This window comes from Pseudomonas sp. IC_126 (assembly GCF_004331835.1).
In the GTDB taxonomy this organism is placed as follows: domain Bacteria; phylum Pseudomonadota; class Gammaproteobacteria; order Pseudomonadales; family Pseudomonadaceae; genus Stutzerimonas.
The window spans coordinates 1-56,113 of record NZ_SJSS01000005.1 but is presented as its reverse complement, the minus strand read 5'-3'; the positions used below and the strand labels follow the sequence as shown (position 1 = coordinate 56,113).

At 59.4% G+C, this 56,113-nt stretch carries 52 protein-coding genes, 3 tRNA genes, 1 rRNA gene and 3 pseudogenes (1 of these 59 cut by a window edge); 28 read left to right on the top strand and 31 right to left on the bottom strand.

Annotation, left to right across the window (positions count from 1 at the left end):
* The 7 genes from E0D86_RS15870 to secA all read right to left on the bottom strand — a co-directional run.
* On the bottom strand, positions 1–434 hold the 5' portion of the coding sequence (locus E0D86_RS15870) for a S9 family peptidase (protein WP_131651011.1). The gene continues 340 nt to the left of window position 1, outside the view; only the first 434 of its 774 coding nucleotides appear in the window; its start codon is at positions 432–434; its stop codon lies beyond the left edge, outside the window.
* Positions 421–1,545 (bottom strand): DUF3182 family protein, encoded by a 1,125-nt coding sequence (locus E0D86_RS15865; protein ID WP_131651010.1) that lies wholly within the window; start codon positions 1,543–1,545, stop codon positions 421–423. Before E0D86_RS15865 ends, E0D86_RS15870 begins: the two co-directional genes overlap by 14 nt.
* A gap of 244 nt (positions 1,546–1,789) precedes the next feature.
* Positions 1,790–3,355 carry an alkyl hydroperoxide reductase subunit F gene (gene ahpF / locus E0D86_RS15860; protein ID WP_131651009.1) on the bottom strand — a complete coding sequence of 522 codons (1,566 nt, stop codon included), beginning with the start codon at positions 3,353–3,355 and terminating at the stop codon, positions 1,790–1,792.
* Positions 3,356–3,488: 133 nt separating this feature from the next.
* Positions 3,489–4,052 carry an alkyl hydroperoxide reductase subunit C gene (ahpC, locus tag E0D86_RS15855; protein ID WP_131651008.1) on the bottom strand — a complete coding sequence of 188 codons (564 nt, stop codon included), beginning with the start codon at positions 4,050–4,052 and terminating at the stop codon, positions 3,489–3,491.
* Positions 4,053–4,255: 203 nt separating this feature from the next.
* Positions 4,256–5,197 (bottom strand): Nudix family hydrolase, encoded by a 942-nt coding sequence (locus E0D86_RS15850; protein ID WP_131651007.1) that lies wholly within the window; start codon positions 5,195–5,197, stop codon positions 4,256–4,258.
* Positions 5,198–5,296: 99 nt separating this feature from the next.
* A complete protein-coding gene (argJ, locus tag E0D86_RS15845; RefSeq protein WP_131651006.1) occupies positions 5,297–6,514 on the bottom strand; it encodes a bifunctional glutamate N-acetyltransferase/amino-acid acetyltransferase ArgJ in 1,218 nt (405 codons plus the stop codon).
* A gap of 110 nt (positions 6,515–6,624) precedes the next feature.
* A complete protein-coding gene (secA, locus tag E0D86_RS15840; protein ID WP_131651005.1) occupies positions 6,625–9,363 on the bottom strand; it encodes a preprotein translocase subunit SecA in 2,739 nt (912 codons plus the stop codon).
* 315 nt (positions 9,364–9,678) lie between these two features.
* Here secA and E0D86_RS15835 point away from each other — a divergent pair, with 315 nt between their 5' ends.
* The 4 genes from E0D86_RS15835 (at position 9,679) to E0D86_RS15820 (ending at position 11,469) form a co-directional block, all read left to right on the top strand.
* Positions 9,679–10,140: a DciA family protein gene (locus tag E0D86_RS15835; protein WP_131651259.1), complete on the top strand. Its 462-nt coding sequence runs from the start codon at positions 9,679–9,681 to the stop codon at positions 10,138–10,140.
* Between the two features lie 115 nt (positions 10,141–10,255).
* Positions 10,256–10,720 (top strand): multidrug transporter, encoded by a 465-nt coding sequence (locus tag E0D86_RS15830; RefSeq protein ID WP_131651004.1) that lies wholly within the window; start codon positions 10,256–10,258, stop codon positions 10,718–10,720.
* 92 nt (positions 10,721–10,812) lie between these two features.
* A complete protein-coding gene (locus tag E0D86_RS15825; protein ID WP_131651003.1) occupies positions 10,813–11,073 on the top strand; it encodes a YebG family protein in 261 nt (86 codons plus the stop codon).
* Positions 11,074–11,199: 126 nt separating this feature from the next.
* Entirely contained in the window at positions 11,200–11,469 is a 270-nt protein-coding gene (locus E0D86_RS15820) for a DUF3509 domain-containing protein (protein ID WP_131651002.1), read from the top strand.
* Positions 11,470–11,618: 149 nt separating this feature from the next.
* On the opposite strand, the gene E0D86_RS15815 is transcribed toward E0D86_RS15820, so the two are convergent.
* The 4 genes from E0D86_RS15815 to E0D86_RS15800 all read right to left on the bottom strand — a co-directional run bounded on the left by E0D86_RS15815 (position 11,619) and on the right by E0D86_RS15800 (position 18,928).
* On the bottom strand, positions 11,619–14,240 hold the full coding sequence (locus tag E0D86_RS15815) for a LuxR C-terminal-related transcriptional regulator (protein ID WP_131651001.1): 2,622 nt from the start codon (positions 14,238–14,240) through the stop codon (positions 11,619–11,621).
* Positions 14,241–14,513: 273 nt separating this feature from the next.
* Entirely contained in the window at positions 14,514–15,875 is a 1,362-nt protein-coding gene (locus E0D86_RS15810) for a DUF1329 domain-containing protein (RefSeq protein WP_131651000.1), read from the bottom strand.
* Positions 15,876–15,983: 108 nt separating this feature from the next.
* On the bottom strand, positions 15,984–17,798 hold the full coding sequence (locus E0D86_RS15805; RefSeq protein WP_131650999.1) for a DUF1302 domain-containing protein: 1,815 nt from the start codon (positions 17,796–17,798) through the stop codon (positions 15,984–15,986).
* Positions 17,799–18,370: 572 nt separating this feature from the next.
* Positions 18,371–18,928 (bottom strand): hypoxanthine-guanine phosphoribosyltransferase, encoded by a 558-nt coding sequence (locus E0D86_RS15800; protein WP_131650998.1) that lies wholly within the window; start codon positions 18,926–18,928, stop codon positions 18,371–18,373.
* A 176-nt stretch (positions 18,929–19,104) separates the two neighbouring features.
* Between E0D86_RS15800 and upp the strand changes: the two genes are divergently transcribed.
* From upp to E0D86_RS15785, 3 genes are all read left to right on the top strand, one after another.
* A complete protein-coding gene (gene upp, locus E0D86_RS15795) occupies positions 19,105–19,743 on the top strand; it encodes a uracil phosphoribosyltransferase (protein WP_131650997.1) in 639 nt (212 codons plus the stop codon).
* 1 nt (position 19,744) lies between these two features.
* Positions 19,745–21,007 (top strand): uracil-xanthine permease family protein, encoded by a 1,263-nt coding sequence (locus tag E0D86_RS15790; RefSeq protein WP_131650996.1) that lies wholly within the window; start codon positions 19,745–19,747, stop codon positions 21,005–21,007.
* 108 nt (positions 21,008–21,115) lie between these two features.
* On the top strand, positions 21,116–21,430 hold the full coding sequence (locus E0D86_RS15785) for a YkgJ family cysteine cluster protein (protein WP_131650995.1): 315 nt from the start codon (positions 21,116–21,118) through the stop codon (positions 21,428–21,430).
* A 115-nt stretch (positions 21,431–21,545) separates the two neighbouring features.
* Here E0D86_RS15785 and E0D86_RS15780 read toward each other — a convergent pair whose 3' ends face one another.
* The 6 genes from E0D86_RS15780 to hemA form a co-directional block, all read right to left on the bottom strand.
* Positions 21,546–22,064, bottom strand: coding sequence for an acyloxyacyl hydrolase (locus E0D86_RS15780; RefSeq protein ID WP_131650994.1), 519 nt, complete (start codon positions 22,062–22,064; stop codon positions 21,546–21,548).
* An 86-nt stretch (positions 22,065–22,150) separates the two neighbouring features.
* The gene (murI, locus tag E0D86_RS15775) at positions 22,151–22,942 is read right to left on the bottom strand and encodes a glutamate racemase (RefSeq protein ID WP_131650993.1); all 792 of its coding nucleotides are present in this window, start codon (positions 22,940–22,942) and stop codon (positions 22,151–22,153) included.
* Entirely contained in the window at positions 22,935–23,690 is a 756-nt protein-coding gene (locus E0D86_RS15770) for a molybdopterin-synthase adenylyltransferase MoeB (protein WP_131650992.1), read from the bottom strand. The genes murI and E0D86_RS15770 overlap by 8 nt, the downstream gene beginning before the upstream one ends.
* 22 nt (positions 23,691–23,712) lie before the next feature.
* Positions 23,713–24,540, bottom strand: a complete 828-nt coding sequence (prmC, locus tag E0D86_RS15765) for a peptide chain release factor N(5)-glutamine methyltransferase (protein WP_131650991.1) — start codon at positions 24,538–24,540, stop codon at positions 23,713–23,715.
* Between the two features lie 78 nt (positions 24,541–24,618).
* The gene (prfA, locus tag E0D86_RS15760) at positions 24,619–25,701 is read right to left on the bottom strand and encodes a peptide chain release factor 1 (RefSeq protein ID WP_131650990.1); all 1,083 of its coding nucleotides are present in this window, start codon (positions 25,699–25,701) and stop codon (positions 24,619–24,621) included.
* Positions 25,698–26,966, bottom strand: coding sequence for a glutamyl-tRNA reductase (hemA, locus tag E0D86_RS15755; protein WP_131650989.1), 1,269 nt, complete (start codon positions 26,964–26,966; stop codon positions 25,698–25,700). Before hemA ends, prfA begins: the two co-directional genes overlap by 4 nt.
* A 180-nt stretch (positions 26,967–27,146) precedes the next feature.
* Between hemA and E0D86_RS15750 the strand changes: the two genes are divergently transcribed.
* From E0D86_RS15750 to E0D86_RS15700, 11 genes are all read left to right on the top strand, one after another.
* The gene (locus E0D86_RS15750; protein WP_131650988.1) at positions 27,147–28,874 is read left to right on the top strand and encodes a tetratricopeptide repeat protein; all 1,728 of its coding nucleotides are present in this window, start codon (positions 27,147–27,149) and stop codon (positions 28,872–28,874) included.
* Positions 28,875–28,877: 3 nt separating this feature from the next.
* Positions 28,878–29,495 (top strand): lipoprotein insertase outer membrane protein LolB, encoded by a 618-nt coding sequence (lolB, locus tag E0D86_RS15745; protein WP_131650987.1) that lies wholly within the window; start codon positions 28,878–28,880, stop codon positions 29,493–29,495.
* Positions 29,495–30,355, top strand: coding sequence for a 4-(cytidine 5'-diphospho)-2-C-methyl-D-erythritol kinase (gene ispE, locus E0D86_RS15740; RefSeq protein WP_131651258.1), 861 nt, complete (start codon positions 29,495–29,497; stop codon positions 30,353–30,355). The genes lolB and ispE overlap by 1 nt, the downstream gene beginning before the upstream one ends.
* A 14-nt stretch (positions 30,356–30,369) precedes the next feature.
* Positions 30,370–30,444, top strand: a tRNA-Gln gene (locus E0D86_RS15735).
* A 46-nt stretch (positions 30,445–30,490) separates the two neighbouring features.
* Positions 30,491–30,565, top strand: a tRNA-Gln gene (locus E0D86_RS15730).
* Positions 30,566–30,648: 83 nt separating this feature from the next.
* Positions 30,649–31,590: a ribose-phosphate pyrophosphokinase gene (locus tag E0D86_RS15725; protein WP_131650986.1), complete on the top strand. Its 942-nt coding sequence runs from the start codon at positions 30,649–30,651 to the stop codon at positions 31,588–31,590.
* A gap of 124 nt (positions 31,591–31,714) precedes the next feature.
* Positions 31,715–32,332, top strand: coding sequence for a 50S ribosomal protein L25/general stress protein Ctc (locus E0D86_RS15720; protein WP_131650985.1), 618 nt, complete (start codon positions 31,715–31,717; stop codon positions 32,330–32,332).
* 34 nt (positions 32,333–32,366) lie between these two features.
* The gene (gene pth, locus E0D86_RS15715; RefSeq protein ID WP_131650984.1) at positions 32,367–32,951 is read left to right on the top strand and encodes an aminoacyl-tRNA hydrolase; all 585 of its coding nucleotides are present in this window, start codon (positions 32,367–32,369) and stop codon (positions 32,949–32,951) included.
* Between the two features lie 129 nt (positions 32,952–33,080).
* On the top strand, positions 33,081–34,181 hold the full coding sequence (gene ychF / locus E0D86_RS15710; protein WP_131650983.1) for a redox-regulated ATPase YchF: 1,101 nt from the start codon (positions 33,081–33,083) through the stop codon (positions 34,179–34,181).
* 703 nt (positions 34,182–34,884) lie between these two features.
* Positions 34,885–36,120 carry a hypothetical protein gene (locus E0D86_RS15705; RefSeq protein ID WP_131651257.1) on the top strand — a complete coding sequence of 412 codons (1,236 nt, stop codon included), beginning with the start codon at positions 34,885–34,887 and terminating at the stop codon, positions 36,118–36,120.
* Positions 36,121–36,404: 284 nt separating this feature from the next.
* A complete protein-coding gene (locus E0D86_RS15700) occupies positions 36,405–37,103 on the top strand; it encodes a DNA-3-methyladenine glycosylase (RefSeq protein WP_131650982.1) in 699 nt (232 codons plus the stop codon).
* Positions 37,104–37,113: 10 nt separating this feature from the next.
* Here E0D86_RS15700 and E0D86_RS15695 read toward each other — a convergent pair whose 3' ends face one another.
* The 3 genes from E0D86_RS15695 to E0D86_RS15685 all read right to left on the bottom strand — a co-directional run bounded on the left by E0D86_RS15695 (position 37,114) and on the right by E0D86_RS15685 (position 39,791).
* A complete protein-coding gene (locus tag E0D86_RS15695) occupies positions 37,114–38,232 on the bottom strand; it encodes a metallophosphoesterase (protein ID WP_131650981.1) in 1,119 nt (372 codons plus the stop codon).
* 392 nt (positions 38,233–38,624) lie between these two features.
* The gene (locus tag E0D86_RS15690; protein ID WP_131650980.1) at positions 38,625–38,819 is read right to left on the bottom strand and encodes a hypothetical protein; all 195 of its coding nucleotides are present in this window, start codon (positions 38,817–38,819) and stop codon (positions 38,625–38,627) included.
* A gap of 63 nt (positions 38,820–38,882) precedes the next feature.
* Positions 38,883–39,791, bottom strand: coding sequence for a LysR substrate-binding domain-containing protein (locus E0D86_RS15685; RefSeq protein WP_131650979.1), 909 nt, complete (start codon positions 39,789–39,791; stop codon positions 38,883–38,885).
* A 101-nt stretch (positions 39,792–39,892) separates the two neighbouring features.
* On the opposite strand from E0D86_RS15685, the gene E0D86_RS15680 reads away from it, so the two are divergent.
* The 7 genes from E0D86_RS15680 (at position 39,893) to E0D86_RS15650 (ending at position 45,804) form a co-directional block, all read left to right on the top strand.
* Positions 39,893–41,116 (top strand): MFS transporter, encoded by a 1,224-nt coding sequence (locus E0D86_RS15680; RefSeq protein WP_165914252.1) that lies wholly within the window; start codon positions 39,893–39,895, stop codon positions 41,114–41,116.
* 35 nt (positions 41,117–41,151) lie between these two features.
* Positions 41,152–41,952, top strand: coding sequence for a 2,5-didehydrogluconate reductase DkgB (gene dkgB, locus E0D86_RS15675; RefSeq protein ID WP_131650978.1), 801 nt, complete (start codon positions 41,152–41,154; stop codon positions 41,950–41,952).
* 117 nt (positions 41,953–42,069) lie between these two features.
* A tRNA-Met gene (locus E0D86_RS15670) sits at positions 42,070–42,146 on the top strand.
* 77 nt (positions 42,147–42,223) lie between these two features.
* Positions 42,224–42,451: a hypothetical protein gene (locus E0D86_RS15665; RefSeq protein WP_131650977.1), complete on the top strand. Its 228-nt coding sequence runs from the start codon at positions 42,224–42,226 to the stop codon at positions 42,449–42,451.
* A gap of 89 nt (positions 42,452–42,540) precedes the next feature.
* Positions 42,541–42,807, top strand: coding sequence for an HNH endonuclease signature motif containing protein (locus tag E0D86_RS15660; RefSeq protein WP_305955871.1), 267 nt, complete (start codon positions 42,541–42,543; stop codon positions 42,805–42,807).
* Between the two features lie 57 nt (positions 42,808–42,864).
* Entirely contained in the window at positions 42,865–45,369 is a 2,505-nt protein-coding gene (locus tag E0D86_RS15655) for an ATP-binding protein (RefSeq protein WP_131650976.1), read from the top strand.
* Between the two features lie 228 nt (positions 45,370–45,597).
* Positions 45,598–45,804 (top strand): hypothetical protein, encoded by a 207-nt coding sequence (locus tag E0D86_RS15650; protein ID WP_014853832.1) that lies wholly within the window; start codon positions 45,598–45,600, stop codon positions 45,802–45,804.
* A gap of 17 nt (positions 45,805–45,821) precedes the next feature.
* Here the strand turns inward: E0D86_RS15650 and E0D86_RS15645 are convergent, their stop codons facing one another.
* Complete coding sequence (locus E0D86_RS15645) at positions 45,822–46,235, bottom strand: VOC family protein (RefSeq protein ID WP_131650975.1); 414 nt, start codon at positions 46,233–46,235, stop codon at positions 45,822–45,824.
* A 57-nt stretch (positions 46,236–46,292) separates the two neighbouring features.
* Here E0D86_RS15645 and E0D86_RS15640 point away from each other — a divergent pair, with 57 nt between their 5' ends.
* The gene (locus E0D86_RS15640; protein ID WP_131650974.1) at positions 46,293–46,595 is read left to right on the top strand and encodes a putative quinol monooxygenase; all 303 of its coding nucleotides are present in this window, start codon (positions 46,293–46,295) and stop codon (positions 46,593–46,595) included.
* A 254-nt stretch (positions 46,596–46,849) separates the two neighbouring features.
* Here E0D86_RS15640 and E0D86_RS15635 read toward each other — a convergent pair whose 3' ends face one another.
* The 4 genes from E0D86_RS15635 to otsB form a co-directional block, all read right to left on the bottom strand.
* Positions 46,850–47,761 carry a DMT family transporter gene (locus tag E0D86_RS15635; protein WP_131650973.1) on the bottom strand — a complete coding sequence of 304 codons (912 nt, stop codon included), beginning with the start codon at positions 47,759–47,761 and terminating at the stop codon, positions 46,850–46,852.
* Positions 47,761–48,408 carry a carbonate dehydratase gene (gene can / locus E0D86_RS15630; RefSeq protein ID WP_131650972.1) on the bottom strand — a complete coding sequence of 216 codons (648 nt, stop codon included), beginning with the start codon at positions 48,406–48,408 and terminating at the stop codon, positions 47,761–47,763. Before can ends, E0D86_RS15635 begins: the two co-directional genes overlap by 1 nt.
* An 80-nt stretch (positions 48,409–48,488) precedes the next feature.
* Positions 48,489–49,898 (bottom strand): alpha,alpha-trehalose-phosphate synthase (UDP-forming), encoded by a 1,410-nt coding sequence (gene otsA, locus E0D86_RS15625; RefSeq protein ID WP_131650971.1) that lies wholly within the window; start codon positions 49,896–49,898, stop codon positions 48,489–48,491.
* A 14-nt stretch (positions 49,899–49,912) separates the two neighbouring features.
* Positions 49,913–50,689 (bottom strand): trehalose-phosphatase, encoded by a 777-nt coding sequence (gene otsB / locus E0D86_RS15620; protein ID WP_131650970.1) that lies wholly within the window; start codon positions 50,687–50,689, stop codon positions 49,913–49,915.
* A 184-nt stretch (positions 50,690–50,873) separates the two neighbouring features.
* Here otsB and E0D86_RS15615 point away from each other — a divergent pair, with 184 nt between their 5' ends.
* Positions 50,874–51,416, top strand: coding sequence for a hypothetical protein (locus tag E0D86_RS15615; protein WP_131650969.1), 543 nt, complete (start codon positions 50,874–50,876; stop codon positions 51,414–51,416).
* Between the two features lie 104 nt (positions 51,417–51,520).
* On the opposite strand, the gene rimI is transcribed toward E0D86_RS15615, so the two are convergent.
* The 3 genes from rimI to E0D86_RS15600 are packed head-to-tail and all read right to left on the bottom strand — an operon-like array spanning position 51,521 to position 54,362.
* Positions 51,521–51,973, bottom strand: a complete 453-nt coding sequence (gene rimI / locus E0D86_RS15610) for a ribosomal protein S18-alanine N-acetyltransferase (RefSeq protein WP_131650968.1) — start codon at positions 51,971–51,973, stop codon at positions 51,521–51,523.
* 23 nt (positions 51,974–51,996) lie between these two features.
* Positions 51,997–52,818, bottom strand: a complete 822-nt coding sequence (locus E0D86_RS15605; protein WP_131650967.1) for an energy transducer TonB — start codon at positions 52,816–52,818, stop codon at positions 51,997–51,999.
* The gene (locus tag E0D86_RS15600; protein ID WP_131650966.1) at positions 52,815–54,362 is read right to left on the bottom strand and encodes a 2-isopropylmalate synthase; all 1,548 of its coding nucleotides are present in this window, start codon (positions 54,360–54,362) and stop codon (positions 52,815–52,817) included. The genes E0D86_RS15605 and E0D86_RS15600 overlap by 4 nt, the downstream gene beginning before the upstream one ends.
* Positions 54,363–54,514: 152 nt before the next feature.
* On the opposite strand from E0D86_RS15600, the pseudogene E0D86_RS21660 reads away from it, so the two are divergent.
* Positions 54,515–55,122: pseudogene (locus E0D86_RS21660) on the top strand (hypothetical protein); the annotation flags it as partial.
* A 21-nt stretch (positions 55,123–55,143) separates the two neighbouring features.
* On the opposite strand, the pseudogene E0D86_RS22005 reads toward E0D86_RS21660, so the two are convergent.
* The 3 genes and pseudogenes from E0D86_RS22005 to rrf form a co-directional block, all read right to left on the bottom strand.
* Positions 55,144–55,601 (bottom strand): annotated as a pseudogene (locus tag E0D86_RS22005) (transposase); the annotation flags it as partial.
* Between the two features lie 207 nt (positions 55,602–55,808).
* Positions 55,809–55,904: pseudogene (locus E0D86_RS15595) on the bottom strand (HTH domain-containing protein); the annotation flags it as partial.
* Between the two features lie 112 nt (positions 55,905–56,016).
* Positions 56,017–56,113: ribosomal RNA gene (rrf, locus tag E0D86_RS15590) — 5S ribosomal RNA — on the bottom strand; the annotation flags it as partial.

Here is a 56,113-nt window from a genome sequence, read left to right as displayed (position 1 = left end):
CGCTTGGGTATCGCCCAGTCATCATCCCTGTACAACGCCGGCACGCGCATCGCCAGCCATTTGACCGGACGCAAGGAAGTAAGCAGCGCCGCCAGATAGCCGCCGTAACTGGTGCCGACCACGGCGATCGCGGAAGGATCGATGTTCGGATGCTGTACCAAGAGATCGTAGGCCGCCATCAGATCACGCAGATTCTGCTCACGCGTGACAGTCTGCTGTTGCGCCAGCGTTTGGGCATGGCCGCGCAGATCGAACGACAGACAGATGCAGCCCAGACCAGCAATACCGCGAGCGCGGGTAAGGTCGCGCTCTTGGCTACCGCCCCAGCCATGCACGAAGAGCACACCCGGCAATTTCGTCGGAGGCGACAGAAAGGTGCCGGCAATGTGCTCGTCATCTACGAGGATATCCACGCTTTCACTATGGGTTGCCATGAGCCTCCACCACTGCGTATTTGGTTATGAAGCCGACCTCGGCGTCCTCGCCGCGAAACAGCACCGTTGCGCCTTCGGGCACGGTTGATTCACCGTAGACTTCAACCGATGACGCACGCACGACCGGCCCGCTCTCGCCTCGGATAAACGCCTCCAGCGCCGCAACCTCGGCACTGCTGGCACCGCCAATGCGCCAGGATTGCTCCAGCACACCGGAGCAGGCGCGCCCTCTGCCATCGACGCCCTGAGCGATATCGTAGTTGCGCCGAGAAGCATAGAAATTGCGAAAGCAGGCCGAGGCGGCTGCGTCGTAGATTTGAGCCTGGGAGATGGCCAGACGGATCTTTTCGGGCAGATTCAGGTTTAGCAGGGCATCGAAATCGCCTTCAACGACCAACAGATCCGAGCCACCATAGACCGCTACACCCGTGTTGTCCTGAGTCAGCCGCTGGGTACCGTAGTAACTCAGTACCCTCCCCGCTGCGCGAGTTTGCCCGACGCTGAAAGTCGTCACGTCATCCAGGTGCGTTTCGAGTACCAGCCCGTACTGGCTGAGTTCGGTTTCGTCGATATTTTCCAGGGCATGGTCGAGCTCCTGCTCGGTCGTCACCCGCTCCTGCCCTCGCCCACCGGTGGCACGCACCGGTTTGATGCGCAGCGCGCCTTCGTTAAGCAATCGCCGTCCGGCCTCTCGCGCATCGTGTAGGGAAAAAACGCTGTAACCGGGCAGAACGCCGCCCGTGACGCGCCGGGTGAAACCTCGCGACCAGCCCAACGGCGAGTCGGCATCCGGCCGTACCAGCGGATGCGTGATGGCCTTGGTTTCGATGAATGCATGCGGTACGACCCCGCCGAACAGATCCTGCTCGCTCTCAAGCCCCAGCTCACGTGCCTGCTCGGTGCCGATCACGGTGCCGGAGGGAACGAAGTAAAGCTGATGTGGATAACTGGTGCTGCGGTCGTAGTCGCCGAGAAAGACGAAGCCCTGCAACTCAGCCAGGCGTTTGGCGAGCTGCTCGTGCACGACTCTTTCGTGTTGAGGTTCATTGGATCGATTGGCAAGCGTTACAACAGCGCCTCGGACGTCTTGCGGCGTATCCGCTTTTTTCATAGATGGATTCGCTCCATGGACGACTGGTACATGTGCGACGAAGCGGTCCATTGCCGCATCTTTCGCTCGTTTCCACCCGACCGACGCGGATCCGGTGTAATGAAATAGACCCCGGAACGCCGCTATCTATCCTTCGCGGCCAGCCCTCAGCCCTCAGCCCTCAGCCCTCAGCGTAGCGATCCCCAAAAAAACGAAAAGGGGGAGCAGACCGAAATCTGCTCCCCCTTTTTCGTGCCCGTCAGGCTCAGTCTTCCACGGAGCTGCGGATCAGGTGGTCGAACGCACTCAGCGAAGCCTTGGCGCCTTCGCCGACGGCGATAACGATCTGCTTGTACGGCACCGTGGTGACGTCGCCCGCCGCGAAAATGCCCGGCAGCGAGGTCTCACCCCGCGCATCGACGATGATCTCGCCGCGCGAAGTCAGTTCGACGGTGCCCTTCAGCCAATCGGAGTTAGGCAGCAGGCCGATCTGCACGAAGATGCCTTCCAGTTCCAGGTTGTGGAACTCGCTGGAGTTGCGGTCCTTGTAGATCAGTCCGGTGACCTTCTGGCCGTCGCCGATGACTTCGCTGGTCAGCGCGCTGGTGATCACGGTGACGTTGGGCAGGCTGTGCAGCTTCTTCTGCAGCACGGCGTCGGCACGCAACTGGCTGTCGAACTCGATCAGCGTGACGTGAGCGACGATGCCGGCCAGGTCGATGGCCGCTTCGACACCCGAGTTGCCGCCGCCGATCACCGCTACGCGCTTGCCCTTGAACAGCGGGCCGTCGCAGTGCGGGCAGTAGGCGACGCCACGGCCGCGGTATTGCTGCTCGCCCGGCACGTTCATTTCACGCCAGCGGGCACCAGTCGCGAGGATCAGTGTCTTGGCCTTGAGCGAGCCGCCGTTTTCCAGCTTGATCTCGTGCAAGCCGCCTTCGGCCGAGGCCGGAATCAATGCCGCAGCGCGCTGCAGGTTCATGATGTCCACGTCGTATTCGCGCACGTGGTTTTCCAGCGCACGGGCCAGCTTCGGGCCTTCGGTCTCGTTGACCGAGATGAAGTTTTCGATGGCCATGGTGTCCAGTACCTGACCGCCGAAGCGTTCAGCCGCCACACCGGTACGGATGCCCTTACGCGCAGCATAGATAGCTGCCGCGGCGCCAGCCGGCCCACCACCCACAACCAGTACGTCAAAGGCCTCCTTGGCGCTGAGCTTCTCGGCATCACGCGCCGAGGCGCCGGTGTCGAGTTTGGCGAGAATCTCTTCTTCGCCCATGCGGCCCTGGCCGAACAGTTCGCCGTTGAGGTAGATGCTCGGCACGGACATGATCTGCCGGGTTTCGACTTCGTCTTGGAACAGCGCGCCGTCGATGGCAACGTGGCGGATGTTCGGGTTGAGCACGGCCATCAGGTTCAGCGCCTGGACCACGTCGGGGCAGTTCTGGCAGGACAGCGAGAAGTAGGTTTCGAAGCTGTAGTCGCCTTCGATGTTCTTGATCTGCTCGATGACTTCCGGTGCGTTCTTCGACGGGTGGCCGCCGACCTGCAGCAGGGCGAGCACCAGAGAGGTGAACTCGTGGCCCATCGGGATGCCGGCGAAACGCAGGCTGATGTTGCCACCGATGCGGTTGAGTGCGAACGACGGGCGACGAGCATCATCACCATCGGTGCGCAGCGTGATCTGGTCGCTCAGGCTGGCGATGTCTTCCAGCAGGGCGAGCATTTCTTGGGATTTCTCACCGTCATCGAGGGACGCGACGATCTCGAACGGCTGAGTGACCTTTTCCAGATAGGCTTTCAACTGGGTCTTGAGATTGGTGTCCAGCATGAGCGGCGGTACCCCGTAGTCCGAATATGAAAATGCAGAAAATAAAACGCCTGGATAAACCGCATCCAGGCGTTGGGCTAGAGAGGCTGGGTTACAGCCCCTATAGCATGCAAGGCATTCGAGCGAATGAACCTTAGATCTTGCCGACCAGATCCAGCGAAGGAGCCAGAGTCTTCTCGCCTTCTTTCCACTTGGCAGGGCAGACTTCGCCCGGATGCGCGGCGGTGTACTGGGCAGCTTTCAGCTTGCGCAGGGTTTCGGATACGTCGCGAGCGATTTCGTTGGAATGGATTTCCACGGTCTTGATCACGCCTTCCGGGTTGATCAGGAAAGTGCCACGCAGAGCCAGACCTTCTTCAGCGATATGTACGCCGAAAGCGTTGGTCAGCTGATGAGTCGGGTCACCGATCAGCGGGAACTGAGCCTTGCCTACAGCTGGGGAAGTCTCGTGCCAGACTTTGTGCGAGAAGTGGGTATCGGTGGTGACGATGTACACCTCGGTACCAGCCTTCTGGAATTCGGCGTAGCTGTTGGCAGCGTCTTCGATCTCAGTCGGGCAGTTGAAGGTGAAAGCTGCCGGCATGAAGATCAGCACCGACCACTTGCCCTTCAGGGACTCTTCGGTGACTTCGATGAACTTGCCATTGTGGAAAGCGTTGACTTTGAACGGCTGAACTTGGGTGTTGATCAGAGACATCTGCTAACTCCTTTTGGGATTCAGAAATTTAACGGGGCCTACGATAACGCAGCTGACCGCATACGGTTAATTGATTGAGAAAATAGCAGCGATAAACTTTAACTATCGCAACCATCTCTTCTATTGCGACGGCATCGGATACGACCACGGCATTGACCGGCAATTCGGATCAAGCCTGTCGATGCGTGTGATCGCGCCAGTTATCAATGCGGCCAGAACGCCCGGATCGCTGCGACGCCTTGGCCGCCCACTCGCAGGGCCTGCGCCAGATCGGCGGGACCGAGCCCGCCCAACAGATAAGCGGGCTGGCTGAAGCCTACCAGCAATTCAGCGGCGCGTGGCCAACCCAAAGGCTGTGCCCCAGGATGAGTGGCGGTCCGCAGTACCGGTGAGAGCGTGACGAAGTCGACTCCCATCGCCATGGCCAAGTCCAGCTCAGCGGCATCATGACACGAGGCTGCGAGCCATTGCCGGAGCGGGAGCGGCCTGCCCTGTCCGGCATGATCACGCAGCTGTTCAGCCGTCAGATGCCAGCCGGCCACGGGAAATTCGTCCGCCCATTCCAGCGGTCCCTTCAGCATCAACTGCGCCCGCCCGGAACACATCGCTATGATCTCGGCCGCCAACGCTCGGTAAGCGACGTGGGACAGGGATGGCGCTCGAAACTGGATTAGCCGGATACCCGCATCCAGTGCCCGAGCAACGCCGTCCAGCAACTGTTGAGGAGACAGGCCATCAGGCGTAATCAGGTACTGATCGGGCAGACGCACCGCCGTAATGATCGGCCGGTTCGCCGCCGGAAAACGGTAGTTCGGCAAGTCCGCAGGCTTCACCCAGGCCAGCGGTTGGCCCTCGGCGCCATGCGGCTCACCCAAGAAGGCCAGCACCTCCCAGACGTCCAGCAGAACCTGCTTGTCAGGATAATCATGGCGCACCTGAATCAGCGGACGAGTTTCGGTGACGGCGATGTTCAGCTCTTCCTGCAGCTCTCGCGCCAGCGCGGCCTCGACGGTTTCGCCGGCTTCGACCTTACCGCCTGGGAACTCCCAGAGCCCGCCCTGATGTTTGTCGAGCGGGCGCTTGGCGATCAGAACGAGGCCGTCAGGGGAGCGGATCACCGCGGCGGCGACATGGATTCGGTTCATGGCTAATTCATTAGCTGGAAGGTAAAAAGAAGTGTCGGGGCAGTCCGCATGGCCTGCCGCGCTCTGTCTTCAAGCTTCCAGCTTAAGGCTTCAACTGCTTTACGTTCGATATTCGGCATTGATCCGCACGTACTCATGCGACAGATCGGTGGTCCAGATGGTCTCGCTGCAGCTACCGCGGCCCAGCTCGATACGAATCTCGATCTCCTCCTCGGCCATCACCGCAGCGCCCTGCTCTTCCGTGTAGCTCGGCGATCTGCCGCCTTTGCTGGCGATACAGACCGCGCCGAGATGAACATCGATCTTGCTGACATCCAACTCCGGCACGCCGGCACGGCCAACCGCCGCGAGGATGCGACCCCAGTTCGGATCGGAGGCGAACAGTGCGGTCTTGATCAGCGGCGAGTGGGCAACGGCATAGCCGACATCCAGGCACTCCTGATGGTTCTTGCCGCCGTTGACTGTCACCGTGACGAACTTGGTGGCGCCTTCGCCGTCGCGCACGATGGATTGCGCAACGTCCATGCTCACCTCGAACACGGCCTGCTTGAGCTTGGCGAACAGCTCGCCGCTGGCTTCGGTGATTTCCGGCAACGCCGCCTTTCCGGTCGCTACCAACATGCAGCAGTCGTTGGTCGAGGTATCGCCATCGATGGTGATGCGGTTGAAGGACTTGTTAGCCGCATCGCGTAGCAGGTCCTGCAATACGGCCTGGCTGACCTTCGCATCGGTAGCGATGTAGCCGAGCATGGTGGCCATGTTCGGGCGGATCATGCCGGCGCCTTTGGATATGCCGGTAACGGTAACGGTAACGCCCTGGTGCTCGAACTGACGGCTGGCACCCTTGGGCAGGGTGTCGGTGGTCATGATGCCGGTTGCCGCTTCGGCCCAGCGATTTTCGTCCAGGTCAGCCAAGGCGGCGGGCAATGCCGCTTCGATTTTCTCGACGGGAAGCGGCTCACCGATCACACCGGTGGAGAATGGCAGGATGGCCGTTTCATCGACGCCGGCCAGTTTGGCGAGGCTGGCGCAGCTACGAATCGCTGCCTGCATGCCCGGCTCACCGGTGCCAGCATTGGCGTTCCCGGTATTGGTGAGCAGGTAGCGGACCGCTCCCTGTGCACGTTGCTTGGCCAGGATGACCGGCGCGGCACAGAAGGCGTTGAGTGTGAACACGCCAGCAATGGTCGAACCTTCCGCGCAGCGCATCACCACTACATCTTTACGCCCGGGCCGCTTGATACCGGCCGAAGCGATGCCGAGTTCGAACCCCGGTACCGGGTGCAATGTAGGTAAAGGACCAAGACCGACAGCCATTGATGCACTCCTTAGGAAGAATAGATGGCCTTCGGCCACCGCGAAGCAGGGATAAAAACGCCGCGAGCGGCTAAGCCGGTCGCGGCGCGGGTCATAACGGGTGGTTCAGGTTATTGGACCTGCCCGTGACAATGCTTGTACTTCTTGCCTGAGCCGCAGGGGCACGGCTCGTTGCGCCCGATCTTCGGTTCGACACGCACCGGAGCAACAGGTGCGGCGGCACCACCGGCGGCTTCTGGCTCCTCCTCGGGCTGTTCCAAGGCCGAAACTTCGGCATGCTGAAACTGCATGCGCTGCGCCAGCTCCTCGGCCTCGCGACGCAGACGCTGCTCTTCCTCAGCAGGATCCTCGCGGCGGACCTGGACGTGGGAAAGGACGCGAATGCTGTCGCGCTTGATCGATTCGAGCAGCTCCTGGAACAGCGTGAACGACTCACGCTTGTATTCCTGCTTCGGGTTCTTCTGGGCGTAACCGCGCAGATGGATACCGTGACGCAGATGATCCATGGTCGACAAATGATCTTTCCACAGATCATCAAGCACACGCAGGACGATTTGCTTCTCGAAGGATCGCAGCGCCTCTGCACCAGCCATTTCTTCCTTCTCGTTGTAGGCGTCGATCAGGGCCTGCAGGATGCGCTCGCGCAGGGTTTCCTCGTAGAGCTTCTCGTCTTCGTCAAGCCACTGCTGAACCGGCAAACGAACTCCAAAATCGCTGTACAGCACCGCTTCTAGGCCGGTGATATCCCACTGCTCTGGCAGCGACTGCGGCGGAATGTGCTGGCTGATAGCGGAATCGAGCGTTTCACGTCGGAACTCGGCGATGGTCTCGCCGATTTCATCGGCCGCAAGCAGACTGTTGCGCATGTGATAGATGACTTTGCGCTGCTCGTTGGCAACGTCGTCGTACTCCAGCAGCTGCTTGCGCATGTCGAAGTTTCGACCTTCGACCTTGCGCTGCGCTTTCTCGATGGCGTTGGTGACCATGCGATGCTCGATGGCCTCGCCGGATTCCATGCCCAGCGCCTTCATGAAATTCTTGACGCGATCCGAGGCGAAGATGCGCATTAGGCTGTCTTCAAGGGACAGATAAAAACGGCTGGAACCGGCATCGCCCTGACGACCGGCGCGACCGCGCAGCTGGTTGTCGATACGACGCGATTCGTGACGTTCGGAAGCGATCACATGCAAACCACCGGCTTCGAGAACCGCCTGATGGCGTTTCTGCCAGTCGGCCTTCAACTGCGCAACCTGCTCTTCCGTGGGGTTCTCCAGCGCAGCGACTTCAACCTCCCAGTTGCCGCCGAGAAGAATGTCGGTACCGCGACCGGCCATGTTGGTGGCGATGGTCACCGCGCCCGGGCGACCGGCCTGCGCAATGATCTCGGCTTCCTTGTCGTGGTGCTTGGCGTTGAGCACCTTGTGCTCGATGCCTTCCTTTTCAAGCAGCCGCGACACGTACTCGGAACTCTCGATCGTCGCCGTACCGACCAGAACCGGGCGGCCGTTGTTCTGGCAATCCTTAATGTCGGTGATGATCGCAGCGAACTTCTCTTCCTGGGTCAGATAGACCAGGTCGTTGTAGTCCTTGCGCGCGAGCGGCTTGTTGGTCGGAATGACCATGACCGGCAGGCTGTAGATCTGCATGAACTCGAAGGCTTCGGTATCGGCGGTGCCGGTCATACCGGAAAGCTTGCTGTACAGACGGAAGTAATTCTGGAAGGTCGTGGAGGCCAGGGTCTGGCTCTCCGGCTGGATCGGCAGGTTTTCCTTCGCCTCGATGGCTTGGTGCAGACCTTCGGAAAGACGGCGACCTGGCATGGTACGACCGGTGTGCTCGTCGATCAGCAGAACCTGGTTGTTCTGCACGATGTATTCGACGTTGCGATGGAACAGTTTGTGCGCGCGCAGACTGGAATAGACATGTGTCAGCAATCCCAGATTGTGTGCGGAATAAAGACTTTCGCCTTCGGCCAGTAGCCCGGCGCGGGTGAGCATCTCCTCGACGAACTGGTGGCCCTGCTCGTTCAGCTCGACCTGGCGGGTCTTTTCATCGATGGAAAAGTGGCCCTCTTGAGTGACGACACCCTCTTCTTCCTCGATGTGCTGCGTGAGCAGCGGAATCAGCTGGTTGATCTGCTGATAAAGCTTGGAGCTGTCCTCGGCTTGACCGGAAATGATCAGCGGCGTCCGCGCTTCGTCAATGAGGATCGAGTCCACCTCGTCGATCACCGCGAAGTTGAGTTCGCGCTGGTTCTTGTCCGCAAGGCTGAACGCCATATTGTCGCGCAGGTAATCGAAGCCAAACTCGTTGTTGGTGCCGTAGGTAATGTCGGCGGCATAGGCGGCACGCTTTTCTTCCGGTGGCTGGAATGGCGTGACGATGCCCACGGAGAGACCGAGGAACTCGTATAGCGGACGCATCCAGTTGGCGTCGCGGCGCGCCAGGTAGTCGTTCACCGTGACCACGTGAACGCCCTTCCCAGCGAGCGCGTTGAGGTAGACCGCGAGCGTTGCCACCAGGGTCTTGCCTTCACCGGTGCGCATCTCGGCGATCTTGCCCTCATGCAGGGTCATGCCACCGATCAGCTGTACATCGAAGTGACGCATGCCCATCACGCGCTTGCCGGCTTCGCGGCAGACCGCGAAGGCTTCGGGGAGAATCTGGTCGAGGGTCTCGCCTTGGCCGAGGCGGGCCTTGAACTCTTCGGTTTTGCTTCGCAATTGCTCGTCGGACAGAGACAGCATCTGCTCTTCGAGCGCATTGACGGCTTGTACCGCCTTGAGCATGCGCTTGACCTCACGGTCATTCTTGCTACCAAAGAGCTTCTTCATTAAAGGCGCAAACATATCGACAAGGACTTCCATGCTGGGGATGGAGGCACGGCCGCGGGGCCACCACGGCTGCGTGCAAAGGGGGCATTCTACTCGGAAACGTCCGAGAGGAAAGGTGCCTTACTGCGCAGCCAAGGCAGCCAAGCATGCGGTAAATTGCCGACCGCACGGTCACGTCCGAAGCCGCAAGGGCTATCTGCCAGCACATGCGGCCCAACTACAGATGGGCCAGTTGCTTATCTACGTTCACCGCCTCGATCGGCCGACCCGGCGATATCCGAGGCTTCTGCTAAGATAGCCCGCTCATCCTTTCCAGTTCGAGCCTTGACCATGTCGCTGCGTCCCCTGCCGGCCCGTGCACCCGTTGCGCTGCTACGCGAGGCGAAGCCGCTGAAAGCCTTGTTCGGCGAGGCAAGACGGCTCGACCACCTGCAACGGCTGGTCGAAAGCCAGTTGCAGCCCGCAGCGCGAGAGTATTGCCGTGTGGCCTCGTGGCGTGAGGGCACTCTTCTCCTCATCGTCACCGACGGTCATTGGGCGACGCGTCTGCGCTATCAACAACGCCGCTTGCAACGGCAACTGCAAGGCATGAACGAATTCACCGGGCTGAACCGGATCCAGTTCAAAGTCCAACCTCCCGAGGCGCCCCGATATAAACCCGGGCCGGCACCGGAACTGTCGGCAAGCGCAGCGGACAACATCCAGCAAACCGCGCAGGGCATTACAGATCCGAGACTCAAGGCCGCGCTCGAGCGACTCGCCAGCCATGCCCAGCCGGCCAAAGACGACTGACCCGCGCGTATCTGCGCATGACGCGGTCGCAACCCAACCTAGTCAGCGTTAGCATGTTCGCGGACTCAATCGAAATCGAGGTATTGATGCCTGCCCTCTCGAAAGGCGACCGATCGTGCTGATCGGCGCCCTGTTGATCGCCACCTGGGTGATCCTGCTGATTCGCTATCCCGTTCGAGCGATTCCAATCTCACTGGGAGCATTATTCGGGTTGGGCCTGGTTGCCGCGTGGGTGATCTGGCAGGAACAACGTGAAGTACGCCTGCTTGCTCAGCTCGAACTACGGTTGGAATACGCACCCGCGACCTGTCCGGCGGCACAGCCGCTGCGTATCACGATCGACAACCATAGTCCGCAGCCATTGCGAAGCCTGCGTTGGGAGATCGGCGCCTATTCGCCCGGCTCCAGCCTAGATTTGGTGACATCGAACTACGACGCGCCTCAATACCGCGGGCCGGGTGACCTGCAACCCGGCCAACGCTGGGAATCCTGCTTCCCCTTGCCGCCGCTGCGCGCCGGCTATCGCGGCAGTAGCCTGGAGTTTCGGGCCGAGCGGCTTCAAGGGCACTTCGACCATTGAGATGGCCATAGGACACACAAGCGCTTTTCATTCGTCGCCGGGCGGCATATGCTGTATAAAAAACCAGTAACTCAATTTAGCCGAGGTGGTTGATGGCCGTCGAAGTGGTGTACCGCAGCAGCCGGGACCTGGAGCGTTTATTCATGGATAAAGCCGAAGCCGATCGTCACGACAAAATGCTTGAGCTGGCCGAAGCCCTCGCTGCGGCGTTGCAGAAGGCCTCTCCATCCCTGAGCGAACAGCAAGCCGATGACATAGGCATCTTCATGGCCCGGCATCGAGACCTGTTTGCCAAGGCTTTCAAGAACAATCCAGAAGTACTTACTGAGCTGCCAGCCACGACCGAAGAGTGATGGCGCCCCCCCTCATCGCACCCGTCCGGTGCTACGTATCGCCACAGGGAAACACGCCCAACGGGCGAAACTTGTCATTCGATCCGCCGGTCCATTGCGTGCAGTCATCCAAACCAGGTAACCGGCATGGACAGTCCATTCAAAAAAATCAGCGATGTGTTTCAGCCCCACTACAACGTCAATTTCAGCATCGAAAAACCTGACGGCAGTATTCTGCTGACGCTGACTGACGCAGCTGGCGTGGCGGTCAAACGATTCATTAGCACCAGCCAATGGCGGGACCAGCAGCAGCTCGAACGCTTGATCACCAGCCTGCAGTTCAGCTTGGCGATCGAACGTGGTGAACACGCCAGCCTCTATCGGCTGGCCAAGCATTCAACCTCAGCCACTCAATAATCGACGCCTGACGCCTGCAGTAGCTGCTACCCCCGCGCTGTTCTTCCGACAAAAATAAAAAGATTTCTGGTTCTGCCGACTCGATGTTTTGACACCGCGCGCCGCACCACTGCGCCCGTCTCGGTCGCTTTCGCCTTCATCCGAACCGATCAGAGCCAAGCCAAAGCCTTGGCGCGAGCTACAGCCTGCGTACGCCTGGCGACGCCCAGCTTGGTATTGATACGACGAGCATGGGTTTTGACGGTGTGAAGCGAAATAAAGAGTTGTTCGGCAATTTCCTGATTCGAACATCCCTGAGCGATAAGGCGCAGTACCGTGAGCTCACGATTGCTTAGAACCACCTCCTCGTTTGACGCAACAGCCTCGTCAGGCTCACGCTCGAACTGCAGAAGCCGATCTCGCAGACTTTCACCTTTATTGACTGGCAAAATTCTGGCGAGCCATTGTGGTTGACGATGCTGCAATTCGTACAACGGCTTAATCAAGTGCTGCCTTGCCGCCTCCCCAAGGGCTTTGCGCAGCTCCACTTCCGCCTCTTCATGCCGACCATCCAGCTGCAGCGCTTCGGCCAACGTGAACCGGCACTCACAGGCCAGACCTAATCGCTGTGAACGCAGATTCTGCTCGATCAGCTCGCGCAGCGTGTCGATGGCCAGCGAGCAACGTCCCGACAGCAGATCGATCACGGCAAGATAGCGCTGCACCCGTGGCAGCAACTCGTAAAACCCCGACGGGACCAGATAGCTGTGTCCTTTGTAAAGCTCCAGCACCTGCATGAAAACAGCCCTGGCTTTTTTCAATTGCTCCTGATGAAGCCAGGTCAGACCCGTTATCAATAGCAGGATGCCGCGGAATCGCGCCTCCGGCACATGCCGCCACTGCGCCAGCCGCTCAGCTTCACGCAACCAATGGTACGCCGTCGGAAATTCCTGCTTGCGAGCCGCCAGCTCCGCCAGCCCGGCGTAGCCAAAGAAAACGTAGGAATCCCCGCAGGTTTCAGTCTCGATTCGCCCCTGCTGATAAGCTTCCCGCGCCAGCTCGTCGAGCCCCTGATACGCCAACAGATGGCCCTGCAGCAACTTTAGGCGACCAATGATGGGGCTGTGCCTGACGTTGTCGCGCAGCACCAGCAGCGACTCGTCCAGCACACCTACCGCGCGCTCGAACTCCCCAGTCAGCTCCAGCAGCTGAATTCGGTCGACGTTGAGCATCGCTTCATACAACACGCTGCCCTTGAGCCGAGCCAGCTTCATTCCTTCGCTGTTGTAGTGCTGCGCAAGCTCGAGCCGGCTTTCAGCCATTGCGTGCTGAGATAACGCCTGATAACAGAGTACTCGCTGCGCCCAGGCATGATCTGACAAAACCTCAAGCGCCTGGAGGCAATAACTCCTGGCCTCCGGCTCCCCTCGCAGTCGCGCAAGAAAGCCACGTAGCGCTTGCCATTGGGCCAGCAGTTGCGCCTGGCGACGGGCGTCGGGCTGGGGAAAGAACTTCGCCAGATCGGCAAGACAATTATCTACCTCATCGAGCCGGGCGGAGATGATCAGTGCCCAGCCATGCAGCACGATCAGTCGAGTAGTGCTGTTGAACAAATCCTGCGGCAGCTCGCTGCGCCATTTCAGAAAATGCGAGACGTTGTCGCCGATCAGTAATTGCTCCTGTCCGTAACGCTGCAAGAAATTGGCGGCGACCTCGGGCTGCCCCGCCCAAAGCGCATGTTCCACTGCCTCACGCATCTCGCCGCGGTTGGCGAACCACTGGCACGCACGCAAATGGACCTGAGTCGGTGAAACGGTCTCCGGCATCCGTCGTAGCATCGATGCAAAGGGGCGCCACAGACGAAACCACTCACCGCAATTGTCGATCTGCCGAATGAACAGCTGGAAGGTCTTCAGCACATCCAGAATGTCGCTACCGCTTCCGTCGAGCACATGTTCGCAAAGCTGCGGTGAAAAACGTGGCATTTGCGCCAGCGCGAACAGTGCCCGGCAAACGTCTTCGCTCTGCCCTTCGAGCACTTCTCGCTGAACGTAATCTCTCAGCAATGGCGTTCCCGCCACCAGTCGCTCGCGCACCGCCTGCTCATCTGCATTCAGCAGCAACAGGCTGACGCCGGCCAACCAACCTTCGCTACCGGCCAACAATCTCTTGAAGGTGTCGTCAGCCAACTCCAGACGGTGTGCTTCGAGCAACTGCCTGAGCTCGCCGGCAGTGAGCGCCAACGCCTCGGCTTCCAGTTCGAACAGGTCACCCTGCAGCAAAAGCCGGGGCAATTTCCACGCTGGTTGCCGGCGGCTACTCACCCACCAACTGACGGACTCGGGACCTCTTTCCAGAAGCAGGTCAAGGCAGGCATCGAACTGTACGGCGGCCTCACGCGGATAGTCATCGAGCATGATCCAGAGCGGTCGCGGAAAGTCATTCAACAGATCGACGAGATCCTGCTGCACGTCTCCGCTCGGTGCCGAGGGGATACCGAGGACCCGACTCAGTTGAGCATGCAGCGCCTCGACGGAGAACGGCCGCCCGCCAAGATCAAGCCATACGAGATGCGTGTCAGCAGGCATTCGCCGAGCACACTCGTTCATCAACACGCTTTTGCCGAAACCCGCTGGTGCGCAGATCAAACGCAGGCGGCAATGGGCTTCGAGCAGTGCCTCTACCAGCCGCGGTCTGGAAATATGAATGGGGGGTAAACGCGGAATAGTCGCAACTTGAACCTGCGCGGCGGCCTCTGTGCTAAGTGCACCAGGGTTGAAGCGTACGGACATGGCGAGGTTTCTCTTATTCGTGTCAGTCCATTGAAAACGCGATGAGCGCAGCCAAAGACCCTGCTCCGAGGGCCTACAACCTTGAACCGTATCGTTGCGCTTTTGCGGTAATAACCTGCACGATCCCGCTGCTTTTGTCGACTCGAGCAAAGTGCTCAGCCTGCTCTGCGCGATATCCGGTCGACTACTGGCTAAAAAGTATCATCCTCCGCTTCGCAAGAAAAAAAAAGGCGGCCAAACGGCCGCCTTATTCACTACGTGGATTTCAATCGATCAGCGCACCCCGGCATTACGCAGAGCGGCGGGTGTGAAGTCCCGAGCCGACGCCTTGTAGCCGAACTCATGCGCTTTCTCTTCGTTGCTCATGCCGATCGCGATATAGCGACCCGAGATGATGTCGTAGAGCGCTTCGAAGGCGAAGGTTGGAACCTGATGCTGATAGTACTGCACCATATGCCCCTCACCGACGCGCCACAGCTGGCCGCGACCGTCATAGAGTTCGGATTGCACGATGGTCCAGCTATCCTCGTCGACGAAGAAACGGCGCTTGGCGTAGATGTTGCGCTCGCCATCCTTGAGGTTGGCTTCGATCTCCCAGACACGATGCAACTCGTAACGAGCTAGATCCTGGTTGACGTGACCGGCCTTGAGGATGTCGCTGTACTTCACATCGCTGGAGTTGATTTCGAAGCTGTTATACGGGATATACAGCTCCTTCTTGCCGATCAATTTCCAGTCGTAGCGATCAGGCGCGCCGCTGAACATGTCGAAGTTGTCCGTGGTACGCATACCGTCGGACGCGGTGCCCGGACCGTCGTAGGCAACCTGCGGAGCGCGACGGACGCGACGCTGGCCGGCGTTGTAGATCCAAGCCTGACGCGGCTCTTTCACCTGATTAAGCGAGTCGTGCACTAGCAACACGTTACCGGCGAGGCGTGATGGCGCCGTTACCCGCTGCTTGAAGAACAGCAGCGCATTCTTGGCACGCTCCGGATCCAGATCCGTCATGTCGCTCGGGAACGCCACTTCATCCTCGAAGTGCACCAGGGTGTAGCTGCCGTTCGTTTGCGGGGTAGCCTGGACGATATTGCGGCGTACGTTACCCCCACGGTAACGGGTGATGTGGTTCCAGACGACTTCCAGACCACTCTTCGGAATCGGGAAGGCGTAGTAGCGACTGTCGGCGAAATTGTCGACCCCGTTACCCCCGGCAACCAATTCGGTATTCAATGCGCTTTTCTTGGCCGCTTCGTAAATGGCGTCAGGCACAGCAGCGCTGCGATGCGTCGGGAATACGCGAATCTTGTAGGTTTCCGGATAACGCTTGAACATCGCCTGCTGACCTGCGGTCAGCTTGTCCTTGTACTGCTCGACGTTCTGCGCGGTGATGACGAACTCGGGTTTTTCGTCCTTGAAGGGGTTGGTCAGGTGGCCGTTAACCAACGGAGCGGCATCGGTAGGCAGACCGCCAGTCCACGCAGGGATGGTCCCGTCGGCGTTACCGGCTTTTTCGGCACCGAGCGGAGTCAATGAAGTGCCGAGCTTCGCGGCTTCCTCGGGAGATACAGCGGCCATGACGCTGCTTGCGAGCAGCGAGAGGGCCAAGACACTGAATAGTTTTCTTGTTGTTTTCATACGCTTCCAGTTCCTCTTGATCTTGTTTTGGCCGGAGGCCTTGCATGAAGCTAGTCGCGCGGCGGAGCCTTTCGCGGGCCCCGCTCGACGACTTTGAAGCGGCCTCCTTTAGAAGTTCACACCTACGCTCAGTGCGAGGAAGTCACGGTCGACCAGCGTGTTGTAATCGCCACCGAAGAAGTCGGTGTACGACAGGCTGGCGGTGTAGGTGTTCTGGTAGACGGCGTCTACGCCAACGCTGATAGCCTTGGAACCTTCGTTGAACAAGCCGTTAGGGCCATAGCCGTCGACGTCATGAGAGAAGGATAGGTTCGGGGTCAGGTTCACCCCGGCGAACACGTTGCTGTAATCGGCCAGCGCGCGCAGACGGTAGCCCCAGGAGTTGGCGGTTACGAAGCCGTCCCAGCCATATCGCGCCTCCGAAGCGGCGTTGCTGGGTTGGGTTCCAGCCGGGGAGCCGTAAATTGCGTCTCGCCCATAACGCACATCACGCCTACTTTCTAACCCACCAACGTGCGCGTAGCCGATTTCGCCAACGAGCGTAACCCGTCCGGCACCAAGCACCTGATCGAAGAAGTGTGTGAAAGTTGTTTGAAGCTGCGTTACTTCTTTCCGGTTGTAACCATGCGTATCGAGACCAGCTTGAGCGGCGGCCAAGCCAGGGCCACCAGCTAACAATGCTTCAACAAAGCTCAGCGCCAGTCTACCCGTGGTGTCAGTAGTATTGATTTGAATGGGCAGATTCGGCCTATAGCTCAACTCGCCCGACCACGCAGTGCCGGTGGGTAGGGTTGTGGAAAAGCTAAGCCCGTATAGACGTATATCTTCCGGGTATTCAAGAAAATACTGCCCATTGCCAAGCAAAAGAGCTTGAGCAGTTGAAATTTGCCCAGCACCGGCCGCTTGAAGTGCACCACCAATCACTAAGGGATTGCTTGTGTTTTGCATACTCAAGTTAGGCGTGCGGCTGTGGTAATTCATGAAGTAAGCGCCGTATTCCGTAGCATCACCAAGCCAACGCAACGCAACCCCGAACTGACCAGAATCACGAGCGTCACGATCGCCGCCGCGAGGAACCATTAACCCCTCGTCAGTTACCGTCAAGCCTGCTTGTTGCAAAGCAGCAGTTTGAGCCGCACCGAATGGGCCAAGGATGTGATAGTTGTTGTCACAACCGTCGGCCGCTACGTCTGCGCTAGAAAAGAAGGTGCCGCAGTTATCGACGATGGTCTGATCCCACTCCAACTGATAGAACGCCTCCATACTCAGGCGATCACTCAGGCTCTGGGACACATACAGCATATTGACCGGAATCAAACCTTCCTTGATTTCCGCACCTGGGCGGCGGAAAGCTGCGGCGTCGAGCGGGTTGATGGAGTTGATCGAGTTACCGATAAAGGTACTTTCACCCCAACTAACCACTTGCCTACCGACACGTACCGTGCCGGGCAAATCGCCTACGTAATAGTTGTGGTAAAGGAAAGCATCGAGAATCTGGGCACCGGAAGACTGCGCAGCCTCTTTACGGTTGCTGTCGCTAATATCCTTGAACAGACGATCTTCATCCTTCAGTTCAAAGTCATACCAGTACTTGCCACGAATGAATGCGCCACTGTCGCGATAGCGCAGTTCGAGGTCATGAATGCCTTTAAAGATTTTCGAGAAGGTCTCGCCCTTTTTGAAGTTCAGACGGCCATCGTCACCAGTCTGAGTAAAGCCGGTACCGCCATTGGCTGCACCTACCAGATCCATATCGGGATCATCCATTGCCCAACTAGCCCCAACGGACATTGCCGAGTCGAATTGCCCCTCGATTTCCCCGATATTGAAACTAACGGCATAAGCCGGTGCGGCAGTTCCCAGCGCAACGGCGAGAGCCAATGCCTTGGGCTGGAAGATTCCTTGCCTTGTTGTTTTTGTCATGAGGCGCTCCTGGTTGGTTCGAAGTAGGCTCACCCTAACCACACGGCAGCGGAGGGTTAAGCGCACTAAGGTTTGATTTGTTTTGTAATCCTAAAGTATGAACGGCCTTCCCGTTACTGGCTTGCAACGGAGCATCACCCTATCGGAAATGCCGCCCCCAGCGAAGCTATCGAAGAGCTTAGCCGCAAGGCAAATTGGTGCAAGCCCCGAAATAGAGCAGCTGCGACGCCGTTTGCGGAAAATCTGCAGAACTACGCTCAATCAACCCCAGGCGACTTGAACCGAAGCGCCCGTAATCAGCATCGCAACTCACAGGCTGTAAGGAAGGCAAAACGCTATCGGCGAGTCGGAGCGTTACCCAAGCACAGCGCCTTGGGGCGAAACGAAACAACTGAAAGGTCGAAAGCCGCTGCTAGGGCATTCGCGCCGGTCTACAGTGAGAAGCCGAGCAAACGCTAGTCGCTCGGCGCGAAGGGATAGCCCAACCGGAACAGGAAATGTGGCGAGATAGCCGCTTAGTCAGAAATCAGAGCCGAGCATTCGGCCCTGACGGGATATCAAGGCAAGCCGACTTACATTCCTTTAACGGCATAGATACCAGGAGCGTTGCGCCAATAGCCCTTGTAGTCCATGCCGTAACCGAACACGTAGCGATCAGCACAGCTGAGCCCGACGTAATCCGCTTTCAGGTCTGGACGGGCCTTGCGCTGGTGCTCCTTGTCGACCAGCACCGCGGTATGCACCGCAGTGGCACCCGCATGACGACAGAAATCGATGATCGCGCCAAGGGTATGCCCTTCATCCAGAATGTCGTCGATGATCAACACATCGCGGTCAATGAAGGAAATCTCCGGCTTGGCCTTCCAGAATAAGTCGCCACCGCTCGTCTCGTTGCGATAACGCGTGGCGTGCAGGTAGGAGAGCTCCAGCGGAAAGTTGAGCTTCGGAACCAGCTTGCCGGAGAAGATTAGCCCTCCGTTCATGACGCAGAACACCACCGGGTTACGGTCGGCCAGCTCGCCATTGATTTTTGCGGCCACCGCATCGATTGCCGCCTCAACTTCGGTTTCGGAATAAAGACAATCGGCTTCGGCCATGATCTGGCGGATATGTGCGAGATCGACGGACATGGGCGATGCTCCAAGACAGAGAAGAGAAGGAAGCAGCTCAGTCGGCTGCGCACAAAATAAGGGGCGCGACGATACCGATGCCATTGCGACCAAGGCAAGCCCTGATTGATACATCAATAGCCGCTAACACCCCGATGCATTAATCTACGCCGGTTTATTCGACCGCCGGAGCCACCATGACCATTCGAGAGATCCGCCACCCGCTAATTCGCCACAAACTTGGGTTGATGCGTCGCGCCGATATCAGCACCAAGAACTTTCGCGAACTGGCGCAGGAGGTCGGGTCGATCCTGACGTACGAGGCGACTCGCGACCTGCCGCTGGAGAATTACAGCATCGAGGGCTGGTGCGGCCCGGTCCAGGTGGAAAAGATTTCCGGCAAGAAAATCACTGTGGTACCGATCCTTCGAGCCGGCATCGGGATGCTCGACGGCGTGCTCACTTTGATTCCCGGCGCTAAGGTAAGCGCGGTAGGCATCGCCCGTAATGAGGAAACTCTGCAGGCACACACCTATCTGGAACGCTTGGTAGACGATCTTGATCAGCGTCTGGCGATGATCATCGACCCGATGCTGGCAACCGGCGGTTCCATGGTCGCGGCAATCGACATGTTGAAAAAAGCTGGCTGCAAGGAGATCCGTGCGCTGGTGCTGGTCGCTGCGCCGGAGGGCATCGATGCCGTGGAAAAGGCTCACCCGGACGTCATCATCTATACCGCCTCCATTGATGAGCGCCTGGACGAGCATGGTTATATCGTGCCCGGCCTGGGCGATGCGGGGGACAAGATCTTCGGCACCAAGCAGAAGGACATCTAAGATGTCGCAACCCATGGAAGAAGCGCTCGGCCGCCAAGTTCTCGCCGGCGCGCAGATGCTATTCGTGGCGTTCGGCGCACTGGTGCTGATGCCGTTGATCACCGGCATGGATCCCAACGTTGCGCTGTTCACTGCCGGTATCGGTACCCTTCTGTTTCAACTGGTCACTAAGCGTCAGGTGCCCGTGTTTCTGGCATCGAGCTTCGCATTCATCGCGCCGATCATCGCGGCCAAAGGTGACTTCGGCCTACCTGCGGTACTCGGCGGCGTAGTCGCGGCGGGCATCGTCTATATAGTTCTCGGTTTTGCGGTTCGCCTTAAAGGCCCGGGCTTTATTGACCGGCTGCTGCCACCCGTTGTAATCGCTCCGGTCATCATCTCCATCGGCCTCGCGCTTTCGCCTGTCGCGGTGAACATGGCAATGGGCAAGGCCGGCGACGGCAGCGCCCAACTGGTGCCGTACGAGACCGCCATGCTGATCTCGATGCCGGCGCTGTTGACGACGCTGCTGGTGGCCGTACTCGGCAAAGGGTTGTTCCGGCTGGTGCCGATACTTGCAGGCGTCGCAGTGGGGTATGGCCTATCGTTCGCTTTCGGCGTCGTGGATACCACCGGCATCGCCGCGGCGCCCTGGCTGGCGGTTCCGAACTTCGTCGCTCCCGAATTTCATTGGGGCGCGATTCTGTTCATGGTCCCGGTGGCGTTGGCCCCTGCGATCGAACACATCGGTGGCGTGGTGGCCATCGGCGGGGTCACTGGCAATAACTTCATCAAAAAGCCGGGGCTACACCGCACATTGCTAGGTGACGGTCTGGCCACCTCAGCCGCTGGCCTGTTCGGCGGCCCGCCCAATACCACCTACGCGGAAGTCACCGGCGCGGTGATGCTGACCAAGAACTACAACCCGAAAATCATGACCTGGGCAGCCATCTTCGCCATCGTCCTGGCCTTCATCGGCAAGTTCGGAGCGGGCTTGCTGAGCATTCCAGTGCCGGTGATGGGCGGCATCCTTTGCCTGCTGTTCGGTTCGATTGCCGTAGTCGGCCTGAGCACGCTGATCCGCCATCAGGTGGATCTGGCGGAAGCGCGTAATCTGATCATCGTTTCGGTGACGCTGGTGTTCGGCATTGGCGGCATGGCGATCGGCTATGGCGAATTCACGCTGTCAGGCATCTCCCTTTGCGCGATCATCGCGCTGCTCCTCAACCTGCTGCTGCCGGGCGGAGAAGGTTGGAAGAACAAGCAGCTCGAAGAAAATAGCTGACGCGATTCTGGCCAGCCGCCTCTCTTGAGCTGGCCTTCGCCGTTGCGCGTCGAGCGGTCTGTCATCACCGTTGCAGCTATCGCTGGGCAGGAGGGGTAGACTGCCCCGATGAGCCTGCCCAACATCCCCCATCGACAACTGAGCGGAGCTGCTGTGAGCTGCTCCACTTGCGCCGCCTGTTGCTGTCGACTTGAGGTTCTTCTCATCACCGATACCGGCGTACCGGAGCGCTTTATCGATGAGGACGCCTGGGGTGGCCAGGTCATGCGCCGTCTCGATGATGGCTGGTGCGCGGCGCTCGACCGCGACAGCATGCGCTGCACCATCTATGAGAAGCGCCCGCTGATCTGCAGAGAGTTCGAACTCGGCTCGGAGGATTGCCTGGAGGAGCGAAAGGGCTCTGAACGGGCTTATCAGGACTGAGAGGGCGGGAGTGAACGGGTGAGCGCAACGTTAAGTAAGACCCATCGAGCATAAATAGCCGATGGGTTTCACCTGCGCGGCCCGCACCATGCTACGGGCACGTGGCCTCCGGCGCTTAGAACGACGCCCGATAATGCACTGCGTAACTTTCGATGCCATCGTTCGGATTCTTGATCCCGGCGTTGGAATAGTGAATTGCCCGGATACCAACTTCGTGCCCGCCTGCGAATCGCAGCCCCGCGCCGAAGCGATCTTCGAACTGGAACGATGACCCCAGATCCTTATCTTCTACTTTGGTGTTCTCGAATGCCGCAACACCGATACCCAGTTCCAGATAAGGCTTCACCGCATCTCCGGCGAACTCGTAGACGAACACCGGTGCCAGCGACACGCTATGGTTACTCGAGGTTTCGTCACCTTCCCAATAGGTGTACCCAGCATCCCAATATCCGGTGAGCCGCCCCACGCTCGTCTGGAACCAGCTGCGGTTGAAGTCGAATTGCGCACCAAGGCGATAAGTCATTGTCGACTCACCGGTCTGGCCGACGGCAGCTGTCAGGTCCAGCGCATGAACAGCAGCCACCTGACCCAGCGAAACGGCGGCAATCGCAGCGAGGGAGATCAGTTTTTTCATCGGAATTTCCTTATCGAAAAGTTGGCGTCGCTTGTTTTTTTTCGAGCATTAACTCGAATACAGAAAGCAGGCGCAGCGGGGAGTTCCTAATTAGAGTAGTCGGCTACCGTGCCGTTTTCGCCCCAAAGTACCGGGAGTACGCCGGCCAATTGGCGGGGATCGCCACTGCTCCAGAATCGTATCGCCGGTTCGCCATGCCCCAGCAGGTCGCGCGCTGCCAGCACCGCTTCGAGATGCCGCGCCACCGCGGCCCCGGTGTCTACCAGAGTTACGTTAGACGGCAGCAGCTCGGTTAGCAGCGGTTTGATGAACGGATAGTGAGTGCACCCCAGTATCAGTGTGTCGCAGCCCTGCTCGATCAAAGGCTGGACGAACTCCTGCAGCAACGAACGCGTCGTGTCGCCATTGAGCTCGCCGGCCTCGATGCACTCGACCAGACCGGGGCAGGGCTGGGTGATGACCCGAACATCGCTGGCAAAGCGGTCGAGCAATGCGGCGAATTTCGCGCTTTTCAGCGTGCCGGTGGTCGCCAGCACCCCCACGACACCGCTGCGAGTCGCCTGTGCGGCGGGCTTTACCGCCGGCTCCATCCCCACCAACGGGACATTCGGATACAGCTCGCGAAGCTCGGCCACACCCGCGGCAGTTGCGGTATTGCAAGCCAGCACCAAAGCCTTGGCGCCCTGCCCCAGCAAGAAGTCAGCGATTGATCGGCACCGCTGACGAATGAATTCCGGACTTTTTTCGCCGTAGGGCACATAACCGCTGTCGGCCAGGTACAACAACGACTCCTGCGGTAAGCGCGCGCGAATCTCCCGCAGCACCGACAGCCCGCCCACGCCGGAATCGAAGACGCCAATCGGCGCGTTATCAGCCATGGCGGTCGCCGCAAACCGCACAGGCCGGGTCGCGCTTGACCTTCAGTTCGCGAAAGCGACCGGACAGCGCGTCTATCAACAGCAGCCGGCCTACCAAAGGCTCACCGAAGCCGGCGAGCAGCTTCAGCGCTTCAAGCGCCTGCAGACTACCCACCATTCCCACCAAGGGCCCCACTACGCCGGCCTCGCTACAGGTCAGTTCGGCTTCGCTGCCATGACCATAAAGGCAGTGGTAGCACGGGCTTGTCGTCACTCGCGGATCGAACACCGACAGTTGCCCCTCGAGCCGGATCGCAGCACCGCTCACCAAGGGTTTGTTCGCGCTGACGCAAGCGGCATTCACGGCTTCCCTCACGGCAAAGTTGTCGGTGCAATCGAGCACCAGATCTACCTCAGCCACAGCCGCGTCAAGGGTATCGACATCCATCGCGGCGCGGTGCGGCACCAGCTTCACTAAAGGATTGAGCCCCGACAAACGCGCAATCGCCGAGTCCACCTTCTGCACCCCGACCGAAGACGAATCATGAATGATCTGCCGCTGCAGATTGGTCAGATCGACGCTATCGAAATCCGCCAGATGCAGCTCTCCCACACCTGCGGCGGCCAGATAAAGCGCCACGGGCGACCCCAGCCCGCCCAGCCCGACGATGAGCACCCGGCTCTGCTTGAGTTTCAGCTGACCGTCGATATCGATCTGTTTCAGCAATATCTGCCTGCTGTAACGCAGCAGCTCCTCATCGCTCAGCATGTTGCTCTCCTGGATGATGAAATCATGGCCGACGGCCCAGACTGATGCGCTCGTGCCCGCCAAAATCCCTGCGGCTTTCGACGTCGGCGAATCCGCTCGCCACAAGCAGCTCGCGCACCGCCGCTGCCTGATCGTAGCCATGTTCCAGCAGTAACCAGCCGTCTTCCTGCAGATACGCCGGTGCCTGGTCGATGATCTGGCGAATGTCATCCAGACCATCCACACCGGCAATCAGGGCGCTGCCCGGCTCGAAACGCACGTCACCCTGCTCCAGATGCGGATCTCCGGCAGGGATATAAGGTGGATTGCTGACGATCAGCCGATAGCGCTGCCCCTCCACTATGGAAAACCAATGGCTTTCATGGAATCGCACGTTATCCAGGCGCAGCTGCTGGGCATTACGGGCCGCCAGCGCAACCGCCTCAGCGACGCGGTCTACACCCGTCACCTGCCAGGCCGGACGCTCGCTGGCCAATGCCAAGGCAATCGCACCCGTGCCGGTGCCCAGGTCCAGAATCTGCGCCGCAGTTGTCGGAATCAGTTGCAGCGCGGTCTCGACCAGCAGCTCGGTGTCCGGGCGCGGAATCAGCGTATGCGGCGCGACTTCGAGATCCAGGCTCCAGAACCCTTGCCGACCAAGGATATAGGCCACCGGCTCGCCACGGCGGCGGCGCGCCAGGCATTCGCTAAAGACGCGACACTGCTCGGTGTCGAGCTCCCTTTCCGGCCAGGTGTGCAAATAGCTGCGCGACTTGCCCAGCACATGGGCGAGCAACAGCTCCGCGTCGAGCCTGGCGCTTGGTGAGTCGGGCAAGTTGCTGTCGTTCAGCAGGGATTCAATGTTGGCCATAAGGTTAAGCCTCAAGCGAAAGCCTCAAACGACAACACGCCACATACTCAACTTATGGCTTGAGGCTTGCCGCCGTCGTTAATCTCCCAACGCTGCCAGCTGATCCGCCTGATATTCCTGCAATAGCGGTTCGATAACTTGCTCCACCGCGCCGCCGATGACTTCGCCAAGCGAATACAGGGTCAGGTTGATGCGGTGATCGGTCACGCGTCCCTGCGGGAAGTTGTAGGTGCGGATGCGCTCGGAGCGGTCACCGGAGCCAACTAGCAGCTTGCGGGTATCGGAGATTTCCTTGTGGGCGGCGCTATCCTGCACGTCCTGCAACTTGGCCGCCAGCCACGACATGGCGCGGGCGCGGTTCTTGTGCTGCGAGCGCTCTTCCTGGCACTCGACGACGATACCGCTGGGCATATGGGTGATGCGCACGGCCGAATCGGTCTTGTTGATGTGCTGCCCGCCGGCGCCGGATGCGCGATAGGTATCGACACGCAGATCGGCCGGGTTGATCTCGATGGCAATCTGCTCGTCAGGCTCCGGCAGCACAGCCACAGTACAGGCCGATGTATGGATACGGCCCTGGGATTCGGTCTCCGGGACGCGCTGGACGCGGTGGGCGCCAGACTCGAACTTCAGCTTGGCGTAGACATTGTCGCCCTCGACGCGCGAGATGACCTCCTTATAGCCGCCGTGTTCACCCGGACTTTCTGAGAGGATCTCGACGCGCCACCCTTGCCGTTCGGCGTAGCGGGAATACATGCGAAACAGATCGCCCGAGAAGATCGCCGCCTCGTCACCGCCCGTACCGGCGCGTATTTCGAGAAAGACGTTGCGCCCGTCCTTCGGGTCCTTCGGCAGCAGCATGCGCTGCAGGCGGGCTTCAATTTCCTCCAGCTTCGCGCGCGCGTCGGCCACTTCCTCTTCGGCCATCTCGCGCACATCCGGGTCGTTATCCTTGAGCAGCGCCTGGGCGCCTTCGAGGTCCGACTGCAGCTTGAGGAATTCACGGTAGGTGCCGATGACCGGTTCTACCTCGGCGTACTCGCGCGAATAGGCACGAAACCGCGTCTGGTCGCTGATCACCTCGGCGTCGCCAAGCAACGCCGTCAGCTCTTCGAAGCGGTCCTGCAGAATGTCGAGTTTATTGAGCAGCGACGCTTTCATGGTTTGTCCGTGCTGTCCGGCAAGGCGAAGAGTTCCTGAACGATGTTCAGTGCCTCCACTCGCCCTTCGGCAGAAAGTTTTTTCAGCTGAACGCTGGGTGCGTGCAGCAGTTTGTTGGTCAGCCCTCGCGCCAGCTGGGCCAGCGCATCCTCGGGCGTACCGCCATTGGCCAGCAGCCGCTGTGCCTTAACTAACTCTTCATCTCGAATGCGCTCCGCGTGCTGTCGATAGGACTTGAGCACGTCTACCGCAGCCAGCTCCCGTAACCGCCCCATGAACTCATCGGTTCCAGCGTCGACCAGCTCTTCGGCGGCCTGGGCGGCACCTTGTCGACTCTTGAGATTCTCCGCCACCACCTCATGCAGATCATCGACGGTATATAGGTAGACATCGTCCAGCTCGCCGACCTGCGCCTCTATGTCGCGGGGCACGGCGATATCGACCATGAACATCGGCTTGTGCTTGCGCTTCTTCAGCGCCTGCTCCACGGCGCCCTTGCCCAGAATCGGCAATTGGCTGGCGGTGGAGCTGATGACGATGTCGCTGTTATAGAGTTCCTGCGGGATGTCGGCGAGCAGGATCGCATGGGCGCCGAACTGCTCCGCCAGCACGCTGGCGCGCTCGAGGGTACGGTTGGCAACCACGATGCGCTTGACGCCCTGCTCGTGCAGATGACGAGCGACCAACGTAATGGTCTCACCAGCACCGATCAGCAGAGCCTGGCTGCGGTGAAGGTCGGCGAAGATCTGCTTGGCCAGACTGACCGCGGCAAAGGCCACCGAGACAGGACTCTCGCCGATGGCGGTATCGGTCCGCACGGTCTTGGCGGTGCTGAACGTCGCCTGGAACAGACGCCCCAGCAGCGGACCGACGCTGCCGGCTTCGCGCGCGACGGCATAGGCCGACTTCATCTGCCCGAGAATCTGGGGCTCGCCGAGCACCATCGAGTCCAACCCGGACGCGACGCGCATCATGTGGCGCACCGCCTGATCGTCGGTATGAACGTAGGCACAGGCCCGGACGTCTTCGAGATTCAGCCGATGATAATTGGCCAACCAGGCCAGCACCGCCTCGGCCTCGACCTGGTCCTGCTCTAGGTACAGTTCGCTGCGGTTACAGGTCGAAAGAATCGCGGCCTCTCGCGTCGGCGTGACACGGCACAGCTGCTGGAGCGCCTCGACCGTTTGTTCAGGCGTGAATGCAACACGCTCGCGCACGTCCACCGATGCGGTCTTGTGATTAATGCCAAGCGCGATGAAAGCCATGCAGGGTCGCTGATCGAAAACGGAGCGCGCGATTCTCCTACTTCGCCTGTCTCAGAACAACCATTGCCCTTCATTGTCTGTACCTATCGAGCCTTCCCACTCGCCTCGCATGCCAGCCCGTGCGCTTGCCTGACGGCTTGTGTCATGATGCCACGACCCCAGACCAGCCTTGTAATCCCTATGAAAAAACTCCTCGCCCTCAGCGCCCTTCTGTTTCTCGGTGGCTGCCAAAGCATCATGCAGAGCACGGCCGAAAGCAGCCCGCCGGTCGAGGAGGCCACTCCGCAAGCCGTTGAGCCAGATACCGGCACATATGGCTCGTTCAGCAGCGACACGCTTTATGCCCTGCTGGTGGCCGAACTGGCGGGCCAACGCAATCGCTTCGACATCGCCCTGGGCAATTACGTCCAGCAGGCCAATGCGACCCAGGATGCGGGCGTCGCCGAGCGCGGATTCCGCATCGCCGAATACCTCGGCGCCGAGCAGGCCGCGCTGGACACGGCGATGATCTGGGCGAGCAACGCCCCAGACAACCTCGACGCCCAGCGCGCCGCGGCAGTGCAGCTGGCGCGTGCTGGGCGTTATGAGCAATCGATGGAATACATGGAAAAGGTGCTGCAGGGTCAGGGCGACACCCACTTCGACTTCCTTGCCTTATCCGCCGCCGAGACCGACCCCGATACTCGAACCGGCCTGCTGAAGAGCTTCGACCAGCTGCTGGCCAAACACCCGAACAACCCCCAGCTCCAATTTGGCAAGGCGGTGCTGCTGCAGCAGGACGGTCGTCCGGAAGAAGCGCTCGCATTGCTCGAAGCGCAGTCCGCCGGCGAGCATGAAGTGCCGTCGATACTGCTCCAGGCTCGCCTGCTACAGATCCTCGAACGTGGCAAGGAAGCGCTGCCGCTGCTGGAGAAGAGTCTGCGCCGGCATCCCGAAGACAAACGCCTTCGCCTGACCTACGCGCGCCTGCTGGTCGAGCAGGATCGCCTCGACGAGGCCATGGGTGAATTCGCCACGCTGGTCCAGCAGCACCCCAGCGATGACGACCTGCGTTTTTCGATGGCCTTGGTATGCCTCGAAGCACAAGCCTGGCGCGAAGCGATCGTGTATCTGGAAGACCTGATAGCGCGCGGCAGTCACCGCGATGCGGCCCATTTCAACCTCGGCCGCGCCTATCGCGAGCTGAACCAGCCCGAGCAGGCGCTAAGTGCCTTTTCCAAGGTCGGCCCTGGCAATGAGTATCTGCCGGCAAAGTTGATGCAGGCGGAGCTGCTGTTCACCCTCGATCGCAACGAAGAAGCCTCGCGGTTGCTGGCTAGCGCCCGCGACGAACAGCCCGACTATGCCATCCAGCTGTATCTGATCGAGATCGAAGCACTCTCTGGCCAACAGCGCCTCGATGCGGCCTGGCGACTTACCGAGCAAGCGCTGCAGCAGTTTCCAGAAGACCTCAACCTGCTCTATACCCGCGCGATGATCGCCGAAAAGCGTGGCGACCTGGCGCAACTCGAGCAGGACTTACGCTTCATCATCGAGCGCGAACCCGACAACGCCATGGCCATCAACGCGCTGGGCTACACCCTTGCCGATCGCACCGATCGATACGAGGAAGCCCTCGCCCTCATCGAGCAGGCCTACCGGCTCAGCCCCGATGACGCCGCTATTCTCGACAGCCTCGGCTGGGTCAACTATCGCCTGGGCAACCTGGAGGAAGCTGAAACCCAGTTGCGCAAGGCCCTCGAGCGCTTTCCAGACCACGAAGTCGCCGCCCACCTCGGCGAGGTGCTCTGGGTGTCTGGCAAAAAACGTGAAGCGCGGGCCGTCTGGGCCGAAGCGCTAAAGCAACAGCCGGACAGCCAGATACTGCGTGAAACTATCAAACGCCTGACAGGCTCGGAGAATCCCTGACCCATGAAGCTGATGCGCAACCTGCTCCCCGCTCTCGTGCTGTTGCTCGCCGGCTGCGCCGGTCTCGGCCCGCAGGAATCGATCGAAGGCCCCGGCAACAAGGAAGACTGGACGACTCACAAGGCGCGGGTCAGTGAAATCGATGGCTGGCAGATCAGCGGGAAGATCGGCATTCGCGCGCCGCAGGACTCGGGCAGCGGCACGCTGTTCTGGCTGCAGCGTCAGGATTATTTCGATATTCGTCTCTCCGGCCCACTGGGGCGTGGCGCCACTCGCCTGACTGGCCGGCCTGACGCCGTCGCGCTGGAAGTCGCGGGCCAGGGCCGTTTCGAAGCCGAATCCCCGGAAGCGCTGGTGGAAAGTCAGCTCGGCTGGCAATTGCCCGTATCGAACCTGCTCTGGTGGGTGCGCGGACTCCCCGCGCCGGACAGCCGCAGCCGTATCGCGCTGGACGCCAACGGCCGCCTCGCCAACCTGCAGCAGGACGGCTGGGACATCCAGTATCTCGGCTACAGCGAAGAAGGCGGCTACGCTCTGCCGTCGCGCATCAAGCTGGCAGGCCGCGACCTGCAGATCACATTGGTAGTCAAGGACTGGCAGCCGCGCCAGCTCGGCCAATGATGCACAGGCTGACCCTGCCGGCCCCGGCCAAACTCAATCTGATGTTGCACATCCTTGGTCGTCGCGCCGATGGCTACCACGAGCTGCAGACGCTGTTTCAGTTTCTCGATTACGGCGACGAACTGACCTTCACGCCTCGTGCCGATGGCCAGATCCAACTGCACACCGAACTGCCTGGCGTCGATCACGAAAACAACCTGATTGTACGTGCCGCGCGCCTGCTGCAGAGCCACAGCGGATGCAGCCAGGGCGCCGACATCGAACTGATCAAGCGCCTGCCCATGGGCGGCGGCATAGGCGGCGGCAGCTCCGATGCGGCAACCACGCTTATCGGGCTCGATTACCTTTGGCAGACAGAGCTGGGCGAGGACCAGCTGGCGAAGATCGGCCTGTCGCTTGGGGCCGATGTGCCGGTATTCGTGCGGGGTTATGCGGCCTTTGCCGAAGGGGTGGGCGAGCGCTTGCAACCGGTCGAATTGAGCGAGCCGTGGTTCCTCGTAATCGCCCCGCAAGTCTCTGTTAGTACAGCGGAAATATTTTCCGACCCAGAGTTGACACGCAATACCCCCGCCATTACAGTTCGCAGCCTTCTTGAAGGGGGCGGTCATAACGACTGTCAGCCGGTGGTCGAGAAGCGTTATCCAGAAGTTCGTAACGCTTTGAGCTTGTTGAACAATTTCGTTCCAGCAAGAATGACCGGCACTGGAGCTTGTGTGTTTGGGAGCTTCCCAAACAAAGGTGAGGCTGATAAAGTTTGCCGCCAACTTCCAGCCGATTTACCAGCTTTCGTAGCTCAAGGCCGCAACATTTCGATGCTGCACCGAAGGCTCGCGCAACTGGCGCAGGAAGTAAGTGGTTAGAGGTTGTACGTTACAGGGGCGTCGCCAAGCGGTAAGGCAGCAGGTTTTGATCCTGCCATGCGTTGGTTCGAATCCAGCCGCCCCTGCCATAACCTTCGGGTTAGTGCAGCAGCAACACTTCAAGTTTATATCCACAGGGGCGTCGCCAAGCGGTAAGGCAGCAGGTTTTGATCCTGCCATGCGTTGGTTCGAATCCAGCCGCCCCTGCCAAACATCACGAGAGCTGTTCAAAACGCCTGGCCTTTTGAACAGCTTTTTGTTTCATCGGATCCACCCTCAGGCAGGTACTGCGCGTGTCCAAGATGATGGTCTTCACGGGGAACGCCAACCCCGACCTGGCCCGGCGTGTTGTACGTCAGCTGCATATCCCCCTCGGTGACGCCTACGTCGGAAAATTCTCCGACGGCGAGATCAGTGTCGAGATCAACGAGAACGTTCGCGGTAAGGACGTCTTTCTGATTCAGCCGACCTGCGCCCCTACCAATGACAACCTGATGGAATTGGTGGTGATGGCAGATGCCTTCCGCCGCTCCTCCGCTACCCGCATCACGGCAGTCATTCCCTACTTCGGTTACGCCCGCCAGGATCGCCGTCCGCGCTCCGCTCGCGTACCGATCAGCGCCAAGGTCGTGGCCGACATGCTCGATGTGGTTGGGGTCAACCGCGTCCTTACTGTCGATCTGCACGCCGATCAAATCCAGGGCTTCTTCGACATGCCGGTAGACAACATCTACGGCTCGCCGGTCCTGGTCGATGATATCCAGGCTCAGCGCTTCGAGAACCTGATGATCGTTTCCCCCGATATTGGCGGTGTGGTGCGTGCTCGCGCCGTGGCCAAGTCGCTGGGCGTGGATCTGGCCATCATCGACAAGCGTCGCCCGAAGGCCAACCAGTCGGAAGTGATGCACATCATCGGTGATATCGAAGGCCGTACCTGCATCCTCGTCGACGACATGGTCGATACCGCCGGCACCCTGTGCCACGCTGCGACCGCTTTGAAAAATCACGGTGCTTCGAAAGTCTACGCGTATTGCACGCATCCGATTCTGTCCGGTCGCGCCATCGAGAACATCGACGGCTCGGTACTCGACGAACTGGTGGTGACCAATACCATTCCGCTTTCCGCAGCGGCACAAGCCTGTACCCGTATTCGCCAATTGGACATCGCGCCAATGGTGGCTGAGGCGGTTCGCCGCATCAGCAATGCTGAATCGATCAGCGCGATGTTCCGCTAAGCCGAAAGCTTGGCCCTTCGCGCCGAACGAAAATGTGCCCCGCCGCGTGCGGGGCTTTTTGCCCAACCGCCCGATAGCACTGGTCGCGAGTGTTTCGGGCGCGTTGTTATCCTGGAGAAACACAATGACTGACTTCACTCTGAATGCCCAAGTGCGTTCCGACCTGGGGAAAGGTGCGAGCCGCCGCCTGCGTCGTAACGCCAACCTCGTCCCAGCCGTAATCTACGGTGGCGACAAGGCTCCGCAATCCATCAGCCTGCTGGCCAAAGACCTGGCCAAGATGCTGGAAAACGAAGCTTCCTTCAGCCACGTGCTGACCCTGGACGTCGATGGCCAGAACGAATCCGTTCTGATCAAGGCGCTGCAGCGTCATCCGGCCAAAGGCTTCGTTCTGCACGCTGACTTCGTTCGCGTCGTCGCTGGCCAGAAGCTGACCGCTATCGTTCCTCTGCACTTCATCAACCAGGAAACCTCGGTTGGCGTGAAGCAGCAGGGCGGCGAAATCCTGCACAACATCAACGAAGTTGAAGTCTCCTGCATGCCGCAGGATCTGCCTGAGTTCATCGAGGTCGACATGGCCAACGTTGAAGTCGGTCAGGTACTGCACATGACTGACATCAAGCTGCCGAAAGGTGTTGAGCTGGTCTCCCTGGCACATGGCAGCGACCTGCCGGTTGCCAACGTTCACGCTCCGCGCGTGAGCAAGGAAGACGCACCGAAAGAAGAAGGCGCTGCCGAGTAATCCACTCGTCATCACCTGAGGAAGGGCCTCTGCCGTGACCGCCGTTAAACTGATCGTTGGCCTGGGTAATCCAGGCCCTGAGTACGACCAGACCCGGCATAACGCAGGGGCCCTTTTCGTTGAGCGTCTGGCCGCCCGCAAGGGCGTCAACCTCAGCGTTGATCGTAAATACTTCGGGCTGGTCGGCAAGTTTCGCCATCAGGACGAAGACATCCGCCTGTTGATTCCCACCACCTATATGAACCGCAGCGGTCAGGCGGTGGCGGCACTGGCCGGATTTTTCCGAACTCCCCCTGAGTCCATCCTGGTCGCCCATGATGAACTCGACATGCCCCCCGGCGTCGCCAAGCTCAAACAGGGCGGCGGCCATGGCGGGCACAACGGGCTTCGCGACATCATCGCCAAGCTCGGCAACCAGAACAATTTCTACCGCCTGCGTCTGGGCATCGGCCATCCCGGGCACAGTAGCCTGGTGACGGGCTACGTATTGGGGCGAGCGCCTCAGGCCGAGCGCGAAAAGCTGGACGCCAGTATCGATTTCAGTTTCGACGTGCTGCCCGAGATCCTTGCAGGTGACTGGACGCGGGCGATGCAGAAGCTGCATAGCCAGAAAGCCTGAGGCGCAAGCACACACGACAAGGCGACGGCTGGACAGGACGCTTGCATCACAGCGCATCCCGACGCCGTTAAAGCAGTTTGGCAACGCCGGTAGCTTTCCAGCTGCCAGCCACACCGAGGCAAAGACACCATGGGATTCAATTGCGGCATCGTCGGCCTGCCCAACGTCGGCAAGTCCACCCTGTTCAACGCACTGACCAAATCCGGCATCGCTGCGGAAAACTTCCCCTTCTGCACCATCGAGCCGAACAGCGGCATCGTGCCGATGCCCGATTCGCGCTTGCAGGCCCTGGCCGATATCGTCAAGCCGGAACGGATATTGCCGACGACCATGGAGTTCGTCGATATCGCCGGCCTCGTCGAAGGTGCTTCCAAGGGCGAAGGTCTGGGCAACAAGTTTTTGGCCAACATCCGCGAGACCGATGCCATCGCCCACGTGGTGCGATGCTTTGAAGATGACAATGTCATCCACGTTTCCAATTCGGTCGATCCCAAGCGCGACATCGAAATCATCGAGCTCGAGCTGATCTTCGCCGACCTCGATAGCTGCGAGAAGCAGCTGCAGCGCGTCACCCGCAACGCCAAGGGCGGCGACAAGGAAGCCGTGGCGCAAAAGGCATTGTTGGAAAAACTCATTCCCCACTTCACCGAAGGCAAGCCCGCTCGCACGCTACTTAAGAAGCTGGGTGACGATGAGATACAACTGGCCAAAGGCTTTCACTTGCTAACCAGCAAGCCGGTGATGTACATCGCCAACGTTGCCGAAGACGGCTTCGAGAACAACCCGCACCTGGACGTGGTCAACGCCATCGCCGCAGAAGAAGGCGCCGTCGTGGTGCCTGTGTGCAACAAGATCGAAGCGGAAATCGCCGAACTGGACGATGGCGAGGAAAAGGACATGTTCCTCGAATCCCTCGGCCTCGAAGAGCCGGGCTTGAATCGCGTGATCCGCGCCGGCTACGAACTGCTTAACCTGCAGACATACTTCACCGCAGGCGTGAAGGAAGTTCGCGCCTGGACCGTAAAGGTCGGCGCTACCGCGCCCCAGGGCGCAGGTGTCATTCACACCGATTTCGAAAAGGGCTTCATCCGTGCTGAAGTAGTCGCCTATAACGACTTCATCCAATACAAGGGCGAAGCTGGCGCCAAGGAAGCTGGCAAATGGCGCCTGGAAGGCAAGGAGTACATCATCAGGGATGGTGACGTGATGCACTTCCGCTTCAACGTCTAAGCCGAAGCAGTAACATCAGCAAGCTTCGTGAAACTCCTGAAGGTAACGAAACAATAAAAAGGCCGCGCATAAACGCGGCCTTTTTTTGTTCAAAAACTACCCGAATCACTTGCTCACGAAATGGAATTTGCATTTGCCCTCGTTGCCGGAGCACGACCAGTGAGGCTGCCAGCGAGGCGCGCTCGTCCCGATGCTCCCACGGCGTTAGTCCCTCTTTTTCAATCGAATAGGGGATACGCCTGGCTGCGTATGCGCGAGCATGATGGTGCGACACGACTGAGATAAAACAAGTGCGCGCCCAGGACAGATTAGACGAGGAATGAACCAGGGCTTTTCACAGCCCTTCTTGCGCTCCTGCGTCTCGCCCGCAGCATTTGCCTCAGATGGCTGAGACAGACCAGCCCCAGCGCATGGCAGAGGCTGTGCCGGCTCCGCCAGGCAATGGTACTCAGAGGTCTGTCATGTCGGCCGCACCAAGGACAGGCGTCACCACTCTCCGTGACCGCATTAAGCGCAACAGTACGGTCATTACCGAATCTGGATCAAAGAACACCACACACCGGATCAGGGCAGCTCCGATGGGGCCATAGAGGTCGATCAGGTGGGGACGGGAAATAGGGCTATGGTTCTTCAAAGTCCGACACAGCCGTGATCAATCAGGACTGATTTCGTAAGCAGAAATACACCTCATCGGAGCTATGCCATGCGCACCCTGAAGCCGCTTGCCCTTGCTGTGATTGCTGCAATGTCGTCACCGGCATTCGCCGGTCAAAACTCTGCCCACGTTGATCAGTCCGGCGTCTCGCTGATAGCCACTGTCACACAGACAGGTGGTATCGATAACACAACCTCAATCACCCAGGGCGGCGTGTCCAACGAAGCGGTTGCCGTCCAGCTAAGTGGTATAGGCGACTCGATCAATCAGTATCAACAAGGCAGCTCTAACTATAGTGAAGCGCGTCAGTCGGACAACACCGTAGCTGACCTCGCCTCAGGCAACATGATCCTGCAGCACCAGGCCGTTGGTTCTGGGAATGTCGCGAACGCCACTCAGACCAATTCAACCGGCAGTGTCATTTCACAAGGCCAACATGGCAGCTCGAACTCTGCGGAGGGTACCCAGTCGGACTCCGTCGGAGCAGAGCTCTACCAGCTGCAAGTAGGCGACGGGAATTCTGCTACCGCGAGCCAATCATTCGCCGAAGCAAAATCCACCAGCCAACAGTACGGTAACGACAATGCCAGCAATACCCTCCAAAACGATGCCTTAGGCGACACGGCCTATGTTTGGCAGGATGGTACTGCGAACATTGCCAGTGTGAGGCAGGACTTCGGCAGTGTTTCTGATGTGACGATTTTGTCCTTTGGCGTTGGCAATTCGGCGACAGTGGTTCAGTCCTCTGCCATCGCCTCGAATGCCGAGATTGAAGGCACTGGCAACTACAACAGCGCGACGGTCACCCAATCCGATATCTTGATGAATTTCTCGAGCGAGCAGAACGGCGACCGCAACGAAGTCGTAGCGAGCCAAGGTGGCCGGCAGAACACATCCGTTTCTTCCCAGACCGGCAATGACAACGCAATCGAACTTGCACAAGCCGGCAGAGACAGCAGCGTCGCCATCGTGCAGACCGGCAATCGCAACACGGCCAGCCTCTCGCAGACCGCGGTCGGCAACGTATTGAATGCCGTGACAACAGGAAACGACAACAGCATCGTGACCGTTCAGGTTGGAGTGGGTGAGGTAAACGAACTGGATCTGGAGCAGAACGGTGAGAGCAACATCATCCAGGCCTCGCAATTCAACGAGGGCAACTACGCGCTTGTCAGCCAAGCCGGCACTGCAAACTTTGTAGACGTTTCGCAGTATGGCGCCAGCGACAGTGCCAGCGTTCTCCAGAGTGGCTCTACCAACTCGGCGCGCGTAGTGCAGCGCTAAAGCTTGTTGCCGCCGGCAGTCGCGGTGCTGCCGGGCCGGCACTAGCTCAGTACGTTACCTCTAAGCGAATCTTCCAGATTGGCACTCGCTGATTGCACCAAAGCCTCGCTAACGCGGGACTTTTTTTGCATTCTGAGGACCGAACCACCCGCTCTGAAACACCGAAAAATGGCTCTGTTCCGGACATCTGTCTGACGACCGGCACGGATTCCATTCATCAGACGCGGAATATTCGCCCTGCTTATGCGGTCGGAACAGGCAGACTTGCCGAAGCCGGAGCGCAGATGAACAGCCTTACCGAACCGCCATCACAGTTTCTCGACGACGCTTTCTTCGACCGGGACGCGCAGCTAGTCGCCCAGGATCTGTTGGGAACCGTGATTCGCCATTGCGTCGATGGGCTGTGGTTGTCGGCTCGCATCATCGAGACCGAAGCCTATTACGTCGACGAAAAGGCCAGCCACTCCTCGCTCGGCTACAGCCCGTCGCGGCGCGCGATGTTCATGCCGGCCGGCCATCTCTATCTGTATTACTCGCGTGGCGGGGATTCGCTGAACTTCAGCGTGCAGGGTGACGGCAACGCGGTGTGCATCAAGGCCGGCTACCCCTGGGTCGACTCGCTGTCATGCGAAGAATCCATTGCCCGAATGCGCAACAACAGCCCGGCCGCCGCTGGCGGACCGCGACCATTGACCCGCCTTTGTTCCGGCCAGACCCTGTTGTGCAAGGCATTGGGCTTGACCGTCACGGAGTGGAACACCCAGCGCATGGACCCTGCCCGGCTGCGCGTGGACGACATCGGTGCGCGTCCCGACATCATCCAGACCACGCGGCTGGGCATCCCGGCCGGTCGCGACGAGCATCTACCCTACCGTTTCGTCGATGCGGGCTTTGCCGCGCACTGCACGCGCAATCCGCTGCGCCGTGGGCAACTGGAAGGCCAGGACTACGTCATGCTGCGCCGCGAGCTGTTGGCGAGTTAGCCAGGAACGCCTAGTCATCGGCTCTCACCAGACGAATCCGGGTGATTTCCGAAGGGGCCCCGAAGCGCAGTGGCGGCCCCCAATAGCCGGTGCCGCGACTGATGTAGACCTGCATCTGGCCGACACGCTGTAGCCCCGCCACCCAGGGCTGCTGCCACTGCACGAAGTGCATCCAGGGCCAGAATTGCCCGCCGTGCGTATGACCGGACAGCTGCAGATCGCAGCCCGACTCCAGCGCAGCCTTCGCCGAACGCGGCTGATGCGCCAGCAGAATGCGTGGTATGTCCACCGGGGCGCCAGCGAAAGCCGTAACCGGATCGCTGCGATGGCTGGGCCTGAACAGTTCAGCCGAATAGTCAGCGATACCCGCCAGCACCAGCCGGGCGCCGCCGTGTTCGATTTGGACGTGGCGATTGAGCAGCACCACCATTCCCAGCCGCTCGAACTCGGCGATCCAGCTGTCTGCACCGGAGTAATACTCGTGATTGCCTGTCACCACGTACACACCGTGTCGAGCGCTTAGCTGCGCCAGCGGTGCGATATCTTCAGCCAGGTCGGCAACGCTGCCGTCCACTAGGTCGCCGGTAATGACGATGAGATCAGGCGAGAGTCCATTGACCCGTTTCACGATCGCATCGATATAGCCCTGCTTGATCGTCGGCCCGACGTGGATGTCACTGAGCTGCACGATGCTGAAGCCTTCCAGCGCGGCAGGCAGGTTCCGCAAAGCGATGTCGCGCTCGACCACCCGCGCCGTTCGCCGTGCGTTGAGCAATCCGAACAGCGTCACTACCGCCACCGCAGCGATGACGGCAAGCGCCGAGCCCTGCGCGAAGCCCGCCGATTCCCAGCCCAGCAGCGATCCCAGCGCCAGCACGAAAGCACGCAGCAGTGAAAAGATCGAGAGGCTGGAAAACATGCCCATCGCCAGCAATCCGGACCACGCCAGCAGCGCATTGCCAGCCCCTCGCACCAGCACGCCGTAGCGCATCAGCACAGCAGACAGTGCGAGGTATACCCAAGCCAGAACGCTGCCGAGCAGCCCGAACGGGAGATCAGGAATCAGCGTGACGCCAACGAACACATGCAGGCCAATCAGCAATACCCCAACCAACAGTCGCCTGCTCATGCACTTCGTCTCTGGAGAAAAGGAGGACACGCCTGGATGCGCAGCGTACTTCTCTGACTGTGTTCTAGCTCGAATTCGCCGGCGCTCATGTTTTCAGCGCCTCGATCACGCTGCATTCGACGCTTGCAATACCGTCGTTCTGCTTTTCGTGTACAGCGGAGCGGTTGCTGGAGCGCCATAGTAGGGACTGTCACCGGTGGGACGAGTAGCCCGCCCGGTCGGAGGCAAGATTCTTAAAGGTAAGGCGCCCACGCAGACGCATGGGCACGCTCAGCATATTCCGCGCAGACCTAGCCGCTAGCAGTGTGGTCGACCTACCGATGAATCCTCTGAGACTGGCTAGCGTTCAAGCCACGTTGCAACCCGAACGCATCGCCAGAAGACAACCGCAGCTACATCACCCCTGGGTCGGGCATCGGGTCGGGTGGCGGCGGCTCTTTCTCCAGCTGTTCGAGCACCTCGTCGGGCAAGGTGTCGCCGTCGTCTAGTTCAGTATCGCTCTCGGCGTCATCGAGATCGTTCAGAGGCGACTCGTCCGCCAACCACGGATGCAGCGGCGGATCGCTTGGAAAGGCTGTGCTGAGCATGAGGTCTCCTCGCAGGTATGCCTGCAAAGTTAGGCAGGCACTGCTCTGCATCGTTCGGACCGATCATCCGTGACGCGTCCAGGCCTCGCTAGCCAGACACTCGCTGAGATAGTCGAGAAAACAGGTAATGCGCGCAGCGAGCGCGGTGTTGCGGTAATACACCGCGTGGATCGGCTGCAGCACCCTGACATTCGCCTCGGCCAGCACCTCGACCAGCGTGCCCTCGGCGCGATCGCGCGTGGTCATGAAGTCAGATAAGCAAGCGATGCCTTGGCCGGCCAGCGCCAGCTGCCTCACGGTCTCGCCGCTCGACGCCCACAAGCTCGGCACGATGGACCAGGTCTCGCCGAGCGGATGACGCAGCGGCCAGTGATTGAGACTTTCCGGCTGGGTGAAGCCGATCAGGCTGTGCTTCGCCAGGTCCTCGACCTGCTGCGGCATGCCGCGCTGCGCCAGATAGTCCGGGCTGGCCACGGCCCGAATCCGGCTGCGGCCCAATGGCCGGGCATGCAGGGTGGAATCGCGTAGCGGACCGTGGCGCAGCGCCAGGTCGGTACGGTGCTCGAGCAAATCGATGATCTGGTCGCTGCTGTGCAGCTCCAGCTCGATGTCCGGGTAGCGCTCGCGGAATCCGCCAATAAGCGGCACCAGCACATGCAGCATAAAGGGTGCCGAGACATTGACCCGTAACCTTCCCGCCGGACGCTGCAAGCGACGCGACATCTGCTCCTCTGCCTCTTCCACTGCATCAAGAATCCGTCGCGCCTGAATCAGAAAAGCCGCGCCCTCCTCCGTCAGCTCCAGGCGCCGAGTAGTACGCCGCAGCAGCGTGGTGGCGAGCTTGGCTTCAAGGCGACTCAATGCCCGGCTGACGCCCGAGGCGGTCTGCCCTAATTGCACCGCAGCGCTGGAGATGGAGCCGGTATCGATGACGGCCGTGAACGCCTGCAATTCGTCGAGCGTGGTTTTCATCTGTGACTCGCAGTCAATTATGTTTGGCCTGAGATCCGGTTTTTCCGCATGAGTCTGCGGTAGACACTGCGCGCCATGCAATCCAACCGGAGTTTCATCCCATGCCCATCGCTCTGCTCGCGCTGACCCTCAGCGCATTCGCCATCGGCACGACGGAGTTCGTCATCGTCGGCCTCATCCCCACCATTGCCGGCGATCTCGGTGTCAGCCTGCCCTCGGCCGGGCTACTGGTCAGCCTTTACGCCCTGGGCGTCGCGATCGGCGCCCCGCTGCTCACCGCACTGACCGGCAAGGTCCCGCGCAAGTTGTTGCTGCTGTCGTTGATGGTGCTTTTCACCGCCGGCAACCTGCTCGCCTGGCAGGCGCCGGGGTACGAGTCGTTGATCCTGGCGCGCATCGTCACCGGCCTCGCCCACGGCGTGTTCTTCTCCATCGGCTCGACCATCGCCACCAGCCTGGTTTCGAAAGAAAAAGCCGCGAGCGCCATCGCGATCATGTTCACCGGACTCACCGTCGCACTGGTGACCGGCGTACCGCTCGGCACTTTTATAGGACAGCAGTTCGGCTGGCGGGAAACCTTTCTAGCCGTATCCCTCCTCGGGGTGATCGCCTTTATCGGCAGCCTGCTCTTCGTACCGCGCAGTATTCAGCACAGCAAACCCGCCTCACTCGTCCAGCAGTTGGCCGTACTAACGCAGCCTCGCTTGCTACTTGTCTATGCGATGACTGCGGTCGGCTACGGCGGTACCTTTATCGCGTTCACCTTTCTTGCGCCGATCCTGCAAGAGATCAGCGGCTTTGGTGAAGGCGCGGTGAGCCTGGTTCTGCTCGTCTATGGTGTCTCGGTGGCAGTGGGCAACATCTGGGGCGGCAAACTGGCCGACCGCCGCGGGCCGATCAGCGCGCTCAAACTGATCTTCACGCTCCTGGCGGCCGTGCTGTTCGCCCTCACCTTCACCGCCGGCAATCCCTGGCTGGCGCTGGCCACCGTACTGCTCTGGGGCGCCGTGGCCTTCGGCAACGTGCCTGGTTTGCAGGTCTACGTGGTGCGCCAGGCCGAGCACTACACACCGAACGCCGTGGACGTCGCCTCGGCCCTGAACATCGCCGCCTTCAACCTTGGCATAGCCGGGGGCGCATGGCTCGGCGGACATATCGTCGCTTCCACGGGTCTCATCCATACCGCCTGGATCGGCTCGCTGGTGGTGCTGGTCTCCCTGGCGCTCACCTACTGGAGCGGCCACCTGGATCGCAAAGCCGGTACAGCATCAGCCCATACCCCAGGCACCGATACTCACGAGCCGGTACTTACCGCCTCGCATTGAACTCACCCTAAGAGAACCCCACAGGAGAACGCTCGATGATCATTCCCGCATTCGGCCTCGGCACCTTTCGCCTCAAAGATCAGCAAGTCATCGACTCGGTGAAGATGGGCCTCGAGCTCGGCTATCGCCACATCGACACCGCGCAGATCTACGGCAACGAAGCGGAAGTCGGCCAGGCCATTGCCGAGAGCGATGTGCCGCGCGAAGAGTTGTTCGTCACCACCAAGGCCTGGACCAGCAACCTCGGCGCTGACCGGCTGATTCCCAGCCTCGAGGAAAGCCTTAGCAAATTGCGCATGGAACAGGTGGACCTCACCCTGGTGCACTGGCCCTCGCCCAACGATGAGCTGCCCGTCGCCGACTACCTGGCCCGCCTGATGGAAGCCAAAGAGCGCGGCCTGACCCGCGCCATCGGCATCTCCAATTTCACCGTCGCCCATATGCAGCAGGCCATCGATGCCATCGGCGCCGAGAATATCGCCACCAACCAGGTCGAGGTGCATCCCTTCTTGCAGAACCGCAAGGTCATCGATTTCGCCCGCAGCCACGGCATTCATATCACCGCTTATATGCCACTCGCCTACGGCAAGGTGATGCAAGACGAGGTGCTGCAACGCATCGCCGAAGCACACAACGCCAGCCCCGCACAGGTCGCCCTTGCCTGGCTGCTGCAACAGGGCTTCGCCGTGATCCCCTCCTCCACCAAGCGCGAAAACCTCGCCGCCAACCTGGCTGCTCAGGAGCTGCGCTTGACCGATGAAGAGATGCAGCAGATCGCCACGCTGGATCGCAACGAGCGCCTGGCCAACCCCGACTTCGCACCGAAATGGGATTGATCGGCAGCACACCGCCGGCCACGGGACCGGCGGCATAAGCAGTTGAAAAAGCAGGTAGAAAAAGCGCACCCAGAGGGTTGACACACAACCACGCGGCGCGAATAATGCGCGCCACTTGGCTACGTAGCTCAGTTGGTTAGAGCATAGCATTCATAATGCTGGGGTCCGGGGTTCAAGTCCCTGCGTAGCCACCAAATTCAAGAAAGGGTTCAGCGAAAGCTGAACCCTTTTTTTGTGCCCGCCGTTTAGCCAACCGCACCGAGAGCGCACCATGAGAGACGACTTCGACAACATCCGTGCCGAGCGCGAAACGCCCTACCGCACCACCGCTACCTCATCCAACAAATACGCCGGGCTCTGGAAACAGATCGCCATTGGGATGGTGGTCGGGCATCTGTCGTTGGGGTTGATTGGTGCGGCGGTTTGGATGGTTGCGGCTCAGCTGCTTGTTGGGGATGTGCAGATCGTTGCGCCGTGGGCGGGGAAGCAGCCGGGGTGATCATTTTCTGTGCTTCTCAAGGGACAGTTACGACCGGAAAATAAATCTGTCCCCTTTTCGCAGTTGGCAAACGCAACGCCAACGTTACTGTGTACCAGCGCTCGCCATGGGTGGCGGAGAACGCCAAACGCAGGGCGAATGGACAGTGCGAGCTGTGCCAGAAACCCGCACCCTTCAATCGAAAAGATGGCACCCCCTATCTTGAGACGCACCATATTGAGTGGCTTGCAAGCGGTGGAGCAGATACAGTGGAAAACACTGTCGCGCTGTGCCCGAACTGCCATAAGAAGATGCATGTTATTAACAGAAAAGAAGATCGGGCTTGGCTGAAAGAGGTCGCCTTGAAAGGCGCCTGAGTTTAACTTACTAATTTATAATCATGCGTTCCATGACTCCTGCGAGAGATTAGCCTAATGGAAGAGTATAAGTTGTGGAGGCGGACGCTGGGCCCTGCTTGCTTGAGCTATCCAGAAAAAGTAGAACTTCTTCGGCAAGCCTTCTTGGAGTTTCGCAGCAGAACTGCACAGCTTGTGTCAACCATATCTAGCGAGCTGCCAGGGCTTACAGTGCACGATATAACGCATATAGATGCTCTGTGGAGAGTGGCTGAAGAAATAATCGGCGAAGACTATCCGATTAATCCAGCAGAAGCTTTTGTGTTAGGGGGAGCCTTCCTTCTTCATGACGCTGCTCACGTCGTGGCAGCATTCGAAAATGGCGTAGATGGAATAAAATCGACCGTGCATTGGAACGATTTGATCGCGCAGCGCTACAACGGTTGCGAGCCTATATTGAATTCGCCTGAAGAAAAGGAGGCGCTCTTTCAGGTGCTTCGGCATCTACATGCAGAACAAGCCCAGAGCCTCCCACATATAGCCTGGAAGATAAGTGGGGCGGGTGAAATGTTTCTGCTGGAAAATTTCCAGTTAAGGTCGTATTACGGTGACATTATTGGAGAGATAGCCGCGAGTCACCATTGGCCGGTCCATAAGGTATGCGACAACTTCCGAGATCGTTTCATACCGGCTCCTGCATTCCTTCAGCCCGCCACCTGGTCGGTTGATGTGATGAAGCTTGCGTTAATTTTAAGATGTGCTGATGCGGCTCATATAGATGGCGTCAGAGCTCCATGGTTTCTATTCGCACTAAAAAAACCAGCTGGGATTTCTGAGCATCATTGGCAATTTCAAGCTCGAATGGCGCAGCCTACAACTACTGAGAGTCACGATCTTTTACTGTGCTCGCCCTCTTCTTTTTCATACGAGCAGCGAGAGGCTTGGTGGTTGCTTTATGATACTGCTCTTATGATTAACAATGAGCTGATAAGTTCAAATTCGCTTCTTCGTAGTGAAGGAAGGCAAGAATTTAGAGCTCTGAAAGTCGCAAGTTGTGGATCGCCTGAAGCTTTTTCTCGAGTTGTTAGAACAAAGGGTTGGGAGCCGGTAGATGTGCAGCCAACTATCAGCGATGTTCCTAAGCTAATCGAGGTTCTAGGTGGTACGGCGCTTTATGGTGACGATCCAGCAGTCGCGGTTCGGGAGCTATTGCAGAACGCGATAGATGCTGTGCGCGCTTTTAGATGTATAAATAATCTCGATGATAGTTACGGGGAGATATGTGTTTCGCTTGATTCGGATGCAAGCGGTGCTTGGACGTTCCAGGTTCAAGATAATGGCATAGGAATGAGCAGGTATGTGCTAACTAGAGTACTTCTGGATTTTGGGAATTCTCTTTGGCGAAACGATAAAGTTCGGGAAGAAATCCCAGGGCTCGCTAAATCCGGCTTTACCTCCGGAGGTAAGTTTGGCATTGGGTTTTATTCTGTGTTTATGTTGGGTGAAGAAGTAAAGGTCGCTACTCGAAGATTTGAGCGCTCTACTAATGATCAGGTGGATCAATGGCAAATTAGCTTTGAAAAAGGAGTGTATGGCAGGCCTACGTTGTCTGAGCCGATGGGCAGTGAAAAGCTCATAGGGTCGGGAACAAGAGTCTCTATAAGGCTGACTTCAGATAAAGTGGTCGCTATGTTGAGGCGAGTCCTACCCTATACCTTGAGCGGGCAGAAACTAACTTTAAAGATCGATTATTTGACTGCGTTGGTTGGGACTATTTGCCCGACCAGTGACGTTAAGATCGTCGCGCGGTTTAATGCTGATAAGCAAGAAGTGGTGCTTCCTAACGATTGGGCATCGATTTCAGACCAGATGCTGTTGGGTCGAGTTAACAATCATAAAGCTATTCTGCATAATGTCTATTCTCTCGAAGGTGCGCTAAAGGGGAGGCTTGGATTAGCGTCCGTGCATGGAGGGGCTATCGTTACAATAAATGGCGTGCGAAGTGGTACGTTGCACTCATTGGCTGGCGTGCTAACTACAACAGAGAATAACTTAGATGCAAAGCGGGATAGCGCTAGGTTAGGGAAAGATATCGATTGGCAGCGTTGGGCATTAGATGTATCAAAACAACAAGAGCGCATAGATTTTAAAGGTAAGCTAATTCTGCACGCGATAGCGCCGAGTATCGATTTTTCTGTTTGGGAAGTTGGCGGGGGTTATATAAGTCTCTCCGAGTTGGAGGAAAAGCTTGCTATGTTAAGTGAGATTACAACTCATGAGGGTGAAATAACCCATGAGGATGAGGACGATATGAGCTCCTATAGGTTCGACTCGTTTGAACCAATACAAGATTTGATCTGTATTCCAAGTTTTGGGCGCTACTTGCACTACGTTCGAGTGGCTGGCGAGTTTCCATGGTGTGCAGGCGTTTTGCCGATCGACTACGTTGAGATTTTTGAAAATAAGCTGTCTTCCGTTTGGGGGGCGTTTGAAAAGGAAGATGAAGACCAATTCGAAGTCGGCGATGTGGATGGCATAGAGATAACAAGATCAGTGGTTCACTATACCAAGAGCTGCAAGTGACTACAGCGATCGCGTTTTGCGGAACACATTGGCCTAGCCAGGTGGGACCAGCGTTAGGAGCTACGCTATGTGGGGCACTATGGGGTGATCGGGTGCGTCACAAGCGATTCATAATGCTGGGGTCCGGGGTTCAAGTCCCTGCGTACCACCAAGTTCAAGAAAGGGTTCAGCGAAAACTGAACCCTTTTTTTGTGCCTGCCGTTTAGCCAAACAGCATCGAGTACCGCCATGAGAGATGACTTCGACAATATCCGCGCCGAGCGCGAAACGCCCTACCGCACCGCCGCTACCTCGTCCAACAAATACGCCGGGCTCTGGAAACAGATCGCCATAGGGATCGTCGTTGGCCATCTGTCGTTGGGGTTGATAGGTGCGGTGGTCTGGATGGTTGCGGCGCAGTTCTTACCCAACGGCCTGTCGTTCACAGCGCCTTAACAGCAGGCGCACCGCGCTCAACTGTCTCGGCTAAACCGCTGCCCCGATATCGCCGGATGGTAAAGCGGCTGCACGGTATTCCCCGCTGGATCGAGCACATGAAAGCTATGGGCGCCGTCGCGGTGGGCGAAGGGGCGGTCGAGCATGGTGACGCCTTGCGCTTTCAGGTATTCATACCAGGCGTGCAGTTCTTCCAGGCTGTCGACGATAAAGCCGTAGTGATCCATCGCCTGGACGCCGCTGCTTTTTTCCTGGGCGCGGCCCAGGGAGAGGTTGTCGTTGCCGCAGGTCAGGTAGACGAGATCCTTGCTGGCGCGGTTGAGGACCTCCATGCCCAACACGTCGACGTAGAAACGTTCGCATTCCTCAAGGTTCGGCGCGGTGAGCGCCAGATGGCGCAGGCCGTTAAGGCGACCGGGACGCTGTGGCATTGCTCTCTCCTTTCTTGTATACAATTAAGCTCCGACTTTAAAACAAATGGGGCGTTCATGTACTGTCTTATCCTGAAAATCCAACTCGCGCCGGGCTCGTTCGACAGGTTCATGGAGGCCATGCGCGTCAACGCCGCCGCTTCGGTGGAGCATGAGCCGGATTGCCTGGTATTCGATGTCATCCAGGATCTGGCGGATCCCGATCTCATCTATCTCTACGAGCTGTACCGCGATGAAGCGGCTTTGGCTCACCACAAGACCACCGAGCACTTTCTGCACAGCCGCCCGCTGGTGGGTGAGTTCATCGTCAAGCAGGAGGCCATGAAGGGCCATATGGTTTGCGGTAACAGCAAGCGCTGAAGGACACAGCGATAGAAAAATAGCCGGACGACGACAAGCCCCGCCGAAGAGCGTGAATGCTGTTCAAACGCTGTCGACTTAGGCACGCCTGCGTTTCGGACAGGCCTGCGGCCTGTATTCGCCGCGAGGTCGCGCCTCCCACTGGAGCTGGTGTGCACCTGCTGCTTTCGTGGAAGGCCCGATCTCGAAGCGAACTTGCTAAGTGACCAGCATGGCACCGAGGCGGGGCTAACTCCAGATAGTCGGGCTCGGCATCAGCGAACCGCCCGGCGCACCGTAGTCTGGGCCGCCAACAGCAGACCGGCGAAGATGAGCCCACCACCAACCAGATGGAACAGCTGCACTCCCTCCCCCAGCACCAGCCAGGCGAGAATCGCGGTGAAAACCGGCATCAGGTAGGTCGTCATGGCTGCCTTCGCCGCGCCAACGGTTTTGACGCCGTGGTTCCATGACAAATAGGCCACCAGCGAAGCAAAGATGGCGGTGTAGCCGATGGCGGCGAGGTTGGTCGGGGTTGGTGTGAATCCGCCCACTTGGCCCAGTTCGTACAGGTAGAACGGCATAATCATCGGTACGCCGAGCAGCATCAGCACGCCCAGCAGCGTCAGCGGTGGCAACTGGAGAAAACCTGACCAGCGCCGCAGGAGCAAGGTGTAAAGCGCCCAGACCAGCACCGCCACCAGCATGATCAAATCACCCGCCTGGAACGACAGACCGCTGAACGCCTCCCAGCTGCCCCGGCTAATGAGATAGACCAGCCCTCCAGCCGCAATAGCCATACCGAACCAGGCGCGGCGAGCCGGCCATTCATTCAGCAGCAGACCACCGCCAATGAAAGTGAACAGCGGCAAGCAGGTATTCACCAAGGTGAGATTAATGGCTTCGGTGCTTTGCGCTGCGGTGTACAGCAACGAGTTATAGGTGCTGATGCCCAGCGCGGCGACGATAGGCAAGCGCCAGCCTGCCGCATGCAATGCCGCGCGATGAGCCCAGATCGAGCGCGCAACGAACGGTAACAGCAGACAGGTCGCCAGCACCCAACGCCAGAAGGACAAGGCCAGCGGTGGGATCGCATCGTGGAAGGCGCGCGCGACCAGCGCATTGCCGCTCCAGCAGAGCACGGCGAGCAGAAGACCAGCGAAGGCCCATCCTTGGCGGTTCGCCATCAGACTGGCCGATGCGGGCGCAAACGGTATTGCGGTGGCACCTGTTCCGGGCCGCTGATGGTGACGTTGAGGTCCTTCCAGATTCCGTCCTTGATGCCATAGATGCAGCCATGCACGGACAGTGCCTGGCCACGGTGCCAGGCATTCTGGACGATGCTGGTGTGGCTGACGTTGGCGACCTGCTGGATGACGTTGAGCTCGCACATGCGGTCGACCTGGGCTTCCTCGGTGGGGAAGCTGGCGATGTGCTCGCGGTGCTCGTAATACAGGTCGCGGATGGTGCGCAGCCAACCGTCGATAAGACCCAGCTGGTCGTCACGCATGGAGGCGCGAACGCCACCGCAGCCGTAATGGCCGGTGACCAGAATGTGCTTCACCTTGAGCACGTCGACGGCGTACTGAATGACGGACAGGCAGTTGAGGTCGGTATGCAGCACGACGTTGGCGACGTTACGGTGGACGAACAGGTCGCCCGGCAGCATGCCGACGATCTCGTTGGCCGGCACGCGTGCGTCCGAACAGCCGATCCAGAGGTACTCAGGCACCTGTTGCTTGGCCAGTTTGGCGAAAAACGTAGGGTCTTCCTCGTTGATGGCTTCAGCCCAACGCGCATTGTTTTCGATTAGTTGTTGAAGATCTTTGCTCATCGATAGCCCCTTTGTAATCCGATACGCACGTTACGAACCGGACCACGTTTTGACAAGCACGCCGGCCGGGACGTCACAGCCTAAACGGTGAAGAGCGGATTCGAAGGCACTTCGGCGCGCGGTCGGGACGAAAAGGCGCGCAGATCACGCAGGAAGTTATCGCGCCAGGCATCGAGGTCCGCAGCGCGGATCGCACGCATCATGTGCTCGTAGCGGTCCTTGCGCTCGGCAAGCGGCATGCGCAGGGCTCGGTCCAGTGCTTCGGCCATGCCTATGCAGTCATAGGGATTGACGATCAGCGCCGAGGTCAGTTCGCGGGCGGCCCCGGCGAAGCGCGACAGCACGAGCACGCCGGGGTCTTCCGGGTCCTGCGAGGCCACGTACTCCTTGGCGACGAGGTTCATGCCGTCGCGCAACGGCGTGACGAAACCGATGTCGGCATTGCGGAACAGCCCCATCAGCACGCGCCGATCATGGCTTTTGTTAAGGTAATGCAGCGGTGTCCAGTCCAGATCCGACAGCCAGCCGTTGATGTGCCCCGCTGCGCTCTCCAGTTGCTGCCGAATGTGCTGGTAGGTCTTCACATCGGAGCGGGACGTGGGCGCGATCTGAATGAACTCGACCGAGCGACGGTGCTCCGGGTAGCGCTCGAGAAAAGCCTCATAGGCCTTGAAACGCTCCAACAGACCTTTTGAATAGTCCAGGCGATCAACGCTGATGATTTTCTTGCGGGCAATGTCGGTGGTGCGCCGCATGGGCTTGCGACGGCCTTTGTAGGATTCGGCCAAGTCGTGGATTTCATCCGGGACCACACCGATCGGATAGACCCCGGCGCGGAAGTTCTGCCCATAGGCGGTCAGGCTGCCGTCGGATTCCAGAATGCCGCGCACTTCACGGGTCATGTAGTCCTGAAAGGCGAGACGATCGGTTTCAGTTTGAAACCCGATGAGGTCGTAGAAACAGAGCGTCTTGAGCAGCTCGTTGTGCGGCGGGATGACGGTGAGAATTTCCGGCGGCGGAAACGGGATGTGAAGAAAAAAGCCGATGCGATTACGAATGCCCAACTGGCGGCAGCATTCGGCGAAGGGGATCAGGTGGTAGTCGTGGATCCATATGATGTCGTCGGGTTTGAGCAGCGGCTTGAGCTTCTCCGCCAGCATGGCATTGACCCGTCTGTAGCCATCGTATTCCTGACGGTTGTAGCGGGCTAGATCGATGCGGTAGTGGAAGATCGGCCAGAGCGTGGCGTTGGAAAAACCGCGGTAATACTGATCGTAGTCTTGCTTGGTCAACCCCAGGGTCACGTAGGTGATGTTACCGATGGTCTCGCTATTGGTTTGCGGGGAGCTGCTTACCTCACCGCTCCAGCCAAACCAGATGCCTCCGGCCTGGCGCAACGCGTCATAGACGCCCACTGCAAGTCCGCCAGCAGCGACCTTCCCCGCCTTGATCGGCGCTACGCGGTTGGAAACCACTACTAGTCGGCTCATGGATGGTTCTCGCTTCAGTCTGGTTTTATTGGATTTACCGGCTGTTCGGATAGTGCGCTAAGTAGGCTTTCGAGCCAGGCGCCGACGGCTTCAACCGAATCCAGACGCTGCGTGGCTTCGGTCGCGCCGGTGCCGACCTTGATGCTTAACCCTCCCAACTCATTGACAACCTTGAAGCCCGCCTCGTCGGTCAAATCGTCACCGATGAAAACAGGCGTTCGCTCTTTGAAAGGCGCTTCCTGCATGAAGGTGCGAATCACCTCGCCCTTGCTGGCGCCTCGCGGCTTGAGTTCGAACACGCATTTGCCTGGCTGCAAGGCCAGCACGTCGCCGTAGCGCCCGATGAAGTCTTCAGCCAGAGCACGAGCGGCATCTTCCAGTTCTGGAGCCAATCGGAAATGCAACGCGAAAGCGACATCCTTGTTTTCCAGCGATAGACCGGGAAGCTCAGCGCACGCTTTTTCCAGCTCTTGGTGGATGCGGTCGAACAGAACGTTGTCCAGCGCCAGATTCCGTAACTGGCCTTCGGCGGTGCGTCTTTCAGCACCGTGCACGCCGGCAGCCGGCAAGCGCAATGGCGAGAGAAGATCGTCGAGTTGGCTGAGCGGGCGTCCCGAAATGACCGCTATGGGGATCTCGCTGACATGCAGATGTTCGAGCGCCACCAGCGAGCGAGGCGGGATGAAAACGAGTTCGGGACGAGGCTGTATCTCAGCCAGCGTGCCATCGACATCGAAGAAAAAAGCGCAGTGGCGGACGTCCAGCCCGGATAGATCATCGGATTCGTTCATGTTTCTGAGACTCTCGATCCTCGCCAGTGGTTCGCTCGTTTTGCAACGCCACAAGGCCCTATGCGTTGAACGAAGGGCTCTTGCAGCTTGGTTCATAAAGCCTGAACCAGCCAGCGGTCAGCCTGAATCTTCACCGCGACACCGGGTCACAATCTGCAAGACCGCACTTTCGCAGGAGGTTGTCATGAACGATCGCAAGCCCTACACCCCCACTGAAATCGACGATACCGAAGACCGCATGGGCTCGATCGAGCAGCTCGATTTCGATCAGCGTCGGGACGAACGCAAGGGCCGTATCGGTGACGAGGCCCCTGCGCAAGAGATAGAGGATGAGTTCCCGCCGGAGCGTGTCGCCGAAGCCGGCATGTCCTCCGGCGAAGTGCTGGATGACGGCGCCACCATGGATGACCTGGCACCGGAAACGCTGATCAAGGAAGACGGCGCACGTTCGCCCCGCGAGCGCGGCCATGGAGGCCCGGCCGATCAGGATCTGAGTGAGGTTTCCGAGCACCGCATCGGCGCCGGCGTGGATCTGGACGAGGCCGAAGAGGCCCGCTATGACCCGTTGGATGGCAAGGCCTGGGATGGTCCTGCCGATGGCGATCCGGATACTGGCCTCGGTGGTGGCGATGCCGTACTGCACGAGAACGATGACGTGATGGATGACAACGAACTGGGCGGCGACGCCCCGCTGGATTCGGGGCGGGATAAAGCGCCGGGGCGGTAATCTCGTCAGGTGACACTCATTGGGCAGGCCGAAAGGTTTCGTCGAGCGCCAAACGAAAAGGCCGGACTTATTCGAGCCCGGCCTTTTCAATGCCCTTTCGCTGATCAGTCAATCAGAGTGCAGGCCATTACCAAGGCATCTTCGCGTCCATCAGCCGATGGGTAATAGCCACGGCGGCGCCCCACTTCGTTGAAACCGTAGCGCTCGTACAGCCGGTAAGCCGGTGCATTGCTGGCGCGCACTTCCAGAAAGCATTCTCGACCGCCACGCTCGTGGGCCCGCTGCATCAGGTGTTCGAGCAGCCGCAAACCGAGGCCATGACCTTGGCTCTGCGGTTTGACGGTGATGTTCAGCAGGTGCGCCTCGTCGAGGATGACGTTGATCACGCCATGCCCGACCTGCTGCTCGCCTTCGAACATGACCCAGCACTCATAAGCCGTTAGCGCATCGGTGAAGATGCCTCGGGTCCAGGGATGGCTGAACGCGGCGTATTCGATTTTCAGGACGGCTTCGATATCCGCCGCGGTCATCGGGCGGAAGCTGACTGCATCACTCATTCAACACTACTCAAGGGAGCCACTCATAAACCGGTTACCCAGCGGGGCATGCTACGACGCATGGCCTTCCACAGCTGCGCCTTGCTTTCAGGCTGCTCCATCAGCTGTTCGAGCCCAGGCATGGTCAGCACAACCCCCAAACCTTCGACGGTGAGCTCGCGATAGCAGGCATCCGCCTCGACTTCGCCAGCGAAACGAAGGGCTGGTGAGCCGATCAGCCAGAGGCAGGCAGAACCCATTTCCTCCAGTTCAGCTGCGACCACACCCTGCACGTAATCGCGTGCGGCCTCGATTCCCTGATCGAGGCTGCCGCGATGCAACAGCGGCCAGCGAATCGGCTCGCCGTCACCGACCTGCTGCGGCTTGTCCGGCAGCCTGGCGGCACGCAGCAAGTCCTTGAGCAGGATGTAAGCTGGGTCACGGCTCTGGAAGGACTCGCCCGTCGGCAGCTCCACCAACAGCAGCACGTTGCCCGCACGCAGCAACTGCAAGGCGAAACGCGGCGGCGGCACTGCGGCTTTTTGCTCGACGGCGGACGCCTGCGCCTCGTCGGATTTCAGGGCCGGTTTTTTAGGCTCGGGCATGGCGATACGCGGCATAACCGAGCGAACCGCATCTGCCGCCGGGCTCGCCGCGGCAACCGGTGTAGCGGTTACCGGCTCGGGCGTCGACGGGGCCGGCTGCGCGACTGGCTGTTCGAGTTCGATGACTGGTGCGGGTTCAGGCTCGACGAATTGCAGCAGCTCTGGGCGCGAAGGCGCGGCGAAGGGCAGCTCGGTCCGTGGCAGCCAAGTGCTGACCTGCATGGCGTCGAGGAAGGCCCGACGTCGGCTTTCGGTAATCAAACCCCGGTCACCTGCGGATGGGCCTTGGCACCCACCTGCATCAGGTTCAGCGCATTCAGGTAGGCCTTGGCGGAGGCCACGACAATATCGGTATCGGCCCCGTTGCCATTGACGATGCGCCCCCCCTTCTCCAGCCGCACCGTGACCTCGCCCTGCGAATCGGTGCCCTTGGTGATGGCGTTAACCGAATACAGCTGCAACGTGGCGCCGGAATTGGCCACCGATTCGATGGCCTTGAAGGTCGCATCGACCGGACCGGAGCCCTGCGCCGATGCAGGCCGCTCACTGCCGTCCACGCTCAGGACGAGCCTGGCATCCGGCACTTCACCCGTCTTGCTCGATACCTCCAGCGTCACCAGTTTGAAGTGCTCCTGCACATCTTCGGTGAGGGTGTCGGAGACCAACGCCTGCAAGTCTTCGTCGAAAATCTCGTGCTTCTTGTCGGCTAATTCCTTGAAGCGCGCAAAGGCAGCGTTCAGCTCACCCTCGCCGGGCAGCACGATACCCAGCTCATCGAGCCGCGAGCGAAACGCGGCGCGGCCGGAGTGCTTGCCCATGACCATCTTGTTGGCGTTCCAGCCGACCGACTGCGCGGACATGATCTCGTAGGTTTCGCGGTGCTTGAGCACGCCGTCCTGGTGGATGCCAGACTCGTGGGCGAATGCATTGGCGCCGACGATGGCTTTGTTTGGCTGCACCGGAAAGCCGGTGATGCCGGAGACCAGGCGCGAGGCGCTGAGGATATGTTCGGTCTCGATGCGGGTGTGCACGTTGAGCAGGTCCTGGCGGGTCTTGATCGCCATGACGATCTCTTCCAGCGCGGCGTTGCCGGCGCGTTCGCCGAGGCCATTGATGGTGCATTCGACTTGGCGCGCGCCCGCTACGACGGCCGCCAGCGAGTTGGCGACGGCCAGGCCGAGATCATTGTGGCAATGCACGGAGAACACCGCCTTGTCGGCATTGGGAATGCGTTCGAGCAACTGGCGGATGGTGTCGGCATATTGATGCGGAATGGCATAGCCGACGGTGTCCGGAATATTGATGGTGCGCGCGCCGGCATTGATCGCCGCTTCGATGATGCTGCAGAGAAAATCGATTTCCGAACGCCCGGCGTCCTCACAGGAAAACTCCACGTCGGCGCAGAGGTTGCGAGCCTTGGTCACGGCGCGTACGGCCTGCTCGACGACCTGGTCCGGCTGCATGCGCAGCTTGTATTGCATGTGGATCGGACTGGTGGCGATAAAGGTGTGGATACGCCCTGAGTTGGCGCCGGCCAGCGCTTCGGCGGCGCGCTCAATATCGGCATCGACGGCGCGAGCCAGGCTGCACACGGTGCTGTCCCTGATGTTATCGGCCACCGCTTTGACCGCGGCGAAATCGCCCGGGCTGGCAATGGCGAAGCCGGCTTCGATCACGTCGACCTTCAGCCGTTCGAGGGCCTTGGCAATGCGCAGTTTTTCTTCGCCTGTCATGGAAGCCCCGGGGCTCTGTTCGCCGTCTCGCAGGGTGGTGTCGAAGATGATGACGCGGTCGTTGCTGCTCATGTCGAACTCCTCTTGGCCAGCCGTGCGGACTCAGGCGGCGCCTCAGGTGTGAATTGTGGCCGGAAACCCACAACGCGGGAAGGCCGAGCGGCTCATTGCGCGAATCCAACAATCGGTTTGGGCTGATTTGCACCGGGGCCGGGCAGTACAGTTGGATCCGCCTAGACATCCTGGCCCCGATGGCGAAAAGCCCGAATCGCTTCGAGCTGAACGCGTAGATCCACGGCTTCCTGTCTTAACTGCGCCACGAACATCGGCTCGGCCTGTGCTTGGATATCGGAGCCTACTTGCGCCACCTCGAACGCCTGGCAGGGCATCCTCAGGACGCCGTCGAAGTCCGCGATGGCCGGGCCCCGTCTGCCAGCTGCGCCTGCTCGCATGCGCGTGCACGACGTGCTGAGAAGCTCGCCAACGATGAGCAGCGCTGATCAGCGTGGCCACAGCGATCGGCAGATTCCGCTGCGTCACACTATGCCAAGATGCCGGCGACCTGGATGAATACGTCGCGCCGATGATCCAACTGGCCGCGTCAGATGGCGCTTCCGAGCAGGGCGTGTGCCGCGTCGAGTAAGAAGCTGCTCGGCGAGCGGCAGCGACTCGGCCAGTTGGTGGACGACGACCTACCGTTACGCGCTCATGCACGCAACCTTAGATGCAGAGCACTGCCCAGCTGACCTTGCGTCATGCTCGCGTGCTGTTGTTACCGTTACGTGAGGAGGCGCACCGACACAACGCCGTGATCCAGGGTGCCACCCAGGCCTGTCGGCCGTCCGCAAGTAACGCCATAGCTGGGTAAGTCGTAGATCGAAGCCTTTATCCGCCACCAGCGCTGCATCGTTGAGCACACGCCTGCCATCGAGTTCTATGCTTCCGGGATTTGTCTGATTCGAGCCGTCAGTTGCGAGCGCGACACATCGAGACTTTCGCTGACCAGCTTCACTAGTCGCCCCAGACAACAAGGGGCGAGTGCGCAATCCATTTTCGCGAACGGGCAATCTCTACTGCGTCTTGAGGAGTTCTGCTTCCATCGTCTTTTTGCCCGGCATCCGTGCAGCTCGCGGATCTGCTTCATCGCGTCGGCTATCTCCGAGGCTGGCGCCACCGCCTCACCAGCGCAGACCGCCAATAGGCTGCCGCCCTGATACAGCTTGCGCCAATGGATAGCAGGTTGGGGTTGATGCCGTTGCACCTGGCCATCACCGAGACACTTTATCCCGGCTCCAGGCTCTGGCGAACCATGGCGAGCTTCTTCTCGACGCTCCAACGGCGACGCCGACCTTGGCGAACACTTCGATATGTCTGTCTTTGCTGGTAGAACGCAACCGTTTGCCTACCTTTATGGCAAGGGGGCAACGGCGTCCGGTGTTTTAGGGGGCTCGCTCAAGAACAGGCCGCTAGGCTGTAACCTGCAATAGCCTAGTAAACGCTCCACAACTCGCTATTTTATTTCCACACAGCGCTGCGACTCACACCGAGAGCAGCACCGAGCTCTTCGCCAGAATGAAAACGCCCGTCACTGAGTAGCCGCAGCAAGCTATTCATAAGCCCTCATAGCCAAGTACACATCGTAGAGCCCTCTCTACAGCCTAATAATTTCTCTGGCGCAAAGACAAACCCCCGACCTTCTTACGAGGGTCGGGGGTTTGGTGTAGAAGCTTGACGATGACCTACTCTCACATGGGGAGACCCCACACTACCATCGGCGATGCGTCGTTTCACTGCTGAGTTCGGGATGGGATCAGGTGGTTCCA

Excerpts from the sequence above, each read along its gene's own strand:
- E0D86_RS15780 (WP_131650994.1), bottom strand. The coding sequence starts at position 22,064 with ATGAAAAAACTGATCTCCCTCGCTGCGATTGCCGCCGTTTCGCTGGGT.
- E0D86_RS15815 (WP_131651001.1), bottom strand. The coding sequence starts at position 14,240 with ATGTCCGTACGCTTCAACCCTGGTGCACTTAGCACAGAGGCCGCCGCG.
- E0D86_RS15640 (WP_131650974.1), top strand. The coding sequence starts at position 46,293 with ATGTACTGTCTTATCCTGAAAATCCAACTCGCGCCGGGCTCGTTCGAC.
- can (WP_131650972.1), bottom strand. The coding sequence starts at position 48,408 with ATGAGCAAAGATCTTCAACAACTAATCGAAAACAATGCGCGTTGGGCT.
- otsA (WP_131650971.1), bottom strand. The coding sequence starts at position 49,898 with ATGAGCCGACTAGTAGTGGTTTCCAACCGCGTAGCGCCGATCAAGGCG.
- E0D86_RS15865 (WP_131651010.1), bottom strand. The coding sequence starts at position 1,545 with ATGAAAAAAGCGGATACGCCGCAAGACGTCCGAGGCGCTGTTGTAACG.
- E0D86_RS15635 (WP_131650973.1), bottom strand. The coding sequence starts at position 47,761 with ATGGCGAACCGCCAAGGATGGGCCTTCGCTGGTCTTCTGCTCGCCGTG.
- E0D86_RS15645 (WP_131650975.1), bottom strand. The coding sequence starts at position 46,235 with ATGCCACAGCGTCCCGGTCGCCTTAACGGCCTGCGCCATCTGGCGCTC.
- ahpC (WP_131651008.1), bottom strand. The coding sequence starts at position 4,052 with ATGTCTCTGATCAACACCCAAGTTCAGCCGTTCAAAGTCAACGCTTTC.
- hemA (WP_131650989.1), bottom strand. The coding sequence starts at position 26,966 with ATGGCTTTCATCGCGCTTGGCATTAATCACAAGACCGCATCGGTGGAC.
- E0D86_RS15685 (WP_131650979.1), bottom strand. The coding sequence starts at position 39,791 with ATGAAAACCACGCTCGACGAATTGCAGGCGTTCACGGCCGTCATCGAT.
- murI (WP_131650993.1), bottom strand. The coding sequence starts at position 22,942 with ATGGCTGATAACGCGCCGATTGGCGTCTTCGATTCCGGCGTGGGCGGG.
- E0D86_RS15655 (WP_131650976.1), top strand. The coding sequence starts at position 42,865 with ATGGAAGAGTATAAGTTGTGGAGGCGGACGCTGGGCCCTGCTTGCTTG.
- E0D86_RS15700 (WP_131650982.1), top strand. The coding sequence starts at position 36,405 with ATGAACAGCCTTACCGAACCGCCATCACAGTTTCTCGACGACGCTTTC.
- ispE (WP_131651258.1), top strand. The coding sequence starts at position 29,495 with ATGCACAGGCTGACCCTGCCGGCCCCGGCCAAACTCAATCTGATGTTG.
- E0D86_RS15790 (WP_131650996.1), top strand. The coding sequence starts at position 19,745 with ATGTCGCAACCCATGGAAGAAGCGCTCGGCCGCCAAGTTCTCGCCGGC.
- lolB (WP_131650987.1), top strand. The coding sequence starts at position 28,878 with ATGAAGCTGATGCGCAACCTGCTCCCCGCTCTCGTGCTGTTGCTCGCC.
- otsB (WP_131650970.1), bottom strand. The coding sequence starts at position 50,689 with ATGAACGAATCCGATGATCTATCCGGGCTGGACGTCCGCCACTGCGCT.
- E0D86_RS15750 (WP_131650988.1), top strand. The coding sequence starts at position 27,147 with ATGAAAAAACTCCTCGCCCTCAGCGCCCTTCTGTTTCTCGGTGGCTGC.
- E0D86_RS15665 (WP_131650977.1), top strand. The coding sequence starts at position 42,224 with ATGAGAGACGACTTCGACAACATCCGTGCCGAGCGCGAAACGCCCTAC.
- E0D86_RS15825 (WP_131651003.1), top strand. The coding sequence starts at position 10,813 with ATGGCCGTCGAAGTGGTGTACCGCAGCAGCCGGGACCTGGAGCGTTTA.
- E0D86_RS15615 (WP_131650969.1), top strand. The coding sequence starts at position 50,874 with ATGAACGATCGCAAGCCCTACACCCCCACTGAAATCGACGATACCGAA.
- upp (WP_131650997.1), top strand. The coding sequence starts at position 19,105 with ATGACCATTCGAGAGATCCGCCACCCGCTAATTCGCCACAAACTTGGG.
- E0D86_RS15820 (WP_131651002.1), top strand. The coding sequence starts at position 11,200 with ATGGACAGTCCATTCAAAAAAATCAGCGATGTGTTTCAGCCCCACTAC.
- E0D86_RS15835 (WP_131651259.1), top strand. The coding sequence starts at position 9,679 with ATGTCGCTGCGTCCCCTGCCGGCCCGTGCACCCGTTGCGCTGCTACGC.
- argJ (WP_131651006.1), bottom strand. The coding sequence starts at position 6,514 with ATGGCTGTCGGTCTTGGTCCTTTACCTACATTGCACCCGGTACCGGGG.
- ychF (WP_131650983.1), top strand. The coding sequence starts at position 33,081 with ATGGGATTCAATTGCGGCATCGTCGGCCTGCCCAACGTCGGCAAGTCC.
- E0D86_RS15650 (WP_014853832.1), top strand. The coding sequence starts at position 45,598 with ATGAGAGATGACTTCGACAATATCCGCGCCGAGCGCGAAACGCCCTAC.
- E0D86_RS15600 (WP_131650966.1), bottom strand. The coding sequence starts at position 54,362 with ATGAGCAGCAACGACCGCGTCATCATCTTCGACACCACCCTGCGAGAC.
- E0D86_RS15800 (WP_131650998.1), bottom strand. The coding sequence starts at position 18,928 with ATGTCCGTCGATCTCGCACATATCCGCCAGATCATGGCCGAAGCCGAT.
- prmC (WP_131650991.1), bottom strand. The coding sequence starts at position 24,540 with ATGGCCAACATTGAATCCCTGCTGAACGACAGCAACTTGCCCGACTCA.
- E0D86_RS15690 (WP_131650980.1), bottom strand. The coding sequence starts at position 38,819 with ATGCTCAGCACAGCCTTTCCAAGCGATCCGCCGCTGCATCCGTGGTTG.
- secA (WP_131651005.1), bottom strand. The coding sequence starts at position 9,363 with ATGTTTGCGCCTTTAATGAAGAAGCTCTTTGGTAGCAAGAATGACCGT.
- E0D86_RS15805 (WP_131650999.1), bottom strand. The coding sequence starts at position 17,798 with ATGACAAAAACAACAAGGCAAGGAATCTTCCAGCCCAAGGCATTGGCT.
- prfA (WP_131650990.1), bottom strand. The coding sequence starts at position 25,701 with ATGAAAGCGTCGCTGCTCAATAAACTCGACATTCTGCAGGACCGCTTC.
- dkgB (WP_131650978.1), top strand. The coding sequence starts at position 41,152 with ATGATCATTCCCGCATTCGGCCTCGGCACCTTTCGCCTCAAAGATCAG.
- E0D86_RS15680 (WP_165914252.1), top strand. The coding sequence starts at position 39,893 with ATGCCCATCGCTCTGCTCGCGCTGACCCTCAGCGCATTCGCCATCGGC.
- rimI (WP_131650968.1), bottom strand. The coding sequence starts at position 51,973 with ATGAGTGATGCAGTCAGCTTCCGCCCGATGACCGCGGCGGATATCGAA.
- E0D86_RS15810 (WP_131651000.1), bottom strand. The coding sequence starts at position 15,875 with ATGAAAACAACAAGAAAACTATTCAGTGTCTTGGCCCTCTCGCTGCTC.
- E0D86_RS15705 (WP_131651257.1), top strand. The coding sequence starts at position 34,885 with ATGCGCACCCTGAAGCCGCTTGCCCTTGCTGTGATTGCTGCAATGTCG.
- E0D86_RS15785 (WP_131650995.1), top strand. The coding sequence starts at position 21,116 with ATGAGCCTGCCCAACATCCCCCATCGACAACTGAGCGGAGCTGCTGTG.
- E0D86_RS15770 (WP_131650992.1), bottom strand. The coding sequence starts at position 23,690 with ATGCTGAGCGATGAGGAGCTGCTGCGTTACAGCAGGCAGATATTGCTG.
- ahpF (WP_131651009.1), bottom strand. The coding sequence starts at position 3,355 with ATGCTGGACACCAATCTCAAGACCCAGTTGAAAGCCTATCTGGAAAAG.
- E0D86_RS15695 (WP_131650981.1), bottom strand. The coding sequence starts at position 38,232 with ATGAGCAGGCGACTGTTGGTTGGGGTATTGCTGATTGGCCTGCATGTG.
- E0D86_RS15850 (WP_131651007.1), bottom strand. The coding sequence starts at position 5,197 with ATGAACCGAATCCATGTCGCCGCCGCGGTGATCCGCTCCCCTGACGGC.
- E0D86_RS15720 (WP_131650985.1), top strand. The coding sequence starts at position 31,715 with ATGACTGACTTCACTCTGAATGCCCAAGTGCGTTCCGACCTGGGGAAA.